Annotated in this window: 52 protein-coding genes and 3 pseudogenes (1 of these 55 running past the window's edge); 24 read left to right on the forward strand and 31 right to left on the reverse strand. The window is 40.0% G+C overall.

What is annotated here, in order from left to right:
• The first annotated feature begins 503 nt into the window (after positions 1-503).
• The 7 genes from HYG88_RS05905 (at position 504) to HYG88_RS05935 (ending at position 5,562) form a co-directional block, all read left to right on the forward strand.
• Positions 504-1,388 (forward strand): VacJ family lipoprotein, encoded by an 885-nt coding sequence (locus HYG88_RS05905; protein WP_005164451.1) that lies wholly within the window; start codon positions 504-506, stop codon positions 1,386-1,388.
• A 131-nt stretch (positions 1,389-1,519) separates the two neighbouring features.
• Positions 1,520-2,488, forward strand: a complete 969-nt coding sequence (gene gigA / locus HYG88_RS05910; RefSeq protein ID WP_034602948.1) for an RsbU family protein phosphatase GigA — start codon at positions 1,520-1,522, stop codon at positions 2,486-2,488.
• A 102-nt stretch (positions 2,489-2,590) separates the two neighbouring features.
• The gene (gene gigB / locus HYG88_RS05915; RefSeq protein ID WP_004664261.1) at positions 2,591-3,112 is read left to right on the forward strand and encodes an anti-anti-sigma factor GigB; all 522 of its coding nucleotides are present in this window, start codon (positions 2,591-2,593) and stop codon (positions 3,110-3,112) included.
• 28 nt (positions 3,113-3,140) lie between these two features.
• On the forward strand, positions 3,141-3,965 hold the full coding sequence (locus HYG88_RS05920; RefSeq protein WP_005164445.1) for a carbon-nitrogen hydrolase family protein: 825 nt from the start codon (positions 3,141-3,143) through the stop codon (positions 3,963-3,965).
• A gap of 202 nt (positions 3,966-4,167) precedes the next feature.
• Entirely contained in the window at positions 4,168-4,521 is a 354-nt protein-coding gene (locus HYG88_RS05925) for a DUF4951 domain-containing protein (protein ID WP_005164441.1), read from the forward strand.
• Positions 4,522-4,601: 80 nt separating this feature from the next.
• A complete protein-coding gene (locus HYG88_RS05930) occupies positions 4,602-5,039 on the forward strand; it encodes a MarR family winged helix-turn-helix transcriptional regulator (protein WP_005164440.1) in 438 nt (145 codons plus the stop codon).
• Positions 5,040-5,127: 88 nt separating this feature from the next.
• The gene (locus HYG88_RS05935; RefSeq protein ID WP_005164437.1) at positions 5,128-5,562 is read left to right on the forward strand and encodes an organic hydroperoxide resistance protein; all 435 of its coding nucleotides are present in this window, start codon (positions 5,128-5,130) and stop codon (positions 5,560-5,562) included.
• Positions 5,563-5,627: 65 nt separating this feature from the next.
• On the opposite strand, the gene gspE is transcribed toward HYG88_RS05935, so the two are convergent.
• Positions 5,628-7,118, reverse strand: coding sequence for a type II secretion system ATPase GspE (gene gspE, locus HYG88_RS05940; RefSeq protein WP_005164434.1), 1,491 nt, complete (start codon positions 7,116-7,118; stop codon positions 5,628-5,630).
• Positions 7,119-7,211: 93 nt separating this feature from the next.
• Between gspE and HYG88_RS05945 the strand changes: the two genes are divergently transcribed.
• Positions 7,212-8,033: a hypothetical protein gene (locus HYG88_RS05945; protein ID WP_005164430.1), complete on the forward strand. Its 822-nt coding sequence runs from the start codon at positions 7,212-7,214 to the stop codon at positions 8,031-8,033.
• 9 nt (positions 8,034-8,042) lie between these two features.
• Positions 8,043-8,960 carry a mechanosensitive ion channel family protein gene (locus HYG88_RS05950; protein WP_005164426.1) on the forward strand — a complete coding sequence of 306 codons (918 nt, stop codon included), beginning with the start codon at positions 8,043-8,045 and terminating at the stop codon, positions 8,958-8,960.
• Here HYG88_RS05950 and HYG88_RS05955 read toward each other — a convergent pair.
• Both HYG88_RS05955 and HYG88_RS15420 read right to left on the reverse strand, forming a co-directional pair.
• Positions 8,961-11,249: pseudogene (locus HYG88_RS05955) on the reverse strand (DUF2339 domain-containing protein); the annotation flags it as partial. It abuts the gene before it with no gap.
• Between the two features lie 209 nt (positions 11,250-11,458).
• Positions 11,459-11,837: pseudogene (locus HYG88_RS15420) on the reverse strand (DUF2339 domain-containing protein); the annotation flags it as partial.
• 189 nt (positions 11,838-12,026) lie between these two features.
• On the opposite strand from HYG88_RS15420, the gene polA reads away from it, so the two are divergent.
• Positions 12,027-14,792 carry a DNA polymerase I gene (polA, locus tag HYG88_RS05960; RefSeq protein WP_178882767.1) on the forward strand — a complete coding sequence of 922 codons (2,766 nt, stop codon included), beginning with the start codon at positions 12,027-12,029 and terminating at the stop codon, positions 14,790-14,792.
• Positions 14,793-14,853: 61 nt separating this feature from the next.
• On the opposite strand, the gene HYG88_RS05965 is transcribed toward polA, so the two are convergent.
• The 5 genes from HYG88_RS05965 to ppx are packed head-to-tail and all read right to left on the reverse strand — an operon-like array spanning position 14,854 to position 19,989.
• Positions 14,854-15,423: a YggT family protein gene (locus HYG88_RS05965; protein WP_004664238.1), complete on the reverse strand. Its 570-nt coding sequence runs from the start codon at positions 15,421-15,423 to the stop codon at positions 14,854-14,856.
• Positions 15,424-15,439: 16 nt separating this feature from the next.
• Positions 15,440-16,279, reverse strand: a complete 840-nt coding sequence (gene proC, locus HYG88_RS05970; protein ID WP_178882768.1) for a pyrroline-5-carboxylate reductase — start codon at positions 16,277-16,279, stop codon at positions 15,440-15,442.
• 3 nt (positions 16,280-16,282) lie between these two features.
• Entirely contained in the window at positions 16,283-17,674 is a 1,392-nt protein-coding gene (gene tilS / locus HYG88_RS05975) for a tRNA lysidine(34) synthetase TilS (protein ID WP_178882769.1), read from the reverse strand.
• Complete coding sequence (locus HYG88_RS05980; RefSeq protein ID WP_005164406.1) at positions 17,611-18,435, reverse strand: acetyl-CoA carboxylase carboxyltransferase subunit alpha; 825 nt, start codon at positions 18,433-18,435, stop codon at positions 17,611-17,613. Before HYG88_RS05980 ends, tilS begins: the two co-directional genes overlap by 64 nt.
• Before the next feature lie 33 nt (positions 18,436-18,468).
• Positions 18,469-19,989 carry an exopolyphosphatase gene (gene ppx / locus HYG88_RS05985; RefSeq protein WP_178882770.1) on the reverse strand — a complete coding sequence of 507 codons (1,521 nt, stop codon included), beginning with the start codon at positions 19,987-19,989 and terminating at the stop codon, positions 18,469-18,471.
• A gap of 273 nt (positions 19,990-20,262) precedes the next feature.
• On the opposite strand from ppx, the gene trxA reads away from it, so the two are divergent.
• The 3 genes from trxA (at position 20,263) to HYG88_RS06000 (ending at position 22,830) form a co-directional block, all read left to right on the forward strand.
• On the forward strand, positions 20,263-20,589 hold the full coding sequence (gene trxA / locus HYG88_RS05990; protein WP_004675702.1) for a thioredoxin: 327 nt from the start codon (positions 20,263-20,265) through the stop codon (positions 20,587-20,589).
• A gap of 327 nt (positions 20,590-20,916) precedes the next feature.
• Positions 20,917-22,185, forward strand: coding sequence for a transcription termination factor Rho (rho, locus tag HYG88_RS05995; protein ID WP_004906752.1), 1,269 nt, complete (start codon positions 20,917-20,919; stop codon positions 22,183-22,185).
• A 393-nt stretch (positions 22,186-22,578) separates the two neighbouring features.
• Entirely contained in the window at positions 22,579-22,830 is a 252-nt protein-coding gene (locus tag HYG88_RS06000) for a hypothetical protein (RefSeq protein WP_004664225.1), read from the forward strand.
• A gap of 100 nt (positions 22,831-22,930) precedes the next feature.
• On the opposite strand, the gene HYG88_RS06005 is transcribed toward HYG88_RS06000, so the two are convergent.
• From HYG88_RS06005 to pheS, 3 genes are read right to left on the reverse strand one after another with little or no spacing between them, the layout of a single operon-like run.
• Positions 22,931-23,227, reverse strand: a complete 297-nt coding sequence (locus HYG88_RS06005) for an integration host factor subunit alpha (RefSeq protein WP_004664224.1) — start codon at positions 23,225-23,227, stop codon at positions 22,931-22,933.
• Positions 23,224-25,605, reverse strand: coding sequence for a phenylalanine--tRNA ligase subunit beta (pheT, locus tag HYG88_RS06010; protein ID WP_005164394.1), 2,382 nt, complete (start codon positions 25,603-25,605; stop codon positions 23,224-23,226). Before pheT ends, HYG88_RS06005 begins: the two co-directional genes overlap by 4 nt.
• A 33-nt stretch (positions 25,606-25,638) precedes the next feature.
• The gene (pheS, locus tag HYG88_RS06015) at positions 25,639-26,619 is read right to left on the reverse strand and encodes a phenylalanine--tRNA ligase subunit alpha (RefSeq protein ID WP_005164386.1); all 981 of its coding nucleotides are present in this window, start codon (positions 26,617-26,619) and stop codon (positions 25,639-25,641) included.
• Positions 26,620-26,850: 231 nt separating this feature from the next.
• On the opposite strand from pheS, the gene HYG88_RS06020 reads away from it, so the two are divergent.
• Positions 26,851-27,852: a hypothetical protein gene (locus HYG88_RS06020; protein WP_005164383.1), complete on the forward strand. Its 1,002-nt coding sequence runs from the start codon at positions 26,851-26,853 to the stop codon at positions 27,850-27,852.
• A 153-nt stretch (positions 27,853-28,005) separates the two neighbouring features.
• On the opposite strand, the pseudogene HYG88_RS06025 reads toward HYG88_RS06020, so the two are convergent.
• From HYG88_RS06025 to rpmI, 3 genes and pseudogenes are all read right to left on the reverse strand, one after another.
• Positions 28,006-28,565 (reverse strand): annotated as a pseudogene (locus HYG88_RS06025) (NADAR family protein).
• 89 nt (positions 28,566-28,654) lie between these two features.
• Positions 28,655-29,014 carry a 50S ribosomal protein L20 gene (gene rplT / locus HYG88_RS06030; protein ID WP_004675688.1) on the reverse strand — a complete coding sequence of 120 codons (360 nt, stop codon included), beginning with the start codon at positions 29,012-29,014 and terminating at the stop codon, positions 28,655-28,657.
• Between the two features lie 11 nt (positions 29,015-29,025).
• Positions 29,026-29,220 (reverse strand): 50S ribosomal protein L35, encoded by a 195-nt coding sequence (gene rpmI / locus HYG88_RS06035; protein WP_004637967.1) that lies wholly within the window; start codon positions 29,218-29,220, stop codon positions 29,026-29,028.
• Between the two features lie 236 nt (positions 29,221-29,456).
• Between rpmI and HYG88_RS06040 the strand changes: the two genes are divergently transcribed.
• Positions 29,457-30,710 (forward strand): MFS transporter, encoded by a 1,254-nt coding sequence (locus HYG88_RS06040; RefSeq protein ID WP_178882771.1) that lies wholly within the window; start codon positions 29,457-29,459, stop codon positions 30,708-30,710.
• Between the two features lie 32 nt (positions 30,711-30,742).
• Here HYG88_RS06040 and HYG88_RS06045 read toward each other — a convergent pair whose 3' ends face one another.
• The gene (locus HYG88_RS06045) at positions 30,743-31,168 is read right to left on the reverse strand and encodes a YqaA family protein (protein WP_178882772.1); all 426 of its coding nucleotides are present in this window, start codon (positions 31,166-31,168) and stop codon (positions 30,743-30,745) included.
• Positions 31,169-31,194: 26 nt separating this feature from the next.
• Positions 31,195-31,812, reverse strand: coding sequence for a glutathione S-transferase N-terminal domain-containing protein (locus HYG88_RS06050; RefSeq protein ID WP_087545619.1), 618 nt, complete (start codon positions 31,810-31,812; stop codon positions 31,195-31,197).
• Positions 31,813-32,101: 289 nt separating this feature from the next.
• On the opposite strand from HYG88_RS06050, the gene HYG88_RS06055 reads away from it, so the two are divergent.
• On the forward strand, positions 32,102-32,575 hold the full coding sequence (locus HYG88_RS06055) for an Hsp20 family protein (protein ID WP_087545618.1): 474 nt from the start codon (positions 32,102-32,104) through the stop codon (positions 32,573-32,575).
• Between the two features lie 60 nt (positions 32,576-32,635).
• Here HYG88_RS06055 and infC read toward each other — a convergent pair whose 3' ends face one another.
• Both infC and thrS read right to left on the reverse strand, forming a co-directional pair.
• Complete coding sequence (infC, locus tag HYG88_RS06060; protein ID WP_081399795.1) at positions 32,636-33,187, reverse strand: translation initiation factor IF-3; 552 nt, start codon at positions 33,185-33,187, stop codon at positions 32,636-32,638.
• Positions 33,188-33,192: 5 nt separating this feature from the next.
• Complete coding sequence (gene thrS / locus HYG88_RS06065) at positions 33,193-35,115, reverse strand: threonine--tRNA ligase (protein WP_087547686.1); 1,923 nt, start codon at positions 35,113-35,115, stop codon at positions 33,193-33,195.
• Between the two features lie 264 nt (positions 35,116-35,379).
• On the opposite strand from thrS, the gene HYG88_RS06070 reads away from it, so the two are divergent.
• A complete protein-coding gene (locus tag HYG88_RS06070; protein WP_005164370.1) occupies positions 35,380-37,023 on the forward strand; it encodes an acyl-CoA synthetase in 1,644 nt (547 codons plus the stop codon).
• A 45-nt stretch (positions 37,024-37,068) separates the two neighbouring features.
• Here the strand turns inward: HYG88_RS06070 and yjgA are convergent, their stop codons facing one another.
• The 9 genes from yjgA to mazG form a co-directional block, all read right to left on the reverse strand.
• Positions 37,069-37,608: a ribosome biogenesis factor YjgA gene (yjgA, locus tag HYG88_RS06075; RefSeq protein ID WP_005164369.1), complete on the reverse strand. Its 540-nt coding sequence runs from the start codon at positions 37,606-37,608 to the stop codon at positions 37,069-37,071.
• Between the two features lie 2 nt (positions 37,609-37,610).
• Complete coding sequence (locus tag HYG88_RS06080; protein WP_005164368.1) at positions 37,611-37,880, reverse strand: HPr family phosphocarrier protein; 270 nt, start codon at positions 37,878-37,880, stop codon at positions 37,611-37,613.
• A complete protein-coding gene (rapZ, locus tag HYG88_RS06085; RefSeq protein WP_005164367.1) occupies positions 37,877-38,728 on the reverse strand; it encodes an RNase adapter RapZ in 852 nt (283 codons plus the stop codon). Before rapZ ends, HYG88_RS06080 begins: the two co-directional genes overlap by 4 nt.
• A gap of 23 nt (positions 38,729-38,751) precedes the next feature.
• Positions 38,752-39,597: a pantoate--beta-alanine ligase gene (gene panC / locus HYG88_RS06090; protein WP_178882773.1), complete on the reverse strand. Its 846-nt coding sequence runs from the start codon at positions 39,595-39,597 to the stop codon at positions 38,752-38,754.
• A 3-nt stretch (positions 39,598-39,600) separates the two neighbouring features.
• Positions 39,601-40,410: a 3-methyl-2-oxobutanoate hydroxymethyltransferase gene (gene panB / locus HYG88_RS06095; protein ID WP_005164364.1), complete on the reverse strand. Its 810-nt coding sequence runs from the start codon at positions 40,408-40,410 to the stop codon at positions 39,601-39,603.
• Between the two features lie 39 nt (positions 40,411-40,449).
• Entirely contained in the window at positions 40,450-40,938 is a 489-nt protein-coding gene (gene folK, locus HYG88_RS06100) for a 2-amino-4-hydroxy-6-hydroxymethyldihydropteridine diphosphokinase (protein ID WP_005164362.1), read from the reverse strand.
• Positions 40,935-42,389: a polynucleotide adenylyltransferase PcnB gene (gene pcnB / locus HYG88_RS06105; protein ID WP_005164360.1), complete on the reverse strand. Its 1,455-nt coding sequence runs from the start codon at positions 42,387-42,389 to the stop codon at positions 40,935-40,937. Before pcnB ends, folK begins: the two co-directional genes overlap by 4 nt.
• A 139-nt stretch (positions 42,390-42,528) precedes the next feature.
• Positions 42,529-42,957, reverse strand: a complete 429-nt coding sequence (locus tag HYG88_RS06110; protein ID WP_005164358.1) for a ComEA family DNA-binding protein — start codon at positions 42,955-42,957, stop codon at positions 42,529-42,531.
• Positions 42,926-43,732 carry a nucleoside triphosphate pyrophosphohydrolase gene (gene mazG / locus HYG88_RS06115; protein WP_005164356.1) on the reverse strand — a complete coding sequence of 269 codons (807 nt, stop codon included), beginning with the start codon at positions 43,730-43,732 and terminating at the stop codon, positions 42,926-42,928. The genes HYG88_RS06110 and mazG overlap by 32 nt, the downstream gene beginning before the upstream one ends.
• Before the next feature lie 93 nt (positions 43,733-43,825).
• On the opposite strand from mazG, the gene HYG88_RS06120 reads away from it, so the two are divergent.
• From HYG88_RS06120 to HYG88_RS06140, 5 genes are all read left to right on the forward strand, one after another.
• The gene (locus HYG88_RS06120; protein WP_005164341.1) at positions 43,826-44,599 is read left to right on the forward strand and encodes an SDR family oxidoreductase; all 774 of its coding nucleotides are present in this window, start codon (positions 43,826-43,828) and stop codon (positions 44,597-44,599) included.
• Between the two features lie 201 nt (positions 44,600-44,800).
• Positions 44,801-46,171 carry a COG3014 family protein gene (locus HYG88_RS06125; RefSeq protein ID WP_005164338.1) on the forward strand — a complete coding sequence of 457 codons (1,371 nt, stop codon included), beginning with the start codon at positions 44,801-44,803 and terminating at the stop codon, positions 46,169-46,171.
• A gap of 18 nt (positions 46,172-46,189) precedes the next feature.
• Positions 46,190-46,597 (forward strand): DUF1425 domain-containing protein, encoded by a 408-nt coding sequence (locus HYG88_RS06130; protein WP_005164336.1) that lies wholly within the window; start codon positions 46,190-46,192, stop codon positions 46,595-46,597.
• A gap of 28 nt (positions 46,598-46,625) precedes the next feature.
• Positions 46,626-47,228, forward strand: coding sequence for a penicillin-binding protein activator LpoB (gene lpoB, locus HYG88_RS06135; RefSeq protein WP_005164332.1), 603 nt, complete (start codon positions 46,626-46,628; stop codon positions 47,226-47,228).
• Between the two features lie 73 nt (positions 47,229-47,301).
• Positions 47,302-48,303: a CsgG/HfaB family protein gene (locus tag HYG88_RS06140; protein WP_034602944.1), complete on the forward strand. Its 1,002-nt coding sequence runs from the start codon at positions 47,302-47,304 to the stop codon at positions 48,301-48,303.
• A gap of 100 nt (positions 48,304-48,403) precedes the next feature.
• Here the strand turns inward: HYG88_RS06140 and HYG88_RS06145 are convergent, their stop codons facing one another.
• Genes HYG88_RS06145 through cysM form a run of 4 tightly spaced genes read right to left on the reverse strand, consistent with a single transcriptional unit; the run spans position 48,404 to position 53,934 of the window.
• Complete coding sequence (locus tag HYG88_RS06145; protein ID WP_005164327.1) at positions 48,404-50,710, reverse strand: bifunctional (p)ppGpp synthetase/guanosine-3',5'-bis(diphosphate) 3'-pyrophosphohydrolase; 2,307 nt, start codon at positions 50,708-50,710, stop codon at positions 48,404-48,406.
• 31 nt (positions 50,711-50,741) lie between these two features.
• Complete coding sequence (gene rlmD / locus HYG88_RS06150) at positions 50,742-52,151, reverse strand: 23S rRNA (uracil(1939)-C(5))-methyltransferase RlmD (protein ID WP_005164325.1); 1,410 nt, start codon at positions 52,149-52,151, stop codon at positions 50,742-50,744.
• A 9-nt stretch (positions 52,152-52,160) separates the two neighbouring features.
• Positions 52,161-52,976, reverse strand: a complete 816-nt coding sequence (locus HYG88_RS06155) for a 3'-5' exonuclease (protein ID WP_171063604.1) — start codon at positions 52,974-52,976, stop codon at positions 52,161-52,163.
• Positions 52,977-52,998: 22 nt separating this feature from the next.
• On the reverse strand, positions 52,999-53,934 hold the full coding sequence (cysM, locus tag HYG88_RS06160; RefSeq protein ID WP_005164319.1) for a cysteine synthase CysM: 936 nt from the start codon (positions 53,932-53,934) through the stop codon (positions 52,999-53,001).
• 149 nt (positions 53,935-54,083) lie between these two features.
• Here cysM and HYG88_RS06165 point away from each other — a divergent pair, with 149 nt between their 5' ends.
• Positions 54,084-56,894 (forward strand): ATP-binding protein, encoded by a 2,811-nt coding sequence (locus tag HYG88_RS06165; protein ID WP_178882774.1) that lies wholly within the window; start codon positions 54,084-54,086, stop codon positions 56,892-56,894.
• Positions 56,895-56,970: 76 nt separating this feature from the next.
• Positions 56,971-57,671, forward strand: partial view of a crotonase/enoyl-CoA hydratase family protein gene (locus tag HYG88_RS06170; RefSeq protein ID WP_005164310.1) — the 5' portion only. The gene runs 88 nt beyond the window's last position; the window shows 701 of its 789 coding nt (coding positions 1-701); the start codon lies at positions 56,971-56,973; its stop codon lies off the right edge, out of view.

The raw sequence follows: 57,671 nt of genomic DNA on the forward strand, positions 1-57,671 counted from the left end.
CGCTCAAATAAACTTCGAGAAATTTCTACCATTCAATCAATGAAATATTTTCGATCGATCAATCAGTAAAAATCCACACAAGTTGTTCTTCTATTCTCTTAATGATCTTCTCGATGATTCGTCATCACCAAGCTAGGTCGGCTATGTTACTCTAATCTAAATTAAAGTCAACAGGTAATTTCGATATTTTTAAAACTCACTAATCAACCCAAGAACCTAACCTATCTAGCCAAATCCTTGTTTATCAACAAGTTTTTATCTGCATCGCCGCCGATGGATGTGCATTCTACATCATTCCTTACCCAATACAACCCCCTTTCCTAATCTTTTTATTTAAGTGGACGTTTTTAAACCAAAATCACAATTTTTCTTATATTTTTCGACCGAATTTGTTTTAATAAGAAGAGAACAACTAAACTGTATACCTTATATCTATGTTTTGCGTCATGCAGCGCAATCATTCTAATGACTGTATTTCGCTCTAATGGCGACGAAGGACTTATATGCATTACTCAAATTACATCTTGCTTGGGCTGTTAACTGCTGGAGCATACTCACCTGTATTAGCACAAGAAGTTCAAAACGAGCCATCTATTCAAACAAGCTCTGTGGCAAATACCAACAATCAACAATCAACATCGACGATTCAAGCCATAAAAGATTTAAAACATATCACTAGAAATGATTTAAAGGTCAATGCAAACGCTGCCCAACCTGATGCTGTAAAAGATCCTTTACAACCATTGAATAGACAGATCTTTGCTTTAAATGATGCTTTGGATCGTAATTTATTAAAACCTGTTGCAATACAGTATGTAGCAAAAGTTCCAGAAGAAGTCCGTACTCCTTATCGCCAATTTAGGAAAAATCTAGGTGAACCTTGGAATGCAGTCAACCAATTAATCCAAGGACGACCAACTCGCGCTGCCAAGACATTAGGTCGTTTCACGATTAATACGCTTACAACACTAGGTTTTGCTGATCCTGCCCGTCGTTTAGGCCTAACCACTGAAGAGGAAAGTTTTGGCGTCACTTTAGGTTACTACGGTGTACCATCAGGTCCTTACGTGATGCTGCCATTTTTTGGTCCAAGCACATTCCGTGACGGTTTTGGTTTAGCAACAGATAGTTTTGGTCGCCCACAAAAATATTTATTAGATGATCAAGAAGGTATTTATTGGTCTACTAATTTATTACAAGCAATTGATGCTCGCTCACAAATTTTGGATATTGAAGAAAGCTTAAAAGGCGATAAATATTCAATGATCCGTGATTTTTACTTACAACGTAAAGCCTTCCAAATCGCTGAAAAGCATGGAGATTCGGCAGATGTTTCATTTGTAAGTGACGAAGATGATAATAACGATCAATCAGGTGATGACAAATAATCTCTGAGGAATTTTAAATGATAGACTTATGTATTAATTTAAAGTTTTAGCAATACTATGTTTTTCATCATATTTCATCTATGATGAATTAAAAAATGATCATACAAATACAAAAGGTCGGCTGTTTATCTATGTATTTTATTCAACCCACACGCTCAATATCTTATTTAGAACAAGCACTAAATGAGTTACCGAGTTTACAAATCATTCATATCGATGATTTAGATTTGTATGATCAAACAATCATTGCTATTGCCGATGTACAAGATTTTTTAAAATACCAATGGAAATTACCTACAATTGTTCTTGCTTTTGAACATGAAGGAACTGCATTAGCTCAAGCATGGGAAATGGGTGCGTTGGCAGGATGGATTTGGAGTGAATTACCCAAAAATCCTGTTCACTCATTGTTTAAAATCGATGCTCAATATAAACGTAATCAAGATAGTAGAGATTTACCTTCCGCCGCAGAACTACAAAAAAGATTATTACCAAACCCGATCGAATTACCAAACTATCAATTTGAATCATTTTTTCAGCCTTCAGCTTACCTGTCAGGAGATTGGTATGATTACTGGAGATTAAATGATGATGAAGTCTTGTTTTATTTAGCAGATGTTTCAGGCCATGGGGTAACAAGTAGTTTACTCACATCTTGGATGGCGGCATTTCATGGCCGATCAAAAACACCTAGTCAATTGATTCAAAAACTAAATGCAATGTTAGTACAAGAAAATATTGAAAAGCATATTACTATGGTGGCGGGAATATTAAACTTAGCAACTCATGAAGTATGTTGGTCTAGCGCTGGTCACTACCCTCCTCCAATTATCTTTGAACCCAACCAACCACCACAAATCCTTACAACAAGTAGCTTTCCATTAGGTCTTACTGAAGAACTAGAAGTTGAAGAACATTGTTGTACGCTGAGCCGTAATGCTCGTTTTATATTATGTTCTGATGGCGCACTTGAACCATTTGATGGCGGTTTGAATGATCAATTTAATCAATTGGTCGAACATCTTCAGCATGACGCTTTCAAAGCACCAGATCATGTTGCTGACGATATTGCAATATTAAGCATATGTCGAATGAATTAAGTCTAAAATCAATATTTTAATTAGATCACAGCATCCAACCACTTGTGTCTAGAATATCACTATGGGATAATTTTATATCCTTTCTCTGAAAATGGCATTTATATGTCAACAGGTCATGTTGAATATGCAAGTTTGAACGGAACGCATATTTTCAAGCTTATTGGCGAAGTGCGCGCTCACTCTTGTATAAGTTTAGACAAGTTACTCAACAAAATTGAACAGCAACAGAATGTTGTCGGTGCAATTGTTGATTTAACTGAAACTACATTTATTGACAGCACAGTCTTGGGTGTACTTGCAAAACTAGGTCTTAAGCTTAAACAAGTTCATCATATTCAAGCTGTTATGCTCTCGACAAATCCAGATATTACAACTTTAGCCAACAGTATGGGGCTAGGTCAGGTATTTGTGATTTTAAATTATTGCGGCGATCCAAACGTATGCACTTTAGAATTAACTGAAGAGCACGTTACACATAGTGCAATGCTCAACACTGTGTTAGATGCGCATAAAACACTAATGCGTTTAAATGAAAACAACCAAAATATGTTTGAGCCACTTGTAAAGCAATTGCAAAAAGAACAAGAGTGTTTATCTCTTGATTCACAAAAACAAAATGCATAATTGCTGAAAACTAAATTGTGATGCTTGTATGACCTTACTTTCTGTTGCACAAATGAACTCTCAAAATGACATTGAAGCAAATTTCATCGTCATTGAGTCATTGATCCAACAAAGTAAGGCTCAGGCTGCTGAGCTTATTGTTTTCCCAGAAAATTTTGTTTGTTTTGCCGCAGGTAAGCAACGTGAGACCGCAGCACAGTTTGAGGCGATTCAGCAACGACTGGAACAGCTTGCCCACCGATACCAGATATGGATTGTTGCGGGTACACTTCCCTGCCCATTTCGTCCTGATGGTTCAATCATTCAGGATGGTCGAGTTAGAACCGTCAGTTTATGCATTAGCCCTGAAAGAACTGAAGCGCGTTATGACAAAATCCATTTATTTGACGTTCAGGTCAGTGATGCTGTCGGTGGTTATCAGGAATCAAGATTCTTTGAACCTGGTGATGAAGTTGTAGTTGCCAAAACACCTTTTGGCAATATCGGACTGATGGTATGTTACGACTTACGCTTTCCAGAACTTGCTTTGATTCTACGCCAACAAGGTGCAAACATTCTAACCGCGCCTGCTGCATTTACTTACACTACAGGGCAACTTCATTGGCAATTACTATTACAAGCACGTGCAATGGATAGCCAATGTTATGTGCTTGGTGCAGCTCAGCAAGGCTGGCATGGTGAACAGCGTCAAACTTGGGGTCATGCAGGGATTACAAATAGCCGAGGGCAACTATTAGAAATGATTACAGTTGAAGGACATGGTTTAATTACATCTTCATTTGACCTAGCTGAACAAAATGATATTCGACTAGCAATGCCATTAATGCAGCATCGCAAACTTATCAATTATTAAAAACAATCGTTTTATCTAAGCATACTTTTGTTCAATTTATCCTCATATGGCATCACTTTGACTGTTATAGTCAATTTTCATAAATGTATGTTTTGTAGGATCATGATTTAATAGGCTTTATTTATCATGGTAGAACAAGATCAAATGGTCGTATTCTATACGTGATGTAATACCCTCAATTCATTCGTATTAAGTTTGATTTATGTTTAAAGTAATTTTCATTTTTTTATTTTTTATAGGGGCAATTGCACAACTTCATGCAGCAATCGTTGAAACCAATGCCAGTCCACAAAGTGTCTTATCTACACCGCAAAATTTATCATTAAATTCTTTTGGGCAATGGGTGATTGGTTGGGGAACGGGTTCTGAAGGTGCGAGACAAAGATTAGATAATATCCAGCGAGAAGACGTGCTTATTATCAAACAAAAAGGTGCAACTTTAGACATGATTGTTGCTTGGCAACAATATTATGAACAAGAAGCACTTAATAACCCTAATAATCCAACAGCACGTTATAGGGCGCGTTTGATGAAAAAAATCACTGAGCTTTGGTAATGATTGATATGAAATCTGCGTAACTAATCATAAGCAGATCACGATATAATCATCACATGAATATACTGTTTGAGAAGCGCATGGGTGATGAACATAAGCAATTACTATTAGATAATCAGCTTTGTTTTCTGATTTACTCAACCAACCTTGCCTTAAATCAAGTCTACCGTCAATTGCTCTCTCCTCTCGGATTAACTTACCCTCAATATCTGGTAATGTTAGTGCTTTGGGAAAGGGATCAACTCAGTGTGTCTGAGATCGGAGAAAGATTATTCTTAGAATCTTCCACACTCACTCCATTATTAAAAAAGCTTGAAGCCTCACAACTAATTTCACGCAAACGCTCAGTCGAAGATGAAAGACAGGTTATTATTTCCCTTACGCCACAAGGTCATACTTTAAAATTACAAGCAGTCGATATTCCATCCAAAATTTCAGAAGCAGCGACCTGTTCAACCACATCACTTACAGAGCTTAAAGATCAGCTTGCGACATTACGTCACCATCTCACGCAATAGAACCTAAGTTTACAAATCGATAACTTGCATTCCTAGATATATCGTGTACGATTTAATTGTACACAATATTTATTCAGGAATAAAAATCATGTCTTTAGAACAAGTCGTTTATCGTGCAAAAGCAAAAGCTACAGGTGGTCGTGATGGTCGCGCAACTTCATCAGACGGTGTCTTAGATGTTCAGTTAGGTGTGCCAAAAGAAATGGGCGGTGCTGGTGGTGAGGTGACCAACCCTGAACAGCTTTTTGCGGCTGGTTATTCAGCATGTTTCTTAGGTGCAATGAAATTTGTTGCAAATCGAGATAAATTCAAAATTACGAAAGATGCTTATGTTGAAGGTGAAGTGGGAATTGGTCCAATTCCAAATGGCTTTGGTATCGAAGTCACTTTAAATGTCTATCTGATTGGTATGGAACAAGCTGAAGCTGAACAATTGGTTGCCGCTGCACACATTGTTTGTCCATATTCAAATGCAACTCGTGGCAATATTGATGTGAATTTTAATATCGTAACCACTGAATAATGATTTCAGATTTTACAAAGAAAAACAGCATGGTGATCCATGCTGTTTTTTTACTTATATCATCTTTACACTTCCGCAGCTTCATTCGTCACACGCAATACTTCTTCTAATGTGGTTTTTCCAGCTAACACTTTCAATAAACCATCATCACGAATCGAAGCAGCATGGCGACGCGCATGATTTTCTAATTCAAACTCAGCTGCATTACCATGAATCAAACGGCGCATCGAATCATCTACTGGCACAATTTCATAAATTGCAGTTCGTCCGCTAAAGCCAACATGTGAACATTTTTCACAACCATGCGGTTCAGGTAACTGCATATATTCATCAACTTTGAGATGTTGGAACACTTGTCGCTCAAAATCATCTGCTTTTCGCCAAGTCACACAATGTGGACACAAGGTTCGAACAAGACGTTGTGCAATGACACCTATCAAAGAACTTGCCAACAAGAATGGTTCAATGCCCATATCTTTTAAACGTGTTACCGCACCAATTGCTGTATTGGTATGCAGCGTAGATAACACCAAGTGCCCTGTTAAAGATGCTTGTACCGCAATTTCAGCAGTTTCAAGATCACGAATCTCACCAACCATTACCACATCTGGATCTTGGCGTAGCATCGCTTTTAATGCACGTGCAAAGGTCATATCAACTTTAGTATTGACCTGCGTTTGACCGATCCCTTCCAATTGATATTCAATCGGATCTTCGGCAGTCAAAATATTACGTGTATTATCATTAAGATCAGACAATGCAGCATATAAGGTTGTCGTTTTACCCGAACCTGTTGGGCCTGTCACCAAGATAATGCCATGCGGACGATGTACCAATTGCGTTAAACGTTCATAGTCATTTTTCATTAAACCAAGATGAGTCATATTTAAACGCCCAGCTTGCTTGTCTAGTAAACGCATGACCACTCGTTCACCATGCGAAGAAGGTAAAGTCGATACACGCACATCCACTTCACGACCTGCCAAGCGCAGTGAAATACGACCATCCTGAGGAATACGCTTTTCTGCAATATCCAGTTTCGCCATGACTTTAATACGTGACACCAACAACGGCGCAAGTTCACGGCGCGGCTGTACAATTTCACGCAGTTGACCATCGACACGTAAACGTACCGAAAGTTTTTTCTCAAAGGCTTCAATATGAATATCAGATGCGCTGACACGAATCGCTTCAGACAATAAGGCATTAATTAAGCGAACAATTGGTGCATCATCCTCTTGATCCATCAAGTCTTCAGCTTCAGGCACTTGGTCTGCCAAACTTAATAAATCTGGATGATCTTCTAGACCCGCAGCCACTTGTTGTGACTCACCTGTATCCCCTGCATAGCTAGAACTGAGTAAGGCATGGAACTCTTGATCAGTACACAATTGATCGTGAGCCGATTTCCCCAAAATTCGACGTGCTTCCTGCAAAGCAATACGCGCGGTGTCCTTCCGTCGCACAATAAAAATTTGATCACCTTCATAACGTAATAAAACGCCATGTCTTTTGGCAAAACTATAAGGAATTTGTATTTGTTTAAGTATTTGCATTATACAAATAATGATAAAAAAGATGCTTGAGTGTACTCTAAGCAGGTTACAGCGTGAAGTCTGTTTAGCATACTCACACAGGAATTTTGCATCTTGTCTCAAAATAATCAATATCAAGCTCCACATGCCAACGAATTGAAATGGTGGGGCGAACAACAATTTGAAATTCAACAAGCCAAAGCTTGGCAATTTGGTTCATTATTATTTCGTCTAACACGTGGCATTAAAGAATGGCGATTGGAATATCATCGTCCTCAATCTCAACATGATTACGAACAGCAATGGCAAGCTCTAAATGACACGATTTTTGCAATGCCACAACCTGCAAAAATCGAACGCTACATGTTTCATAACACACAGAGTACATTCCATTTAATGCCGCGTTTAGCAGATCGCTCTGTAGTGATTAAACCCGTTGATCCGATTTATATTCCTGCGGGACAACGTGGAACTTTATATATTAGTACCCCACTATGGATTGCAGGTTTAGTGGATGGACTCACTGAAGCTCTATTTGATATTCCTGTGATCCAACCGAAAGACACATGGTTCGGTAAAGATCCTCAAAATGGTGAAATTTGCTATGCCACTTCTGTAGACGGTCGTACTGATTTAAATCTGTTAAAACCGCGCGCTTTTCGCGCAGTCACTCCTATTGAATTTCACAATACTAGCCAACATCAATTACGTTTTGATCGTATGAATGTTCCTGTTCCTGCTCTTCCCCTTTTCTATAGTGAAAGTACAGGTCGTTTATGGACTTCACAAATCAAAGTCTATTATGAAGGTATGGATCATCCAGCACGTATTCGGATTGAGAATAGAACCCCAACTCAAGCGGGTGAAGTGATTTATGTACATCCTCCTCGTGCGCCTGGAAGTACATTATTCAATATGTTTGATTCATTCTTTTAAGAGGTTGCTATGCCTGATTCGAATATTCCAAAGGATGTTGCTAGCAGTCTCGCCAGTATTTTCACCAATATTAACTTCGAACGTTTAAGCGAAATCGTTGTTGCGATTATTTTAGCGTTTATTGGTTTTGTAATCGCAAGACTGGTATCGAATGCCTTCATTCGTACAATTGGAAATCGTTTTAATGCCCATCAACGCTTGCTATGGCGTAGAGGGATTTTTTATTTTATTTTCCTGTTATTTATTATGACCAGCTTAAGAGAGGCTGGATTTAAACTCAGCGTGTTCTTGGGTGCAGCAGGAATTCTGACCGTTGCTTTGGGTTTTGCATCACAGACATCGGCAACCAACTTGATCAGTGGTTTATTTTTGATCGGCGAAGGTTCATTTGAAGTTGGTGATACGATTCAGATTACCTTAATTCGCGGACAAACGATTGAAGGACAAGTCATTTCAATTGACCTCCTCTCAGTTAAATTGCTGACACTAGATAATGTGTATATTCGCCTACCAAACGAACAATTGATTCGAACACCCGTCATGAATTTGTCAAAATACCCAATACGGCGTATTCCAATTACATTGGCGATCAATTTCCATGAAGACATTATCAAAGTACGACAAGTACTTTTAGATGTTGCTGCTAAATATCCTTTGGTCATGGATGATCCGAAAGCAACCGTTACTGTAACAGCATTTAGGGAGTCATCGATTGAACTTCTCTTTGCGGTATGGTGTAGACAGGAAAATGCATTGAAAGTTCGCGATGAAATGCAAGAACGTGTACGCAATGGTTTCTTAGAAAATCAAATTGAGATTCCTGTACCTAAAATGGGCTTGATTGACCGACCTATCCCACTTGATGATGATGAGCTTGATCAATATGCCCATCAGAAAGAACTTAAAAAAGGGCAGAAAGAGAGTTGATTAACCCTCTTTCTGATTTTCCTCAAGCGCAGGTGGTAGCGGTGCAAGATATGCAATCACCAGCATGACCGCACCCGAACCAATAAATGAGATCACGCGTGTCAATGTACCGCTTTGCGATAAGTCCAGCAGTAATAATTTAGCCACCACAATACCCAACAACGCAGCACCCACAAACCAGATTTGGCGAATATGACAGCGACTGGAAAAAGTCATCAGGATAAATGCCAGAATCACCCATAATAAAGTCAGACTGAGTTGCACATCACCATGTGACCAAATGTCCAACCCCCACAATGGTGTACCCAGATAATGATGCATCGCACGTACCACCACACTACTCAACACCAATAAACCAATTAAAATGGCGGTAACTTTAAAGCCCCCTTCTACGGATTGCTCAACGCTAAAATCGTGATGATAAATAATCCAGATCATCCCCATAAACATCAGCAAGGATAGAATATCCGTGAAGTTCAGCAACGGTAAAAAATAATATTGCTCAGCAGAATAGGCATCCAGACTGACCAGCACTAGCCACAACAGGGTCAGGCACCAGACGGGAAGCTGATGCAGTAACTGTGTCCTATTCGTTTGAAATAACCAAATACCGTAGATGATAGGAGCGATGGCAAGTGCAAGGATTGGCATCATTGGGAAAATCGACAAACCAATGCTTGCCAAACTTAACCACAATAAGCTTGACCCTATAATAAGACTTTCCTTTGAAGTATTACTCTTCAAAGTGATTAACATTAGAGCCAATACAACCGAAGCAACCGCAAAGCTGACTTGATTTAACTTACTCGACCAATGCAACAGAACATAAACATTCTTTGCAAAACTTTCACCATAAAGCAGAAATAATAAACTCCCCAATAAGATCAGCTGTACATTGCCCCACTGTAATCTTGATGTAAAGCGAACGACTAGATTGAACGAAGCCAATAATAAAACTGCTATTGCTAAATATGGGCTCAGTCCATGTTGTTGCCACTGCATCAATTCAACGCCTGCAATCGCTCCTGCATACATTCCCAATACTAAAAAAATTCCACTGAGCATTCGAGCACTAAAGTATTTTTCAACTTGTTGATAATTTAATAAATAATAAGCTGAAATAAACTGAGCGATTGCATAAATGACTGTACTGAGTATCGGAAAGTGGTCATTTGACCAAACTTGGAAAATGAGTGCTACTGAACTTAACAGCACCAATACAACACCCACATAACGACTTAAACGATAACGTTCAGTTACTCCCCAGACAATTAATGCTGTACCTTGAATCACCCAACCCGTTGAAGTCCAGTGCGCTCCTTTTGCCAATGGAAAAATCAGGGCAACAAAAACCACTGCAAGAATAAAGAAACTTTTTGCCAAGATAGATAATTGTGGATGCCGACGTTTAATCCATAGATTTAATGCGATATACACAATAGCTAATGCAACAGCTCCCCAAGTTAATGCTTGAGTCGAGTTATGCATTAAATATGCATGCAGGGAAAAACCAAGTACAGGAACACTAAAAATAAGCCCAACATCTAAGATAGGCTGTAAACGTTGACGACTTTGAGGAACTGTCTGATCGATGCTTATATCTTGAGTTTGTGTCCGTAACATGAGTTGGCTATAGCGAATGCTTAACCAAATAAATAAAGCAATATGCAGCCATAAAATTATATCCAAGGTGTCAAACTGATATGTTTTTGCATAGATTCCAATCGTTGTGCCACCAATAAACATGGTGGCAAAAAATGCGATTTGATGCAAAATTTTCCACGGCTGAATAAAATTAACCGCAGCAACAGCTAAATTAATTAAAAAGTAATAGCCAAATAAGAAAATCACATCAGGATGATTTTGTGGAATTACCAAAGGCGCAAGATAGGCCATACTCAAAGCCAGCATTGCCAAGTACAGGGCTTGTTGTTTTAAACTGAGATAAACCGTCACCAACAGTAAAATGACAAACAGGATACTGGCTGTGGTCAGGCTGGCAATCACAGCGAAATGATGCGAGAAGATCAGGGTTAAAAACACAATGGCTAAACCCACACCCTGCAAGGCCACAGCAAATAACTGGTTTTTCTTTTGTAGTAAATAACCTGCAATAGTCGTGATAACACCAGCAATAGCAATAAAACTCAGTTTTACCCCCAAGCTTAATTGCCAATGCTCGCTAGCAAAGCGTAACAGTAACACCACGCCAACCATTAATATTGCAACTGCAACGCGTAAAATGGGATTGCCATGCATCATCCAATCAAGTGCAGGTTGCCACCATGATACTGTTTGAGTTGTTGCTTGATGCTCAAAATCAACAGGTGACTGACTATTTTGATTTGGTATCGTCTGATCATCAGCTTTCATCCACGCAGGATGTTGTTCAAAAACTGGTGTTTGAGTTTCTGTCTTCTTGGCTTCATCAAGATACTGTTCAATATTTTGGGCGTTGATCTTTTGCTGAGCTAAAGCCTCTATGTCAGGCTCTACATTTGCATATTGTTCTAAATGAGTCAGTCGAGTTTGAAATGCACTGATCGTTTGGATTAAACATAGCATGAATACCAATAATGCACCGCCAGCTAACCACATCCACGTATTGGCGTAAGCAAAAAGTGCCACGAGTGCAGCAGCATAAATAATAATTTTTTGCCCATTTATATTCGCTGATTGTGCAAAAAAACTTGGCGCGGCCTGCTCTAGCTGGCGTAAGCGCTGATGAATTTCTGAAATAACGTGCACAATAACAACAGTTAATCCAATTGTTGCAGCAACAATCGCTCCATGCCATTGAAATGCAATTGCGCAAGCAAGCAGCACCGTCAAAGCAACTAAAACGATAATAATTCCCTGTTTATTTTTTTTATACATAGACTTAGATCAATTATGACAGCTTCATTTAAGTTATCTTACTTGATCAGTTGATAAGCAGCCATTTTTACATACAAAATACTGCAATTATTTAATGCGACACAGTTTGCCACTGCTCTACAAGACAACAAGGACAGCCACTACTTTTTCACGTAAAATGGCATTTAGTTCATAATAAGGATTTGCATAATGCCACCTTTTGTCTTGGTTGACGGGTCTTATTTTTTATTTCGTGCTTTTCACGCTTTACCGCCATTAACAACCTCTACAGGTTTACACACCAACGCAATCCGTGGCGCAATTTCAGCAATTCAAAAGTTAATGCGTCGTACTCAGCCTACTCATATGGCTGTGATTTTTGATACACCAGAACCAACTTTTCGCCATAAATTATCACCTATTTATAAAGGTGATCGCCCAAGCATGCCTGAGGAATTATCTCAACAAATTCCCTATCTACATGCATTAATCAAAGCTCAAGGAATTCCTCTGTATAGTCTTCCGGGTGCGGAAGCCGATGATATCATTGGCACACTCACTAAACGTGCATTGGCTGAAGGTCACCATGTCTTGATCTCAACAGGTGACAAAGACATGGCACAATTGGTCAACGAACATGTCAAACTCGAAGATAGTTTTAAAGAACGTGTGTTAGATGAAGCTGGGGTACTAGAAAAATTTGGGGTACATCCACATCAAATTATTGATTATCTCACCCTGATGGGAGATGCTTCTGACGGTATTATGGGAGTGCCAGGTGTCGGCGCAAAAACTGCCGCAAAACTACTGACTGAATATGGTTCATTAAATAATATTATTGCCAATGTTGATCAACTGAAAGGCAAAATCAGCCAAAATATTAAAGACAATTTAGAGAATATTAAGATTGACCATCAACTGGCCAGTATTGTCTGTGATCTAGATTTAGCTTTAGATTGGCATGATTTAAAACTAAGCAATCCAAATGTAGATCAATTACGTGACCTCTATATAGAACTAGAATTCCGTAACCAATTACAATCTTTAGACCATCCCAACAATCCAAATAATTCGGCTTACCAACAAACATCTCAAAGTATTGTCAAAGCCGAACAGAAAGTTGAGCAAGTGATCACTGAGGATCATGCCAACCTTTCTAGTCAAGATGATCAACTCGGAACTGCAACCTATCACACTGTATTAACCCAAGATGCTTGGGATGCTTTATTTCAACGTATACAGCATGCTGATCATTTTGCCATTGATACTGAAACTACAAATCTAGATTATCGTGTTGCTGAGTTAGTCGGCTTCTCGATCGCATTCGATGCTCATGATGCTTACTATGTACCTGTTGCACATGACTATGAAGGTGCACCTGTTCAACTCAACCGTGAAACATTATTAGCTCAGATCAAACCAATTTTAGAAAATGAGCAAATCAAAAAAATTGGTCATCACTTAAAATATGATGCGCATATTTTTGCTAATCACGGTATCACAATTCAAGGCTGGTATTTCGATACCATGCTTGCCTCGTATGTACTCAATGCGGCGGCAACCCGTCATGGGATGGATGATGTAGCTCGTGTTTATCTCAGCCATTTGACCACCACTTTTGAACAAATCGCAGGTAAAGGCGTAAAGCAAAAAACCTTTAATCAGATTGAATTAGAAATAGCGGCACATTATGCTGCTGAAGATGCACATGTCACTTATCGTCTTTATGAAGTATTAAAAGCGAAACTTCAAAGCCATCCTGAACTTGTTCATATTCTACATAATATTGAAATGCCTGTAGCACGCGTGCTTACAGGTATGGAAGAAGATGGAATTAAACTGGATCATCAATTTTTGGATCAACTCAGTGTTGAGTTCTCTGAAACGATTCAAACTTTAGAAAACCAAGCAACTGAATTAGCAGGTGAAGCCTTTAATATCGCATCACCTAAACAAGTGGGTGAAGTCCTATTTGATAAGCTTGGACTTAAAGGTGGTAAGAAAACTGCCACGGGTCAATACAGTACCAGTGAAAGTATTTTAGAGAAAATCGAACATCCTTTAGCTGAAGTTATTTTAGAACATCGTGGATTAGCAAAACTCAAAAATACCTATACTGATCGCTTGATCGAGCAATCACATGACGCAACGCATCGTGTACATACCAGTTATCACCAAGCACTCACGGCGACTGGGCGTTTATCTTCCACTGATCCAAATTTGCAAAATATTCCAATTCGTACACCAATTGGTCGTCAGATTCGTAAAGCCTTTATTGCACCTGAAGGTCGTGTGTTACTCGCAGCCGATTATTCACAAATTGAACTGCGTTTGATGGCACATTTTTCGCAAGATGATGCGTTAGTGCATGCTTTCCAACAAGGCCAAGATGTACACCGTCGTACTGCATCAGAAGTCTTGGGAATTGCGATTGAAGATGTCACTCATGATCAACGTCGACAAGCCAAAGCCGTTAACTTTGGTTTACTCTATGGCATGTCTGAGTTTGGGCTTACTCGTCAACTGGGCTTTACACGCGAAGAATCTCGTAGCTATATTGCACGCTATTTCCAACGCTATCCGGGCGTACTCGACTATATGGAACGTACCCGTCAGATTGCACGTGAACAAGGCTTTGTTGAAACCATTTTAGGTCGTCGTCTGTATACACCAGACATTATGGCAACAAATAAAATGATCAAACAGGCAGCCGAACGTGCGGCAATCAATGCACCATTGCAAGGAAGTGCTGCTGATATCATTAAACTTGCCATGATTGCAGTTGATAAAGTCCTACCAAAAGATCAGGCTAAGCTGTTATTACAAGTTCACGATGAATTGGTATTTGAAGCAGATGTCGCTATTGCAGATGGACTTTCAAAACAGATTGCTGAGGTGATGCAGTCTGTATTAGAAATCTCAGTACCATTTGTGGTTGAAGTTGGGCAAGGTCTTGACTGGGATGCTGCTCACTAATACGTGAGCAATAAAAAAAGGATTGTGTTTTACACAATCCTTTTTTTATTTTTGAAGCAGATTAAAGACCTGTTAAAAGAACTTTAGCTGCTTCATTCATTAATATCTCAGCAATATATAAAGCTAAGAAAGCCAAAATTGGAGATAAATCAATCATCCCCATATTCGGTAACAGACGACGAAATGGGGCAAGTAAAGGTTCTGCAAGCTCCTGAATCACTTCAATATAAGGTGACCGTGACTGGGTAAACATCACCACCCAACTCAAAATGATTGTTGCAAAAATCAAATAACGACAGAAACGAATTAAATCCTGGATCATCGTCACAAATGTCGTGATCACAAGATACACCGCACTATGTGGCATTTGTCCTGACAAATACATCAACCCAAAAATTTTCAGTAAGTACAATACCACCAACAAAGCAACTGCGGCTAAATTGACACGCCCCTTGCCTAGAGTGGGAAAAATACGGCTAAAAACATCCACAATCTTGGTCGCTTTCACGGTTGAAAGGACCACTGGATTGTATGGACTGACTGCCGCTAATTGCATTAAAAAACGGAAAAAGACCAATAAAATTGCAACATTGATCAAAACACCAAAAATTAGCGCAGAACTTGCACCCATAATTGTCTTATCCTACTTAAACCGATTTAGTCTTGTCACTCAACTCTTGTGCAAGCTCTTGGCTACGCTTCTGAGCTGCTGCAAGCGCTGCTTGAATATTTTGTGAAATCTGCGCACGATCAAACACTTCTAAAGCTGCTTGCGTTGTACCATTTGGAGAAGTCACATTTTTACGTAATTCTGTTGGAGAATTTGAGCTAGTAATCGCCATTTGTGCCGCACCCAACGCTGTTTGCAGGGTCAATGCCGTCGCGACTTTCTCTTCTAAGCCCAAGTTTTTACCTGCACGAATCATACTTTCCATCAAGTAAAAGAAATAGGCTGGACCAGAACCAGAAACTGCTGTTACTGCATCAATTTGCGCTTCATTGTCTACCCAAATGGTTAAACCTGTCGCAGCCAAAATTTGACTGGTTAATTCACGATCCTGAGCATTTACTGCTTCAGATGCATAAATACCATGTGCACCCGTTTGTACCAATGCTGGCGTGTTCGGCATGACACGAACAATACGCTGACTACCGCCAATTAAATCTGAAATCGTTTGAATTTCAGCACCTGCAATAATTGAGATCACGAGTTTATCTGACAATAAACCTTTTAATGGTTGTAATACCGTTGCCAAAACTTGTGGTTTGACAGCCAATACCACAACGTCCGCATTTTTAATTGCGTCCACATTATCTGTTGTGGTTTGAATATTTTTTTCTTCTAAGATGTGACGAATTTGTTCAACTGGATCAGAAACGGTAATGCGAGTCGTCGGTAAACCACGCGAAAGTAGCCCACCAATCAAGGCTTGCGCCATGTTACCACCACCAATAAAACAAATATTTTGATTCAATGTTGTCGCCATGTCCTACTCATCATATGAAAAAGACTGCTGAAAAAAGTCATTACAGTCAGAAATTAAACTTGGTTGCCAACCACCCTGCTCTAAATAATCAGATTGCGCCAACCAAAAACCCTTTGGGCTAAAAACCCCAAGCATAACATTATCTACGACCAATATTTGAATTGTATGACGTAACCAAGGCAAAATCTGTGCATCTTGAATGGCTTTTTTCAGTGGCCAATGTCCAACTCGACCATAGAGATGAATTTTTTCCCCTCCTAGGCGTTTCAGCAGCTTTAACTCTCGCCCTAAAAGCTGGGATGAAAATCCAATCGCTTGAGATTCGATCTTAAACGTTCCAGCCGCAACTTTGATCGTTTCACCCATCTCATATCGCTCTAATAATGCAGGCAGAATGGTAGATTGTTTTTCTGCATATAATTGGTTGTGAGTTAAACGATATAATTTTTTCTGATAGCGAACAAAATAGTGTTGATTGATATGTAAAATTGCCTGAGCATCTGGTTTTGCCAGAATAACCTCTTGTTGTAAGCGTTGTACCATATCGTAGCTTGGGCGATATTGATCCTTACCTTTTATCCAAGCAGACAGCAATTGACGTTTTCGTGCATCAGATAGCTCCAACAGACAAGTTAAATCCAGCTCATTCTCAGTTGCACATAATTTCCAATCACTTTGCAGCACATCATCTAAAATTTCTGCCGCATCTTGCATCAGATAACTCGTTCTTGACACAGCTGACTGCATTTTAGGGAAGCGATTTTCTAATACAGGCCATAACTCTTCTCGACACCATGCCCGATCATAGTGCGTATCGTGATTGGTGAGATCAGTCACATAATCAAAACCCAGTTGCTGTGACCATTGCTCAATTTGCTCACGACTCAGATCTAAAAATGGTCGCCAAATGGTCATATCTTGCCGAACATCAATTTGCTGCATCGCGGCCAAACCATTGACACCTGCACCAGAAAATAATCGTAATAACAGCGTTTCCGCTTGATCTTGCTGATGATGCCCAAGTACTAAAATGTCATTCTCAGTTAAATGTCTATGATAAGCTTGATAGCGCGCATCTCGTGCTTGTTGCTCTAGATTACCTGACCCGACTGAGACTTTTTGCAAAGCACAAGGAATCTTTAGCGCATCAGCGTGTTTTTGTACTAAATTGCCCCATTCTTCACTCATCGATTGAAGTTGATGATCAATATATATCGCGCGGGTTCGGGTGGGGAAAAGTTCAGACATCAGATACAGCAACAGCATGGAATCCATGCCGCCGCTGCACCCAATTAAGAATTGAGTTTGTTCAGAAAAATGCTGAGTTTGTGCTAAGACGCGATGCCTAAATTGCTGCTGCCAAACTTCATTAAACGTTGATAACGTGCATCGCATCGTTCTTGTGCATCCATCGGTTGCAATTCATTTAAGGCTTGTTTTAACACATCTTTCAAATCATGCATGACTTTTTCAGGTTGTAAGTGAGCCCCCTCACCCTCATCCACCACATACTCAACAATACCTAAAGCTTTCAGCTTGTCGGCAGTTAATGCGAGCGCTTCACTGGCTTGTGCAGCTTTGTCCGCAGTTTTCCATAAAATCGAAGCACAGCCTTCAGGTGAAATGACTGAGTAAATACTATGCGATAGCATAATCACGCGGTCAGCGACACCAATACCAAGTGCCCCGCCAGAACCGCCTTCACCGAGTACAGTCGCAATCACAGGTACTTTTAAACTAGAAAGCTGCGCTAAACTTGTTGCAATTGCTTCTGCTTGACCACGCTCTTCGGCACCAACACCAGGATAAGCTCCCATGGTATCGACAAAAGTAAATACTGGAAGATTAAAACGTTCAGCCATATCAAGTAAACGCTGTGATTTACGATAACCTTCTGGATTACACATACCGAAGTTATGTTGTAATTTTTCACGCGTACTGCGACCACGATGTTGACCAACCACCATCACTGGCTGCCCATCGAAACGAGCTAAACCGCCAATCATAGCACCATCGTCACCATATAAACGGTCACCATGAAGAGCATCAAATTCAGTAAAGATTTCACTGACATAATCTAGAAATTGCGGACGTTCAGGATGTCGTGCAATTTGAACCGTAGCCCAAGACTTGGACTGAGTCGCTTTATTTTTCATAAGTCGTAGATAATCCCTAACAAGGATATATTGTTAATCAACAAAATTGTCTGACTGAATATTTAACTCAATGTCCCAATGTTTAAATTGCACTTGCTCATCATGCAAATCAGCAACCAATAAAGGCCATTGTTTAGCATCGCCAGAAACGCTGAGTTGCCATTGTTGACCATTTACAACACTCAGTTCAATGGCAGGAAGCATCTGATCACTACGACTATGGTTCAGCAAAACAGCGAGACGAAGCAGTAAGCAGAGATACAATAAATGACTACCACCAACTTTTAGAACATCATTTTTTGCATCAGCCCGTAACTTACGACGATGATGTGAAACCAGATGTGAAAGATGGTTTTGATCAATCTGTGAGAAGCCTGGGATATCTGAATGCTGTAACAAATAGGCCCCATGACGATGATAGCCACCATGGCTAATTGCTAATCCAATTTCATGCAAATAGGCAGCACGACGCAGTAAGTCACTGTCTTCAGTCGTTAAATTTAAAGCATTCGCGACGCCATCAAATAACTGTTGTGCTGTATTTACGACACGTTCCGCTTGCTTTGGGTCAGCATTATAACGTCCCATTAAGGCTTGCACACTTCGGTCACGAATATCTTCATGTTTGAAGCGGCCAAGTAAGTCATACATCACGCCTTCACGCAAAGCACCATCAGAATATGCCAATTTATCAAGCTCTAACACTTCAAAAATGGCATATAAAATCGCAAGACCTGCTGGCAAAACTGCTCGTCGATCTTCACGTAGACCTTCAAAATCAATTTCAGAAATATGTTTAAATTTGAGCAAACGATCTTTTAATTTATATAAGCCTTCACGAGTTAAATTTTCTTGTTCATCGCTCAAACCAAGATTTACCGTAATTTGACGACAAGCTTTGATTGTTCCACTTGAGCCAACAACAGTATCCCAACCTTCTGCTTTATAGGTATTTGCAATCGCAGAGAGTTCTTTACGCGCTGCGACAACAGCTTTATCAAAAGCCTTGCTTGAAATCTCACCATCAGCAAAATAAGCTTTACTGTAAGCGACACAACCCATTTGCAACGATTCAGTGTGTAGCGGTTCAAACTCTTCGCCAATGATGAACTCTGTTGAACCACCACCAATATCAATCACTAAACGTCGACCACCATTGGCCATCGTGTGTGAAACGCCTAAATAAATCAGACGTGCTTCTTCACGTCCAGCAATAATTTCAATGGGTTTTGGTAAAATTTCAGCTGCTTTTTGAATAAATTCATGACCATTTTTTGCTTGTCTTAAAGCATTTGTCGCCACAATTCTTAGACGATTTGCTTGAACAGAGCTTAAACGCCCTACAAAACGAGCCAAACACGCAAGTCCACGCTGTTGCGCAGCTTCAGTTAAATTTTTATTTTCATCCAGCCCAGCTGCTAATTGTACTTTTTCTGACATTGAAGCAACTTTTTTCACTTCACCGTGATCAACACGAGCAATCGCCAAGTGGAAACTATTCGACCCCATATCAATTGCAGCAAGTAATTCTTCATCAATCAGAAAATCAGACATTATTCATATAAACCTATGCTCAATTCACGCATTAGAGTAATTCACACGCCAATAATTTTAAAGTCATTTTAAGCAATAATAGGTGCGTATTTTCTCTTTTAAGCTATAAATGATTGTAGAAGCCGATAATCAACATCGTGAGCATCCATTAGACTTTTCATTTTGAAACTTGAATAATCAGAACAAACCCTTACATTGAGTAAAGTAGCAATGTAAGATTCATGCTGATGATGAACGAATTTGCACTTTATTTATTAAATTTGGAGTAACCTTATGTCTGCGACTATTGTTAATACAACTGATGAAAACTTCCAAGCAGATGTTTTAGATGCTGAAACTCCTGTACTTGTTGACTTCTGGGCTGGCTGGTGTGCACCATGTAAAGCCATTGCACCAGTGCTAGAAGACCTTTCAAATGAATATGCAGGGAAAGTCAAAATCGTTAAAGTTGACGTGACTGCATGTGAAGACACTGCTGTGAAGTACAACATTCGTAATATTCCAGCATTATTAATGTTTAAAAATGGCGAAGTTGTTGCTCAACAAGTCGGTGCAGCACCTCGTTCTAAACTTGCAGCATTTATTGATCAAAACATCTAATCAGATTTTGACCGTATAAGTAAGAGAAATACGTCTAAATTAAGCGACGTATTTCTCAGTAAAAATTGACAAATTTCTTAGTTTCGCTTATATTCTTGGATGAAGAAGCTTTGAATGGAATCTACTTCATTGCGTTTCTTACAAGACACAAACATAAGATCGCCGCTCGGCAATAATAATTGTTTTCACATTTCTCTCTGAAACAATGAACCAGACTACTGAATTGTGGTTGTGTAACTATACAATTACATCAGCATGTATGTATGCGGTCGATTTTTTTATTCTTTCCAAACACTCCTCCACTTATTCCATTCTGTCTGACCACTTATGAACTTAACTGAACTCAAGAAAAAACCCATTGGCGAACTCATTAAAATTGCGGAGTTTATGGGCCTTGAAGGCATGGCACGTAACCGTAAACAAGATATTATTTTTGCCATTTTAAAGCGCCATGCCATGAATGGCGAAGAAATCTTTGGTGATGGTGTTCTCGAAATTCTCTCTGATGGTTTTGGTTTCCTACGATCGGCTGCTGGTTCATATTTGGCAGGACCAGATGACATTTATGTCAGCCCATCCCAGATTCGCCGTTTCAACCTGCGTACAGGTGACACCATTACAGGTACAATTCGTCCACCAAAAGAAGGTGAACGTTATTTTGCCTTGTTAAAAGTTAATCAAATCAACTATGACACCCCAGAAAACTCGCGTAATAAAATTTTATTTGAAAACCTGACACCATTGTTCCCAACTGAACAGTTAGTCATGGAACTGGGCAATGGAACCACTGAAGACCTCACTGCCCGTGTAGTTGATCTGGTGGCACCGATTGGTAAAGGTCAACGTTCTATTATTGTTGCACCGCCTAAAGCGGGTAAAACAATGCTATTACAAAACATTGCTCAATCCATTGTGCGTAATAATCCTGAAGTGTTCTTAATCGTACTTCTCATTGACGAACGCCCTGAAGAAGTGACCGAGATGGAACGTACCGTTCGCGGTGAAGTAGTAGCATCAACCTTTGATGAAGCACCTGCTCGCCATGTTCAGGTTGCAGAAATGGTGATTGAGAAAGCAAAACGTTTAGTTGAGCATAAAAAAGACGTTGTGATTTTACTTGACTCAATTACTCGTCTTGCGCGTGCTTACAACACGGTAATTCCATCATCAGGCAAGGTACTTACAGGTGGTGTGGATGCTCATGCATTAGAACGCCCTAAACGTTTCTTCGGTGCTGCGCGTAATATCGAAGAAGGTGGTTCTCTAACCATCATTTCAACTGCTTTGATCGAAACAGGCAGTAAAATGGATGATGTAATTTACGAAGAATTTAAAGGTACAGGTAACCAAGAAATTACGCTTGATCGCCGTATCGCAGAGAAACGAGTATTCCCTGCAATGAATATCAAAAAATCTGGAACTCGTCGTGAAGAGCGCCTAATGAGCGAAGAAAATCTACGTAAAGTTTGGATTTTACGCAAATTGCTTCACCCTATGGATGAACTTGCGGCAATGGAATTCTTATTAGATCGTATGAAGGAAACCAAAACTAATGATGACTTCTTTGATCAAATGAAACGTAAAGCATCGACATAAGATAAGTGCATTAAAAAAGGCTACCTTTATGGTAGCCTTTTTTATTTGGTTGACAAACTTACATAATATTTACAGATTATTTTAAAATTCCAATAAAACAATAAACCTTTGTTTTTAATAAATTTAAAATTAATTTCAATAAAAAAAACAATGAAATACCGATTTTAATTTTAATTTCCATAGTTTTTTTCTATCAAAAAATAGCCAAATTCTGCCCATTTTTGTCGTTTTGTTGGACAGAACAGTAGTAATTCATGATCTGCTTTGATAGGATAGCAGCAGACCAGTTAGGCTGCTCCCTGCGTTGTTACCTAAAGCGTTTAGGAATAATAAAAGCACAAACAGACTAACTCTAGGTTTTTTTTAATCTCACAATTTTATGAGAGTGATGCCATGTTATTCAAAAAATTCGCTGTTGCTGCTGCTATTGCTACTACTTTAGCTTTCGTTGGTTGCTCTAAGAAAGAAGAAGCTCCTGCTGCTGATGCTAACGCTGCTGCGTCTGAAGCTGTAGCTGCTGCTTCTGAAGCTACTACTGCTGTTGAAGCTGCTGCTTCTGACGTTGCTGCTGCTGCTTCTGACGTTGCTGCTGCTGCTTCTGACGTTGCTGCTTCTGAAGCTGCTCCAGCTTCTGCTGCTCAATAATCTAATATTTTTAGATTATCAAAAAGAGAACCATTATAGGTTCTCTTTTTTTACGCCTAGATTTTTAATCAAATAAAAATATCACTATAAAAAAAGCAGATCAATCGATCTGCTCATTTCCAACGCGCTGTCTAAATTTTTGACCCGCTCTAAACGTAACCACTCGGCGGGCAGAAATCGGGATTTCTTCACCCGTTTTTGGATTGCGTCCTGGACGCTCACGTTTATCACGTAATTCAAAATTACCGAAACCAGAAAGTTTGACTTGTTCACCCGCAATTAATGCTTGGCTGATCTCATCAAAAAACAACTCAACCATCTGTTTTGCTTCACGGCGATTTAAGCTAGTAAGCTCACTTAAATGGTCCGCCATCTCTGCTTTTGTTAATGCTGTCATGAGGCCCTCAATGTCGCTTGGTAAGTGTCTTCCAACACTTGAATAATGTTATCCATACCAGATTTAATTTCAGCATCTTCAAGCGTACGTGCTGGATGTTGCCACAACACTGCAAAAGCTAAAGAGCGCTTGCCTTGTTCAACCCCTTGACCCGTATACACATCGAACAACCATGTTGAGTCGAGTAACTCACCACCAGTCTGCTCAATTAAGCGCTGAATATCTCTAACCTCAATATTATCAGAGATTAAAAGCGCAATATCACGTCTAACCGATGGAAAACGTGATAATTCTGTAAAATTAGATACATAAGATTGCAAAACAGCCTGCTGATCCAGTTCTGCCACCCATGTTGTGCCCAAATCGAGTTCATTTTCCAGTGACGGGTGTAAACGCCCCAAGTAACCAATCGACTGTCCATCAACCACAATTTCCGCAGATTGACCTGGATGCAGCCATGCACGCTCAGTACGGACAAATTCAGCCTTTACACGCCCCGCAGCCAGAATTTCTTCCACCTCACCCTTGAAATCAAAGAAATCCATTACCTGTGGTTTTGCATGCCAAGATTCTGGTACACGTGAACCAACCGCAATCAAGGCCAGAGTCGGAATCTGTTTCAGGTCATGAATACTTTGTGCATTTTGATAATCAAAACGTAAGCCCAGTTCAAAGAAACGGATACGCTGCTGCTGACGGTTTAAATTGTACTGGACACAAGGAATCAGGCTGGATAACAAAGTACTACGCATTGCAGCCAAGTCACTTGAAATTGGGTTGGCAAGCATTAATGGCTGTACGTTTGGATTCAATTGCTTCTCAAGTTTTGCATCGGCAAAGCTAAAACTAATCGCTTCTTGGTAACCCAAGGTTGCTATCGTTTGACGTAATTGAGCGATTTCAAAACGATCTTGATATTTCTCCAATGTCACATCAATTTTTGGCAAACTGATTTGAATATTGTCATAGCCGTGAATACGTGCAACTTCTTCAATCAAGTCTTGATAAATTGCCATATCATAGCGATGTGATGGTGGAACTACGCTCCACTCACCTTCAGCTTTGCTTTCAACCACACAGCCCAACCGTGTTAACGCATCCGCAATAAAATCACCAGCAACTTGATAGCCTAACAACTGATCAACCTGTGCTTGTAGCAATACAATCGCTTCACGTTTCGGCAATAAAGCCTCTTGCTCGGCAACGGTAATTGGACCAAATTCACCACCAGCAAAGGCTTGAATCAGCTCAGAAGCACGGTGCATAGCAATCATCGGCAATTCAAAGTCAACGCCACGTTCGTAGCGCTGTGATGAGTCAGTATGCAAACCGAAACGACGAGCACGCCCTGCAATAGCTAAAGGCGCAAAGAACGCACTTTCGAGGAAGATATCTTGAGTCTCATCAGTTACCGATGAATCCAGCCCGCCCATAATGCCTGCCATTGCCAATACTTTCTGATCATCTGCAATAACCATCATGTCATCTTGCAGTTCAACTTCTTGATCATTGAGCAAAGTCAGTTTTTCTTGTGGCTGCGCTTGGCGCACTTGAATCGAACCTTCGATTTTTGCCAAGTCAAAGGCATGCATCGGTTGACCAAGCTCGAGTAATACATAGTTAGTAATATCCACCAAAATACTATGCGTACGAATGCCTGAGCGTGCCAATGCCTGTTCCATCCATTCCGGTGTCGGCGCTTTGACATTGACATTTTTGATAATACGACCCAAATAACGTGGTGTACCTTCCGTGCTAATCGTTACTGCTTTCTCATCTGTGATTGTTGCAGGTATAGACTGGATCTCAGGCTCATTCACCTTTAACTGATTGATCACTGCGATTTCACGGGCAATCCCGCGGATACTAAAGCAGTCACCACGGTTTGGTGTGATACTGATATCAATGACATTGTCATCAAGCTTTAAATATTCACGAATATTCATCCCCACTGGTGCATCAGCAGGCAACTCTAACAAACCATCAATTTTGTCTTCTAAATCAATTTCAGAAGCACCACAGAGCATACCTTGTGATTCAACACCACGGAGCTTGCCTTTTTTAATTTTGAAATCACCTGGCAATACTGCACCGATAGTTGCAACAGGAGCTTTCATGCCCACACGAACATTTGGCGCACCACAGACAATCTGTAAGGCTTCACCCGAACCAATATTAATCGTGGTCACACGTAAACGATCCGCATCTGGATGTTGTTCAACCGTAAGGACTTCACCAACAACCACACCAGTAAACGGTTTTGCAACAGGTGCTAACTCATCAACTTCCAAACCCAACATGGTCAATTGATCAGACAATGTATCGCTATCAATCGCTGGATTTACCCAGCTGCGTAACCAATTTTCACTAATTTTCATTTGTATAAACCTTCTTTAATCCTGAAAAACTGTTTAGGCAAATTGGCGTAAGAAACGCACGTCATTTTGGTAGAACATACGCAAATCATTGATGCCATAACGCAACATTGCAAAACGTTCTACCCCTAGACCAAAGGCAAAGCCTTTGTATTTATCAGGATCAATTCCTGCGGCACGCAATACATTTGGATGCACCATGCCACAGCCTAAAACTTCTAACCAACGACCACGTTCATCCATAATATCCACTTCTGCACTTGGCTCTGTAAATGGAAAGTAAGATGGACGGAAACGTACTTTTAAATCTTTTTCAAAGAACTCATTGAGTAGGTTAATCAATAAACCTTTTAACTCAGCAAAGCTGGTATTTTCAGCAACGTACAAACCTTCGATCTGATGGAACATTGGCGAATGGGTTTGATCTGAGTCACAACGATAAACACGGCCAGGACACACGATACGAATTGGCGGCTGACTGGTTTCCATGGTTCGAATTTGCACGCCTGAAGTATGGGTACGAAGCAAATGGGTTGCATCAAAGTAGAAAGTGTCATGCATCGCACGGGCTGGGTGATGTCCCGGAATATTTAAGGCTTCAAAGTTGTGATAATCATCTTCAACTTCTGGACCATGTGCTATTTGGAAACCTGCTTTAGTAAAGAATTGGCAAATACGCTCTTGTACTTGAGTAACAGGATGAATACTTCCCATGCGCTGACCGCGGCCCGGTAAAGTAATATCAATGGTTTCACTTGCTAATTTTTTTGCAAGTTCAGCTTGTTGTAATGTCTGTTGACGCTCAGTCAAAGCCGTATTGATTGCTTCACGCACAGCATGAATCGCAGCACCTTGTACTTTTCGCTCTTCAGGATCCATTTTTCCAAGTGCTTTCGACTGCTCTGCAAGCTGGCTTTTCTTCCCTGTAAATTGCACACGAACTTGATCGAGTGCAGCAAGGTCTTGAGCCGCTGCAATGGCAGCAAGCGCTTCAGTGGTCAGGGCTTCCAGTGACATAGTAACTCTCAAAGCAACAAAATATAGAAATATAATAAAACGCTATAGTTTATCAGCTTTTTACCAGTTTGATGAAAATAAACAGCGGTTTAAATAACGTACTTTTGAAAATAAAGATGCAAAAATAAAACAACAAGATACCTAAGCAGATCAACTAAAATTTCTGAAAAATTACTCAACAATTGAATAAAATGTATAAGATACCGATATCGTCAATGAGAAAGAATAACGATGGCGCTTGATCAAATCTGGAAACAACAGCTTACACTAGTGACTTATGGCAATGAATATTTAGCAGGAAATCTCAATTTTAGCCGTTGGGTTGAACATCCGATTTTCAATCAAAATCGACTGATTTTTAGAGACTTACTCTCTCAACACCTGTTGGCACAACATTTCCAGATTTGGCTTGAAGGCTTAAAAAAACAAGGTATTAAAAAACTCAGCCTACATTTATCTAGCGTACTGAATGATGAGCAAAATCCAAATGCTAACGTAGAGCTGCTTCCCTTTGCGCATTTTATTGTGAGCCATCAAGGCAATAAAAAAACCGCATGGATCTGTGGCCATGAACTGGCTGAATGGGATAACAGTGATCAAGCCTTTGATGCGCCGGCATCTCAACAAACAACACTCCACCAAGAAGTATTTTGGCGTTATGAGTTGAATGATAAATTCGCCAAAAAAATTGATGCTGACTTACAGAAGATAAATTGGAATCAGGCTGCCATTGTCTTGGAGAAAGAACTGTTCGATAGTAAATATGCTGAACATTTTCCAGAGCCAGAACAACAAGATTTGCCTTTTTATGGTTATGAAGCTGATCTTACACATCTTTCTAGCAAACAATTAGCATTGATTCCAACAGATTATCCAGCGGATTGTGCACATCGATTATTACATCGCACACAAGCATTAACTGATTATTTAGAACAACAAAGAAAGCATCCTTATACGACTACAGGTGAGTTAATTAGCCCTGAAGAACAGATTAATCTCCGTAATTTTTCACAAAAAACGGATGACTTATTTGCCAAGCTGATTGTAAAAACCGCAAATCACTACCAAACGGCTCAACTTACGGCAGAAGAACCTGAAATCATTGACCGAACCATGGAAATTCCACATCAGATTAATAAGTCCCACCATCATAAAGTAGGTGCGTCTGGCGTGATTAAATTGATTATATTAACCGTGATTATTTGTTTGGTTGCTTATTATTTTGGACTATAACTTCCATCAAGCGCTCAGTCACATTCATAGATGTTGATAGAACCAGATTTAGATATTGAATCAAATCGTATCGCCATAACATCAGCATGTTTGAGCAGACTATAAGGGCTATACAATAAGTACAGAGTATAGCTTCTTCTCAAAGGCTCAATATTAATGAGCCAGAAATTGAGACCGAACCTGCATCAGAGCAAATCCAAGTAAGTTTAACCCCTGCCATAGGTTCGGGTCTTGAATATGCTCGTGATCTTGTGCCATTCCAATCCCCCAAATCTGATCAACGGGCGATGCTTCAACCAAAATACGATCATGCGTAGTAAGTAGAAAATCTCTTAGCTCAGGATGCTGTGAAAATTTAGCCCAATTTGCCTGTACTACGATCTCAAAACGCTTTTCCTGCCACAACTGCTCGTCATAATGCTGTACTTTCCGACCGAGCTGTTTTGCTTCATTCGGGTGGTGACCTTCAAAATCTGTTGAAATATCTCATCATCGTTAAAGAGTTTTGCTTTTTGCGCCATCATATAATGTTCTGCTGTGAGATATTCAACACCCTCCTGTTTAAATGGTAATGAAAACCACTGGCTAAAACAACTTTTATCCACATGATTGTTTTGCTTTGGAGTATGTCTCCAGAAATATAAATATTTAAATGGGCGACCTTGCTGGACTTGTTGAATTAAATCATTTAAAAAATTTTCGTCTTGCATCATATATCTCTGATTATTATCTATTATTGAAAATCCAATTCACTAAAAATAAAAAAGACCGCTAAAAAGCGGCCTTCTTTGAATCTCTAAGCTTATGCAGCTAATGCGCCTTTAGCTTTTTCAGCTAAAGCAGCAAATGCAACTGCATCATGCATAGCGATGTCAGCTAATACGCGACGGTCGATGATCACTTGAGCTTTTTTCAAGCCATCGATCATACGGCTGTAAGACAAACCGTTAAGACGAGCACCAGCATTGATACGCGCAATCCATAAAGCACGGAATTGACGTTTCTTTTGACGGCGGTCACGGTAAGCATATTGGCCAGCTTTGATTACTGCTTGGAACGCTACGCGGTAAACGCGTGAACGAGCACCATAGTAACCTTTAGCGCGAGCAAGAATTTTTTTGTGACGGCGATGAGCCTGTACACCACGTTTTACACGAGCCATTTATAATCTCCTTAGATGTATGGGCACATAGCACGAACTGATGCAACGTCACTTACGTGAACCATTACACAACCGCGCAATTGACGGATACGCTTAGCAGATTTTTTGGTCAAAATGTGGCGCTTGAATGCTTGTTTGCGCTTGAAACCGTTTGCAGTCGCTTTAAAGCGTTTAGCTGCACCACGGCGAGTTTTTAACTTAGCCATAGTAACCTCTTTTGGGCACCTGTTCGGCTCGTTTGCACTATTGCAAATCGACCTGCAGGTAAGGAAGGCAGTATCATATAGCATCTGCCTTTAAAACAAAAGTAAAATGCTCATTTTTTAACATCAACTACTTTATTTTTCTCAAACGTTATTTTCCATAATTAATTCTCAAATTATGAGAAAAATCCACAAAATTAGCGCCTATAATAGAATCAAATTATTAAATCTTTATTCTTATGAATATTCAGAATGATGCATTCGCCGCGTTACGGTATCGAGATTTCTCTATTGTGACCTTGAATCAATTTTGCTTAACACTGGCAATTTTAATTCAGGAAATTATTGTTGCTTATTCACTCTATCAAATCACTCGTGATCCCCTAACCTTGGGTTTTATTGGTTTGGCTGAAGCAATCCCATTTATCACGCTTTCTTTATGGGGTGGTTATTTTGCAGATAAACTGAATAAACAAAGCATTATGAAGGTCTGTTTATTCTTTTCCATTCCTTTACCTTTGGTTCTTTGGGGCTTATTCCATTTCCATGGCTTAGAAAAAATTGGTATTAGCACACTTTCTTGGGGCATTTATGCTGTCATATTTGCCTTGGGTACTATTCGAGGTTTTTACAATCCATCAGCAACCTCACTCAAACCCTTTTTAATTCCACGCGAACTGTATGCAAATGGTGCCACTTGGACCACGATCGGCTGGCAAAGTGGTGTCATTATTGGGCCAATGTTGGGTGGTTTTATGTTGGCATTTCTGGGACGCGAAACGAGCCTTTTTGCAGTATCAACATTATTGGCAATCTGCTTTATTTTGATTAATTGCTTACAAAAACGAACATTCCCCAAAATGGAAACTGAGAATGTCTTACAAAGCCTGACCGATGGTTTCCGCTTTATTTGGAAAACCAAAATTGTTTTATGGGCAATCTCACTAGACTTGGTATCGGTACTCTTTGGCGGTGTGATTGCATTATTGCCCATTTTTGCAGAAGAAATCTTAAAGGTCGGCCCTGAAGGTTTAGGTTATCTACGCGCCGCCCCTTCGATCGGCGCACTGATTACTATGATTGTCCTGACCAAATTCCCACCAATGCACCACGCTTGGCGGAATATGTTATTGGCTGTCGCTGGCTTTGGTATTTTTACCATTCTGTTCGCCTTTTCAAACAATATATGGCTATCACTATTTGCCTTAGCCATGACTGGTGCTTGTGACAGTGTTTCTGTCGTAGTTCGTCAAACTGTGCTACAAATTTTCCCACCTGAAAATATGCGAGGTCGAGTGGCTGCGGTAAATGGAATGTTCGTTTCATCGAGTAATGAACTCGGGGCTTTTGAATCAGGTCTGGCAGCCAAGTATCTCGGAACAATCACCGCGACCATATTTGGTGGTTGTATGACGCTTGCAGTTGTAACTTACTGTTGGTTGAAAACCAGCGATTTATTTAAAGTCGATATGACTAAAGTTACTGATCATTAAAGGTTTTAGGGAAAGTCAAACTTTCCCTTTTTTCAAAAAACTCCAAGATATAACACATACAATGTTAAATAACGCCCACCTTTGGCGATGGTGACAATCAATAAAAATCGCCAAAAATTTTCTTTCATCAATCCCGCAATCAAAGTAATCGGATCACCAATCACAGGTGTCCAACTCAGTAGCAGCGAATAAAAACCATATTTATGATAGATCTGTTGTGCTTGTGCTAAGCGCTGTTCTGAAATAGGAAACCATTTTTTATCCTTAAAATCTTCAATTTTCAGTCCTAACCACCAGTTCACACATGAACCCAAGACATTTCCAATGGTTGCAACCAAGATCAGATAAAGTGGATTAGAAAGCCCTTGTATCAATAAGGTTATTAATACTGCTTCCGACTGTAAGGGTAATAATGTCGCAGCCCCAAAAGCAGATATAAACAACAACCAATAACTCATGAGGCAAACTTAAACACGGTAAAATATTAGACTTGGATCGATAAAGCTTTTTGTATCGCAGAACGCGCCGTTAAGCGTTCAATATAGTCTTGCACATATGGATAATCTTCAAGCTGAATGCCTTGCCATTCATAACGCAATGCCCAAGGCAAGATTGCCATATCGGCAATTGAATACTCACCCGCCACGAACTTCTGACCAATCAATTGCTTATTTAAAACAGTGTAAAGGCGCTTAGTCTCATTGATATAACGATCAATTGCATAAGGAATACGTTCAGGTGCAAATTTATTAAAATGATGATTTTGCCCTAGCATTGGACCAAACCCACCCATTTGCCACATTAACCATTGCTCTACTTCAACTCGCTCTTGTTCATCCGTAGGATAGAATAATCCAGTCTTCCGACCTAAATATTGTAGGATCGCACCTGATTCAAATACAGAAATCGGTTCACCTCGCGGTCCATTTTGATCAACAATCGCTGGAATTTTATTATTTGGCGAAATACGTAAAAAATCAGGTTGGAACTGATCATTTTCCAAAATATTAATTGGAAAAATTTGATAATCCAAGCCCATTTCCTCAAGTGCAATGGTTATTTTATGTCCATTGGGTGTTCCCCAATAATAAAGATCAATCATTTTAAAATTATTCTCCATACACCGTAGATGGTGGCTCTTTACACACCTTAATAGATTTAAAAAAAAACAACAAGTTCTGCACATTAAAAATAATTTTTTATAATTATCAATTATATATAAAGTTTATTTAAAAAAATAGATCTTTAACTTGAATTTTTTAAACCCAAACATATATTAATTATTGTGTTAGAAATGACGATTTTTAACATTCTGTCGATGTTTATACATGGCAGGTTTAAGTTTTATCTTCTTATTTTTAAAACTTTGCTGACCTCAGGAGGTTCTAATCATGAGTAATCTAAATCTTCATCCTTTATTTCGTCGTAGCATTGGATTTGACCGTTTAAATGATTTTATTGACTACGCCATGCAAAGTGATACACCCAATTACCCTCCATATAACATAGAGAAATCTGGTGAAAACCGTTATCGCATTGTGGTGGCTACCGCAGGTTTTAGCCTAGAGGAATTAGGACTGAGTCTAGAAAATCAGCTTCTTACCATTTCAGGTAAACCTGAGGTTGTTCAGAAAGAAACAACTGAATATCTGCATAAAGGAATCGCGCGTCGTGCCTTTAAATTGTCTTTACGCTTAGATGAACATATTGAAGTTCAACAAGCTGATTATGAGAATGGTTTATTGGTTATTGAGTTGGAACGAATCATACCAGAAGAGAAACTTCCACGCGAAATCCCAATTGGTAAGAAAAAACTTTTACTTGATCAGCCTGATTCTACAGAAAAAACTGTAAGTACTCAGTAATTATGCTTTAAATCAAAAAAGCCCTGCTATTCGAGCAGGGCTTTTTTGATGATTGGATGATTACTTTTTCTTTTTAGGACCAAGTAACATGCCCATCTGACGACCTTCCATCTTCGGCGCTTGTTCAACTACGCCAAATTCAGCAACGTCAGCTTCAATTTTTTGCAATTGAGCCAAACCAAGCTGTTGATGTGCCATCTCACGACCACGGAAACGCAAGGTAATTTTCACCTTATTTCCTTCTTCAAGGAAACGTAAAATTGCACGCAATTTTACTTGGTAATCACCTACGTCCGTTGCAGGACGTAACTTGATTTCTTTCACTTGCACTTGATGCTGTTTTTTCTTCGCATCTTTTTGCTTTTGCTTTAAGTCAAATAAGTGCTTGTTGTAGTCCATGATTTTACAAACAGGCGGTTCTGCATTAGCAACAATCTCAACAAGGTCAAGATTAGCTTCTTCAGCAGCACGTAATGCCTCAGTTAATGAAACAACACCTTTTTGTTCTCCATCTGCAGCGACGAGGCGTACTTCTTTCGCACGGATCTCTTCGTTAATTGCAGGACGGTTACTTTTAGCACCTTGTTGCTGGTTACGGTCAGGCTGTTTAATCTTTATTACTCCACAATGTACCGGCCGCGTTCGGCAACGGCAGATTTCACTAGGTCAATAAATGCATCTACTGACATAGTACCTAAATTTTTTCCTGAGCGAGTACGCACATTAACAGTACCTTCTTCAACTTCTCGATCACCAAGAACTAGAAGGTAAGGAATACGCTCTAGGGTACGCTCACGAATCTTAAATCCGATCTTTTCATTTCTCAAGTCAGAAATAGCACGAAGACCATTTTCTTTGAGTTTTGCAACCACTTGTTCACATGCTTCTGCTTGTGAATCAGTAATATTCATAACACACGCTTGAATTGGTGTTAACCACGGCGGCATAAAGCCCGCATAGTGTTCAATTAGTATACCAATAAAACGCTCAAAACTACCAAGAATTGCACGATGAAGCATGACTGGTTGATCACGATCGTTGTCTTCAGTGACATAAGACGCATCTAAGCGAATTGGTAAGTTGAAGTCACATTGAATCGTACCGCACTGCCATACACGGCCTAAGCAATCTTTCAATGAAAATTCAATTTTCGGACCATAAAATGCACCTTCACCAGGTTGCAAATCCCAAGCTAAGCCTGCGTTATCTAAAGCATCCGCCAAAGATTTTTCAGCTAAATCCCAAAGTGCATCATCACCGACACGTTTTTCAGGACGTGTAGAAAGTTTCATTTGCACTTCTTCAAAGCCGAAGTCTTTATAAACATCTAAAGTCAGCTTAATAAAGTCAGCAACTTCTTGACCAATTTGTTCTTTGGTACAGAAAATATGTGCATCATCTTGGGTAAAGCCACGAACACGCATAATCCCGTGTAAAGAACCTGATGGCTCATTACGATGACAAGAACCAAACTCAGCCAAACGAATTGGTAAATCGCGGTAAGATTTCAAGCCTTGGTTAAACACTTGTACGTGACAAGGACAGTTCATTGGCTTAACAGCATAGTTACGACTCTCTGAATGAGTTGTAAACATGTTGTCTGCGTAGTTGGCTGCATGACCAGATTTTTCCCAAAGCGTAAAATCGACGATTTGCGGCGTTTTAATCTCTAGGTAGCCATTGTCTTGCTGAACTTTACGCATGTATTGCTCAAGCACTTGATAGATTGTCCAACCATTTGGATGCCAGAACACCATTCCTGGTGCTTCTTCTTGCATATGGAATAAATCTAAAGCTTTACCAATTTTACGATGGTCACGCTTTTCTGCTTCTTCAATACGTTTGATATATGCAGCTAACTGTTTTTTATCAGCCCAAGCCGTACCATAAATACGTTGAAGCTGTTCATTCTTCGCATCACCACGCCAGTAAGCACCAGAGATTTTTGTGAGCTTGAATGATTTTAAGAATTTGGTATTTGGTACGTGCGGACCACGGCACATATCCAAATAATCTTGATGGTAGTACAAGCCCATTTGTGTTTCATTCGGCATGTCTGCGATCAAGCGCAATTTGTATTCTTCGCCACGTGCTGTGAATTCTGCAATCACCTCATCACGTGGTGTCATTTTTTTAATGACATCATAATCTTGATCGATGAGCTTTTTCATACGCTCTTCAATCGCTGCCATATCATCTAAAGTAAAAGGACGTGGCATCCAGATGTCATAGTAGAAACCTTCTTCAATGACTGGACCAATTACCATTTTTGCTTCTGGAAACAGCTGCTTAACAGCGTGACCAACGAGATGTGCGCAAGAGTGACGAATAATCTCTACGCCTTCTTCATCTTTAGGCGTGATAATTTGCACAGTTGCATCTTCGGTAATCAAGTCTGAAGCATCGACTAGACGATCATTAACACGACCTGCTACGGTATTTTTCGCAAGACCCGGACCAATGCTTAATGCAACGTCCATCACAGATACGGCTTGATCAAACTGTTTTTGATCGCCATTTGGCAAAGTAATAATTGGCATAATAAAATCCTTAAGGAGTGATGCCCTATACGAAGGAGCATATCACCGCGAGATTATGTATTGAGGCGAACCTCAAAAGATAAAAAACGGCGGATAAAAAAGTATTCAAGATTTTACACAGGTTTAGTTGAGGATGAAACCTTTGAATCATAAAAACCTAGATTGATTAAGCTTCATCTCCGACTAAAGCCTAAATGATTTAGACTGAATGACACACTATGTTGATATAGATATAAATGAAAAAAACACAAATGGAGCAAACACATGGTTAGTGCATATGATGAATTACCGAGAACCCCTGCAAATTTCGTTGCTTTATCACCTTTACGTTATTTAGAACGTGCTGCTTATATTTATCCATACCAAGCCGCCATTATTCATGGGGAACGTCAAATCACATGGCAACAAAGCTATCAACGTTGTCGCCAGTTTGCACATCAGCTCACTCAGTTAGGAATTCAAAAGAATGATACCGTTTCGGTACTCTTGCCGAATGTACCTGCAATGATTGAAGCACATTTCGCTGTACCAATGGCAGGTGCAGTACTCAATACGCTGAATACTCGTCTCGATGCCAAAACCATTGCTTTTATGCTGGCTCATGCAGAATCAAAAGTTCTTTTGGTCGATCCAGAATTCAGATCACTTGCTGAAGAAGCGTTAAAGCTGATCACTCAAGATATTATTGTGATTGATGTATTTGATCAGGAATACGAAGGTGAGCAAATTGCACTTGGGCAATATGAATATGAATCGTGGTTAGCTGAAGGCAACCCTGAATTTGAATGGCTACTTCCACAAGATGAATGGGATGCGATTAGTCTGAATTATACTTCAGGCACCACAGGCAATCCAAAAGGTGTGGTTTATCACCATCGTGGTGCTTATCTCAATGCGGCCAGTAATATTTTGGCATGTGGTATGAAACCTCGTGCGGTTTATCTATGGACACTACCACTATTTCACTGTAATGGTTGGTGTTTTGCATGGTCAATTGCTGCCAGTGGCGGCACCAATATTTGCTTACGTCGAGTTGATCCAGTTTTAATTTTTAAATATATCGCTGAACACAAAGTCGATTATTTCTGCGGTGCGCCAATTGTCTTATCCATGCTCATCAATACTCCAGCAGAACAAAAAACAGCTTTCAACCACCATGTTGAAGTCATGGTTGCTGGAGCTGCCCCGCCCGTTGCGATTATTGAAGGTATGCGCCATATTGGAATTAATGTTAATCATGTATATGGTTTGACAGAAACCTATGGTCCATCGGCATTATGTGCTTCGCAAGCAGGATGGAGTGACTTATCTATTCAAGAACAGGCTCAACTTCATTCTCGTCAAGGTGTTCCTTATCCACTCCAAGACAGTATGCGAGTACTTGATCCTGAAACGATGCAACCCGTACCGAATGATGGACAAACCATGGGCGAAATTATGTTCCGTGGTAATATCGTGATGAAAGGTTATCTCAAAAATCCACAAGCGACTGAAGAAGCTTTTAAAGGTGGTTGGTTTCATACAGGAGATCTAGCCGTTTGCCATCCTGATGGTTATGCCAAAATTACTGATCGCTCTAAAGATATTATCATTTCAGGTGGCGAAAATATTTCATCGCTCGAAGTCGAAGATGTACTTTACCGCCACCCTGCTGTACTCACCGCCGCAGTGGTCGCAAAACCTGATGAACGTTGGCAAGAAGTGCCTTGTGCATTTATTGAGTTGAAGCAAGGTGCATCTGCTTCCGCAGAAGAAATTATTGCACATTGCCAAAAAGAACTGGCTCGCTTTAAAGTTCCCAAAGATGTCGTGATTACTGAGATTCCAAAAACATCAACAGGCAAATTACAAAAATTTATTTTAAGAGAGTGGGCAAAAGAACGAGCTAGCATTTCGTTTGAGAATTAATGCCTAAAAATAAAAAGAAGTTTCAACTGAAACTTCTTTTTGGCTTTAACCTTGATCAGATAACAAGGCGACTTGCTGTACATAGTTCACAAATTTGAGCTTGGATGCGGCAAGTTCTTCTTCACTCACCTGCTGTTTGATATCTCGATGAATGCGTAAAACATGCTGACGCAAAGTATGGCGTTCAGAAGCATTAAACACTTTACTAAACTCATTAATGATTGGATCACCTTGATCAATCATTCGATCGACCCAACGCATCAATTGCATTTGTTTTTTAGCACCTTGTTGCGGTGTCAAATAAGATAAAATCGTGGTTTCATTTTCATTACGCAATAACTTACCAACACGTTGAAACTGACGACGGCGTGCTTCAAATGAACTGATCTTCTGCACTTCAAGTAATGCATCAATCAAACGCTCATCGACAGGAAGCTTTTGAATTTGTTTTGGATTGAGTTGAGCCAATTGCTCACCTAAAGCAGCCATACGTTGCACAGCTTTTTTTTGCTCGGTTCTACTCGCACGTCCTTCTAATGACTCAAAATCTTCATCTGTATAACGTTGTTGGGTACCACGTGCCACGATTACTCTGCCTCATAAAATTTTGCTGCGAACAGCGTTTGAATTTCTTCCCGTGCTTTTTCTTCATCAGCACCATCAATCACCAATCTTAATGTTGTGCCTTTACCAGCACCCAACATCAACAATGACATAATATTTTTTGCATCAACCAATTTATCACCCTTGCCGATTTGTATCGAAGAGCTAAATTTAGTTGTGACTTCAATCAGTTTACCAGATGCACGCGCATGTAAGCCGAGTTTATTAATTACATCAATTGTTGTGTCTATCATGACCAGTGCTTCATTTCTCTATGTAAGATTTGGACAGTCCATTTTGCCTTAAGAGCCTGTTTGAGTCTATCCACGATATAAACTGAACGATGTTGCCCACCTGTACATCCCACTGAAATGGTCATGTAATGTCGATGCCCTTCCGCAAAAGCTGGCAACCATTTTTCCAAGAAGTTATAAATATCGGTAAACATTTCATTGGTTTGCTGATTGCTTTCTAAAAAACGGCAGACGGGATCATCCAACCCAGAAAGACGACGCAACTCTAAATCCCAATGCGGATTAGGTAAATGACGCACATCAAATACATAATCGGCATCAAGCGGAATGCCATGTTTATAGCCAAAGGATTGTAGAATCACAATCAACTTGTCTGACTGCCCCAGTTTGGTCAGCAAAATATGCTTTAAATCATGGACACTTTTATCTGTGGTATCAATATGCACGGTGGAACGAAACTGGATCGGTATCAGCAACTGTTTTTCCTCCTGTATACATTGCAACAGGCTATTAAAACGATTTGCTAAGGGATGCGGTCTACGCGAAGAGCTAAACCGTGCAACTAAATCCTGATCTTGCGTGGTTAAATAAATGATATCCACGGTACCATGTTTTTGCAATTGTTCAAAAACATGGTCAAACTCCTGCATATCGGCACGGGTACTACGGATATCAACGCCCAGCGCCAACTGCTCAAGATTATTCTCATGATCCAGTTTTGACACAATTTCAGGCAATAATGCCAAAGGTAAATTATCTATACAATAATAGCCCAAATCTTCAAGCACCTGTAATGCAGATGATTTTCCTGAACCTGACTGTCCTGTCACGATAAGAATACGCTTCATCGCATATCGCCCTTTAATTTATTTTATGTTTTGAAATTAATGTGTAAATTATCAATCAAACGTGTTGAACCCAATTTAGCCGCAATAAATAAAACTAAATCACGATCAAACTCTTCAATTGGTTGCAAATTAGGTTGACGAGCCTCTACATAATCCACAACAAATCCAGCTTGTGTCAATTCCGTTGAGATATTTGCTAACACTTGCGAAAGTGATTGCCCCTCTCCCAATCCAACCTCAGCTTGTTTTAACAACTGATAAATTTTTGGCGCAATACTTCGTTGCTCTTCAGACAAATAACCATTGCGTGAACTTAAAGCCAAACCATCTGCTGCTCGTACAATTGGTACACCGATGACTTCTAATGGAATATTTAAATCCTGCACCAACTGACGAATTACAGCCAATTGTTGGTAATCTTTTTCTCCAAAAAAAGCATAATCAGGTTGTACAATATTGAATAGTTTAGTGACAACAACCGCCACGCCATCAAAATGACCTGGACGCGATTGACCACATAAATCATTGGTAATTTGACTAACACTAATATTGGTTAAACGAGGCTGCTTGCTATACATTTGATCGACAGAAGGGGCAAAAATAATGTCACACCCTACATCTGCCAACAAACGACTATCTTGTTCTAAGGTACGTGGATAGCTATCAAAATCTTCACCCGCACCAAACTGGATTGGGTTAACAAAAATACTCACCACCACGACATCACAGATTTTTTTTGCAGCGCGCACCAAAGTCAAATGACCTTCATGCAAATTCCCCATAGTTGGCACAAAACCAATTAATTTTTTTGTTGTTCTTGCCGGTGCTAATGATGCGGTTAGGCCTTGTATTGTTGTTTCTGTTTTCATGAGTTAGAGCTCAACTTGAAAAGTATGTTCTTTCGCTGGAAATGATTGATTTTGAACAGCAGCATGATAGGCCTTAAAGGCGTCCAGAATTGCGGTTTCGCCCGCTTGTTCTTTCATAAAATTACGCACAAAACGCGCAACGCGACCAAAAGTTAAACCAAGCATGTCTTGTACCACCAAGACTTGTCCGTCGGTTTCATTGCCTGCACCAATACCAATCACTGGCGTATTAGGAAATAGTTCAGCAATTTCCTTGCCTAACTGAGCTGGAACACACTCTAATAATAATACCGCAGCACCTGCATCAACCACAGCTTGGCAATCCGCAATTAATTGATCTGCTGCTTCACGCGTTCGTGCTTGAAGTTTATAGCCGCCGAATACGTGTACTGATTGTGGCGTTAAACCCAAATGCACGCAGACAGGAATACCATTACGTGTCAAAACTTGGACTAATTCACTTAGCCAAGCACCGCCTTCAATCTTGACCATTTGTGCGCCTACTTGCATCACGGCTTTGGCATTTTTTAGACCATCTTCAAGCGTTGCATAACTCATAAATGGTAGATCAGTCATAATTAAAGCGTGCGAATTACCACGACGTACAGCTGCTGTATGATAAACCATATCTTCAACTGTCACAGGAAGTGTAGAATCTCTTCCTTGAATCGCCATTCCTAGAGAATCACCAATTAAAATTGTATCAATTTCAGCCAATTCCATCGCTTTAGCCATACTTGCATCGTAACAAGTAAGACATGAGAACTTACGTCCATCAGCTTTAAATTTTCTTAAGTCACTTAGACTAATCATGATGATATCCTCTGCAGGCATTTCCAGAACGAAACAATCTTAAGCAGTTGCCCAAGATTGATCTGCGATTACAGTTAAGTTTGCTTGCTGCACTAGTTCTAAATCTTTTAATGAGTGCCCATTTAACTGTAAATGAGCATCTAAATCTAATAAGGGAAGGATCACAAAATCACGCTCTAAAATACCAATATGTGGTACGGTCAAACGTTCATTTTGAATCTGCTCTTGACCATAAATCAATAGATCCAAATCAAGCGTGCGCTCTCCCCATCGCCTTAAACGAATACGACCTGCTTCTTGCTCAAATTGTTGTAATTGGTCTAATAAGGCAAGTGCTTCAAGTGTCGTGTCCAATTGAACAACGGCATTTAGATAATTTGGCTGGTCCTGAGGACCCATCGGCGGACTTTGATAAAGCCTTGAAACTTTTACCGAACCTAAACTAGCCAACTTCACAACAGCTTCGCTAAGAATCTGTTGTGAATCGCCTAAGTTACTGCCTAAACCGATATAGGTACGAATAGTCATTGCGTCGGTCCAAAAACCACTTGGCTGAGATCACGTTGTACACGCTTACGCTTAAGGATCGGATGATCTGCATTGATTTGTCCTGAAACGGCAGTCGCTTTTTCAATAAAACGGCTAGTTGATTCATCTGCTCTAACACGTTCTTTCTTGGCACGGCGGCTTCTAGGCTCAGGGACATTGACCAAAGGCTCAATCTCAGTGGTCTTTGGCTCATCAACTTCAACTGTCTTACGGCGTGTTTTACTACGTTGACGGTTGTATTGACGAATTGCGACTTCTTTTTGATCGATTGACATTTCTTGGTAAGCTTCCCACCAAATACCCATGCCTTCGGTACTGCTATCACCTGATTTCTCACGTAACAACAAGAAGTCAAAGCCTGCACGAAAACGTGCATGTCCAGCTAAAGCTTCAATTTGCTGTGGTTTTGGATTGAGCAAACGGGTTTGCATTTCCCATACTTCACGAATAAAAGTTTCAGCAAAACGAGGAATAATGGTACGTGTGGCTTGACGTTTCAATACATCTAAACCAGCTTGGGCACGTGCTTCAGCAGGAACAACCCCTTTATTTAAATAAAAATCACAACGCTCTAAGAAAGGCTTCCATAACAATACTGCATAAAAAAATGCGGGATTAATGGTCTTACCAATTTGAATTCGTTGATCAGTATTTTTAGCTGCACGTTCGATGAAAGCTGTTAGATTTGGAGGAATTTCAGCAAATAATTGCTTCCAAACACCAAACTCTATCAGCATTGGCAAGACCTGCGTCAGGTGCCCCATGGTAAATAGTTTTTGTGACTCGTCATATAGGCGGTGCGGTGAGACATCCCGCAACAACTGCGTCATCTCAACACTGAAAACATCAAGAATGGATTGGTCAATCTGGAAATTCAGTTTTGCGGCGAAACGCAATGCTCGCAGCATGCGTACAGGGTCTTCCTCAAAACGCTGGGCAGGCTCTCCCAAAAAACGCAGGGTACGGGTTTTAATATCATCAACCGCATGACAAAAATCAAGTACGATGCCTTTACGTGGCTGGTAATACAGGGTATTGATGGAAAAATCACGGCGCGCGAAATCCTGCTCAATGGTTCCCCAATTATTATCTCGCAGGATCATACCAGAAGCACTGGTGACTGCTTTTTTGGGAGGAGCACGGAAAGTTGCGACTTCAATCAGTTCGCGACCAGAATAAACATGTGCTAATTCGAAACGTCGACCAATAATTCGGCAACGTCGACCAAAAACTTCTTTCACTTGTGCTGGTGTTGCATTGGTGACAGCATCAAAATCCTTAGGATTAAGACCTAACATCATATCGCGAACACCGCCGCCCACAATATATGCCTCATAGCCTGCTTTCGTTAGGCTATCGATTACATCTAATATTGAAGAAGGGAGTTGGGCTGTGGACAAACCACATTTTGACGCACGCAAAGTTTGCAAAAGACACTGTCTCCTACGTCAGGACGTAAATAACAATTTGTCGCTAATCATAGCTCTAACACACTCAAAGGGCAATTTATTCTGTTGAAGTTTCAACAGATCAGTATGTTTTAATTGCAATATCATCTTTATTTTTATCCTATAATGCTAAGCGTGCTTTATTTTTTTCAAGTAATTTTGGACCAATTCCTTTGACATTGACCAACTCATCTACCGTTTTAAAACCACCATTCTTTTGGCGATATTCAACAATTGCCTGAGCCTTTTTTTCACCAACGCCATTTAAAGTCTGTAACTGCTGTAAATTTGCTTGGTTCAAACTAATCTTATCGCCCTGAATATTGGTAGAGGATGAAACTTGCTGGGAGCTTTTCTGTGGCGTAGGTCTTGATAAATAATAATTATTGTTAGGCTGCTTCGCTAATTGCTGATCACGTGCTTGTTGTTGAGCTTTCCATTTTTCATAGGATTGATCAAATGGCTGTGCACTCGCACAAACAAAGCAGCTTAAAAATATAAAAATAAACAGAATAAAGTTATGTTTGCTGCGTGGTTGCGGCAAATTCATTGGATTTCCCCTGAAGTTTTAAGTGTCGTTTTGCTTGCTCCCAGAGTTCATCCATTTCTGCCAAACTCATTTCTTGCAAGTCTTTATTTTGTCTTTGTGCTTGTTGTTCAATATATGCAAATCGGCTTCTAAATTTATGAATCGTTGCCAATAATGCAGTCTCACTCGACACGCCAATTTTACGTCCTATGTTAATTAAAGAAAATAGACAATCTCCAAATTCTTCTTGTATTTCATCAGTTTTTTTAGTTTTTATTGCCTGTTGTAATTCCTCTAATTCCTCATTTAACTTCCCATAAGCATCTTCAACTGTTTCAAAATCAAAACCCAACTGCGCTGCTTTTTTTTGAATCTCATGTGCCTGTACCAATGCTGGCGCATGTTTCACGTCATCTAGTCGAGATTGAGCCTTACCTTGTTTTTCTTGTTGCTTAATTTGTTTCCATAGTTCACTGACTTGTTTTGGATCTAAATTTTGATATTTTTCAGCTTGAAATACATGTGGATGACGACGAATTAATTTTTCACTAATTGCATCTACCACATCATGGAAGTTAAATGCGCCTTGTTCACTATACATCTGAGATTGGAACACGACCTGCAATAACAAATCGCCTAACTCATTACGAATTTCATTTAGATCGCCCTCTCGAATCGCAGCTTCCACCTCATAAGCTTCTTCGATCGCATAACGCGTCAAACTATTTGGTGTTTGTTGTTGATCCCATGGACACTTTTGTCTTAATTCGTGCATGATTTCTAATAACTTTTCCATGAATTCCTCCAAATACACCAAAATGTTGCAGCTTGAACCTGCTTATGCGTAATATACGCCGATTAAAGAAATATGATAAAGCAAGGGAAAGCAATGCAACATAGCGTATTTATTAGCGGGGCAGCACAAGGAATTGGTGCTGAGATTGCACGTATCTTTCATCGTCATGGTTACAAAGTCGGTATTTATGATATTAATGATGAGCAAGCGCTTCGTTTAGCCAACGAACTTGGTGAAAATGCTAAAGCGGGTTATTTAGATGTCAGTAACTTTCGTCAGTGGAAAATAGCACTACAAGATTTTAAAAATTGGGCAGGCGAACTGAATATTTTAATTAACAACGCTGGAATCTTATACTCTGGCGCATTTGAAGAGACGTCAATTCAATCCCATCATCGCACTGTGGATATCAATATCAAAGGCGTTCTGAATGGTTGCCATGCTGGGTTACCCCATCTAGAAAAAGCGAGTTTTGCTCGTGTAATTAATCTTTCTTCAGCTTCAGCAATTTATGGACAAGCAGATTTAGCCTCATATTCAGCAAGTAAGTTTGCTGTTCGTGGTTTAACAGAAGCCTTAGATGTAGAGTGGCAAAAATATAATATTCGTGTACTCGATGTAATGCCTTTATTTGTACAAACCAATATGGTGAAGAATATGGATGCGGGCAGTATTCAAAATATTGGCGTAGATTTAACCCCCGCTGATGTAGCAAAACAAGTATTACATCTAGCACAACAAAAAGATCATGCCCTGATTCCAACGCATACCCCTGTAGGTATCAAAACTAAGCTGATGTATCAACTCTCAAGCATTAGTCCACAGTTTTTAAATCGATTGACCAATATTTTTTTATCAAAAAGATAAATTAAAAGATTCATTCAAATAATATTTGAATGAATCAAAATAAATATTATGTTTCAAAAACTTATACTAATAAAAAAAATCTTTTACTTTATAAAATAAAAATATTTATTAAATATCTCCTTAAATCCCTGTTAATTATTTATAACTTTTTGTATATTTATATAATTTTTTAATACATTTTGTATTTTTACAGGGGTTTATATGTCATCTTTATTATTAAAACCAAAGCTTTCACTCTTATTCATCAGTTGCATAAGTTTATCGATTTCTGGTTTAACAACTCAAGCACATGCTGGTTTATTTGATAACTATACGGATACGGCTCAAAATTTTCGTTCATCTTTGACTCAACCGATATCGGCACCAACGCAAGAATTATTTGAAAAAAAAGCTAAAAGTAATGATGCAGCGTTGTATCTATTAGAAAAGGCGCGTTTAGAACAAGCAAACAAACAATATGAAGCCAGTAAGCAAACTTTTGAAAAAGCATTTGAACTATTAGATGCTGAAAATAATAAAGCAACAATTAGCGCCTCTAAATTAGGTTTTAAGGCACTTTCCCTCGTGAGTAATGATAGTGTAGCACCTTATAAGATTCCTGAATATGAACAGGTATTAGCACATGTTTACCAATCAATAAACTATCTAGCTTTAAATAATACTGAGGGCGCGGCTGTTGAAATGCGTGTAGCGCAACGTATTCAACGCGAAATTGAATTAGCTCATAGCAAAGAAGCAGAAAAAGCAGCAGCTAAAGGTCAAAATGTTAATTCTGCTCCAGCTGAATACGATGAAGCTTTAGCTGGACTAAATACAATTGCGGGTAAAGTAAAAAATACCTATCAAAATGCGTATGCATTTTATATGGCGGCAACATTATGGGAAGCCTTGGGTGAAAAAAATGATGCTTTAGTTGATTATAAAAAAGCATATGAACTACAGCCAAATGATTTTATTAAAAATGATGTAAAACGACTCGATAACGGCGCAAAGAAAGCAAATGGTCAATATCCAGTTGTTATTTTTCTGGAGCAAGGATTAGTTCCTCAAAAAATTTCTTCGACCTTAGCAATTCCAACACCAAATGGATTAGTGAATATCTCATTTGCAAGCTATGATCCTTCAACCTATGTTGCACCAAGTCAGGTTGATGTGGCTGTAAATGGGAAAACCGTTGCAAATACAGCATTACTTACTGATATTGGTGCGTTGGCTGTCAAAACACTAAAAGAAAAGATTGCAGCTAATCTCACAACTCAAATTGCACGTTCTACAGCGAAATACGCTGTACAAAAAGAACTGGGCAATCGTTTAGGCGTATTTGGACAACTTGCAGGCAATATCTATAACACTGCCACAGAAAAAGCAGATGTTCGTGCATGGAATACCCTCCCAAGCAATGCACAAGTCACTCGCCTTTTACTCCCTGTTGGTAGTCATACCATCCAACTTAAAAACAACTATGCAAATCAATCGATCAATATTGAAGTGAAAGCTAATCAGACGACCTTCATTCATGGTATCGAAACCAACCAACAAATTGTCGCTGATAGCTTCAGTATCGCTAAATAACAACTTGAGTAAAACATAATGAAACAACGCCTTTTACCCATAATTCTGTGTAGCTTTAGCCTTGGCTTAACTGCATGTACAGCACCAAATGCGATGCGTACACAAACAGACCCAAATACTGGTGCAAGCAATGTCAGAACCATGACAGGTAATCCTATTCTCGCAACCCGTATTGGTGTCAATCGAATCAATATGGTCAGTCTTGGAGATATTAAAAAAGCATCACTCGCCTTAAAAAATGGTTGGTTCTACGAACAATCTTTTGAATACAAAGTTGTTTGGTTTGATGCCAATGGAACAGAAATCAATCCAGAAGGTGCAACTTGGAAACCAATCACATTACAAGGGCGTGAAGTAAAAACCGTTCAGTCTGTCGCACCCAATCCAAGTGGTGTTGATGTACTTATTTACATGAAGAAAGACTAATCAACAGCTTATTTATAAGGGGTAAAACATGAAATTCCGTACGTTGGCTTTAGCAACCACAATTGGCAGCATGGCATTGTTCAGTGGCTGTGCCTCCCAGGCTGTATCTTATGGCGATGCACAGGCAACTGAAACCTTAACCAAAGATTTTGGTTCAACCGACCTTCAACAAATCGCAGCCAAGATGGTTGATGACATGCTGGCGTTTCCACCAGTGATTGAAATGACTCAGGCTCGCCGTCCAGTACTGTTTGTTGACCGTATCAAAAACAAGACCCAAGAGCATATTGATACTGAATCCATCACTGACACCATCCAGAATAAACTAATTAATTCTGGAAAATTCCGTTTCGTTGACATGACTTCTGTCGGTGCAATGGCAGACCAGTTGGCTTATCAACAGCAAAGTGGCATGGTAGACAAACGTACAGCAGTGAAAACAGGATCTCAAATTGCCGCTGAATACATGCTGAATGGTAACTTATCCAGCATCGTCAAAAATTCAGGCGGTAAGAGTGATGTGTACTACAAGTTCACTTTCAAATTACAAAACCTGAAAACAGGTATTGTTGAATGGACAGGCGAAAAAGAAATTCGTAAATCGGCTAAACGTGCTACTTTTGGTCTATAAACCATTCACAACAACAATAAACCCGATGCTCAGCACCTGCTGAACATCGGGTCATATAGAATGATAGAAAATGATGAAATCCTTACTTTGTGCAGCCCTGTTCTGCTTAACAACAATTCACTCAGCCAACGCCGCCCTACAAGAAGTCATGAAAGAAGCCACAGGTAGCGGCCCAACCCAACAACAGGCTATTGCAGAAGCCTTGCTGATTGCAGCCCAGTCTGTAAATGGCACCAGTGTTAGTTCACGCACTGACTTAGCGGAAGAAGTGAGCATGGTGGTCAGCAACAACCATTGGAGCTACCAAGGAAAAACCTCACCTGTGTTCAGTGTTGAAACGCAGGGCACTAATGCGATTAATCGTTTTCAGGTGTTAAGTATTTCGGGTTCGGGCAAGAACTACCGCGCCAAAGTGCGTGCTTATGTCAGCAAGTTTCAATCAAGTGTAGCGGATCAACACTTACGCCGTATTGCGGTTATGCCATTTCAATATAACCATTCAAAAACTCAACTCACAGATGGCAGTGATGCTGATGACTTTGTGACAGAAGTTGCTGATTTGGTCGGCACTCAACTGGCAAACTCACGTCAGTTAAGTTTGGTGAGTCGTGACTATATTGAGGAAATGGCAAGTGAAAATGCCTTTCTTCGTTGGGATGGTGCACCAGCAGAAATGGCAAGACTTGGGCAAAAGGTGGGTGCTGACTATATTTTAGTTGGACGTATCAATGAAGCAAAAACGACTCAAGGACGTTCATTTTATGGCGCTGTTCCAGCTGGGCAACAAGCAATCCGTCTAAATTGGCGAGTGATTGAGGTAAATACAGGAAAAGTTGCTGCTGCAGGAACTGTAAATCAACAGCAACGCCAATCTCTAGGAGAGCTTATTCATAATTCACAATCTACAACCTCATCAGACTTACTCGCACAACAAATAAGTAATGATGTCTTAAATGGCTTGTCTTTAATGCCGATCAGTTACTCTCGACAAAACTCGACACAAGTAGAGAGTTCAGAACCACTCTCGGATGCTGAACTCACACCAGGTTCGAGTGAAAAACCGATTCGTTGGTGATCGAATAATCTGTGTATATTCAATTTATGATTTTTTGTTGATGCAAAAAAGAACACCTTAAATTCATTTAAAGTGTTCTTTTTTATAAATATAATGTCAATCAACTACCCTGAACCAAACGTCTTGCACTAATAATGCCTGGTTGCTGCTCTAAACGAGCCAATAAACGAGACAGTTGTGCCAAACCTTTCACTTCAATCAACAACTTCATATTGGCAATCCCATCTGCCTCAGAAATCGTATTGACCTGACGAATATTGATTTGATCTGAGAAAATCACTTGCGTGAGGTCTTTAAGCAGACCACGGCGATCATAAGCCTCAACCACGATTTGCACACTCTGACCACGGGTCGGTTGCATTTCCCAATCCGCTTCAACAGCACGTTCAGGCTCTTGAGTCGTCATACGCAAATAATCTGGACAAGCAACCTTATGGATACTGACACCACGATTTAAAGTGATATACCCCCCAATCGACTCACCATGTACAGGTTGACAACACTGTGCAATATGCAATTCCACATTATCCAAACCATCGATCAAAATCCCGTGTGCTGAGAGCGTATGGCTGGCACGTGGATTTAAGGCAGGCTTTAAGACCAGTTCAGGCTCATCTTGATCCAAGTGCATCTGACGATTCACTTGATTCATCAAAGCATGCAAACTGATATCACCACTGACTAAAGCAACTAAAATGTCATCGCCTGATTTCAGATTAAAGTGAGATGAATAGTCTTTAAGATCGATACTTTTCGGGTGAATTGCTAAGCGTGCTAACTCTTTATTAAGTAACTCACGCCCCACCTCAACATTCTTACTCCGATCTTGCTGTCTAAACCAATGGCGCAACTTGTCACGCGCACGAGCAGTTTTGATATAACCTAAAGAGTTCACCAACCAATCACGGTTCGGTTCACGATCTTTTTTGGTTAAAATCTCAACCTGTTCACCCGTTTTCAGCGTATAAGTTAATGGCACATAACGTTGATTGACACGTGCTGCATAACACTTATTACCTACCTCAGTATGTACATGGTAAGCAAAATCTAAAACCGTCGAACCTCGTGGCAATTCTTTAATATCACCATCACGACTAAACACATAGATTTTTTCAAAATTTTCAAAATCTTGAATTTGATCTATACCATTTGACTCTTCATCCTCGCCATGGGGTGTAGTTTCGGTACGCTCTTGATAATGTTCCAATACCGCACGTAAAGAATGTAGACGATGATTAAATGAATGATCGGTATTTTTTGCACCTTCTTTATAATTAAAATGCGAACAAACGCCCAGTTCGGCTTCGTTGTGCATTTCAAAAGTACGAATTTGTACTTCTAAAGATTTATTTTCAGCAATCACTGCCGTGTGTAATGAGCGATAACCATTGGCTTTTGGATTGGTGACATAGTCATCAAATTGGTTCGGGATATGACGCCACAGCTGATGCACAATACCTAAAGCGTGATAACAGTCTGGTACACTTTTGACCAATACACGCACTGCACGAATATCATAAAGCTGATCAAAACTCAGATTTTTACTTTTCATTTTTCGATAAATCGAATAAATGTGTTTCACTCGTCCAGTGATTTCCGCCTGAATATGATGCATACCCAGTTCAGTCTTTAGCTTATCAATCACAAACTGAATATATTGCTCTCGCTCTAAACGTTTTTCATTCAGCAACGATGCAATTTCTTTATAACGCTCAGGCGCCAAATAACGGAAAGCGAGATCTTCTAATTCCCATTTTAGTTGTGCAATACCTAAGCGATGTGCAAGTGGTGAATAGATCGTTAAAATCTCACGTGCAACGCGTTCTTGGCGTTCTTTACTTGCAGTGGCTAATTCACGTAAAGCATAAGTACGTTCAGCCAATTTGATCAAAACAACGCGTACATCTTCTGTCACTGAAATCAGCATTTTATAAATGCCGTTTAAATGCTCACGCTGATTGTTATTAAAATGATCTTCTAAACGTTTATTTTTTTCAATCAATTCAGAGAGCTTACCCATCGCAAGCGTGCCTTGTACAAGACCAAGCACCTGTTCGCCGAATTGTTGTTGAATATCCTCTAAAGTAATTAACCCTTCGCGCACACTTCGATACAACACTGCCGCTGACAATGTGTCTTCATCAACATGTAAATGCGCCAAAATATCAGCCATGCCAATACCTGTACTAAAGGTATTGCTACGATGATGAACCGTGGTTTCTAATTCTTTTGCCAAGGTCAGCTCTGCAACTTTTTGAAGTTGCTTTAGCTCCGCCCCATCCAAAATATCACGCACTCGAGCTAGCCAAGAGACCAGACCACTTTGCGCTTCAGCGGCATGTTCTACAGTCGTTTCCTCTGACAACTCATGGAGTCGCCCAGGTAACTGCTCACGTACTGTGACCATACCATTCTCCTCTGGATATGTAACTCATTCTCTAATCGTTTATCTCTTGGGTCTTTTCAAATTGCTCATTTTTTTCAAATAAGGCAATTGATTCAACATGCTCAGTATGGGTAAACATGTCCATGACTGCTGCTTTTTTAAGTTGATAACCATATTGTGCCAGTACACCCGCATCCCTTGCCAGTGTTGATGGATTACATGAAACATAAACGATTCTTTTTGCTCCAAAATTAGGTACATATTGCATAACCTCAAACGCACCTGATCGAGGAGGATCAATTAATAATGCATCAAATCCCTGTTTTGCCCAAGAATGATGCGAAAAGTCTTTTGTTAAATCTTGTGAAAAGAACAATGCCTGAGACAATTGATTTGCTTTCGCATTTTCAGTTGCCCGTTGTACCATCTCATCACTTGCTTCAACACCAATGACCTGACCTGTCTCACCAACACAACGTGCTAAAGGTAAGGAAAAATTACCCAGTCCACAAAACAGGTCGAGCACTCTCTCCCCTTTCTGTAAATCTAGCAATTCACATGCCAAGTGAATCATCTTTGCATTTACACCGCTATTCACCTGAGTAAAGTCTAAAGGTGAAAATGCAAATTTAACCGCAAACTCATCCAGACTATAGTGCAAACGCATCGGTGCTTGAGCATCATCAACACGATGTAAACTATCTGCGCCTTTAGGTTGCAAATACAACTGCCAATCCTTTAGTAACGCAAATTGACGTAATTGGTTGACATCCGACACATTTAATTCATCCAAGTGGCGAATCAATAATGCTGTCTCGGTATCACCCATTGCTAATTCTATATGACCAATGTGGGCTTTGCCTGTTAGACTTTCGAGTAGTTTTCTCAACTCTACTAAACTTTCGGACAAACGCTGATCAAGAACGTGACACTGCTGAATCGGTGTTAAATGATTACTGTGATGCTCACGAAAGCCCATCACCAAACGATTTTGTTTCGCAATATAGCGAACGCCCACTCGAGCACGACGACGATAATCTATTTTTTCAGAGCGGATTGGATCTAACCATTGCTCTGGTTGTAAACCAGCAAAATGTTGTAAATGTGACTTTAATACATTCTGTTTTAATAAAATCTGTTCATCTGGATGAATATGTTGCAAGCTACAGCCACCACACACCCCAAAATGCGGACAAATTGGATCGACTCGTCCCACAGCCGCATCACTTTCTAGCTTAACCATATCCGCTTCTTCTAAACGAGAAGTTTGATTGCTAATCTTGGCTTGTACTGTTTCACCCACGAGCGCATAACGAATGAAAACCTTCTTGCCATGCTTTTCTTTTGGATGATCAGGATGCGTTCCATAATGCGCAATCCCTCGCCCCTCATGAGAAAAAGCTTCGATTTGGAAGGTATATGTCGGATATTGAGCTGGGCGCTGTTTCGCTTTATGTTTCAAAAGATCAACCTAATTTTTTGGCGCAAACGTATTTGCGGTAAATACAGTATATTGCGATGTTTGTTGCCATACCTGTAAGAATTCTGTTTGTTGCGTTTGAGTTTGTAAATAATCGATCGTGGTTTGAAGCCAATGCTGATGATCATGTTGATTAAGCTGCCCTTTGAGCAACAACCAACGTAAATAGATCAACCATGTATTTAAAACATCACCTTCACAATAACTGGTCAGTTTTAACCATTGTTCAGTACTCACATACTCTGGCACATGATAACCAGTCTCACCACGTTTTCCAGGGAATCCTAAAAGACAAGCAACATCATCAAGTTTCTGGAAATTGCGTCCATTAAACATCGCCATTACATCCATCAGGTCAACATGACGGTGGTGGTAACGGTTCTGGTAGTTGTTAAAGCGCTTTTGGTTATCAATTTCACCCTGATCAAACAGGCTGGGCGCAGAAAGCCCATGATACATGGCTCGGAACAGAATCACAGGCAAGTCAAACTGCGAGCCATTCCAGCTCACCAGTGTCGGCTGCTTCTTGTCAAAAATGGACAGGAATTTTGTCAGCATTTCAGCTTCTGTACTTTGCTCCTGACTAAATGAAAACAGGCGGAAGCCCTTTTCATCAATCCATAAACCTGAAATACAGACAATTTCATGCAGGGGCAAACGCTGAAACTCGCTACCTGATTCCTGACGGCGGATTTTGATTAATGCCTGTTCTACATCGGATTGAGGCAAGTCAAGTTGATAAAGATGAGCACCAGCCTTTAAGTCAGTCAGTGTTTCAATATCAAAAACTAAAATTGGAAAACGCAAGCTCATCATTCAGTATAATCAGTTAGGCCTGATCTTCATCTTGAACTGAAAACAGTCCTGTTGACAAGTAGCGATCACCACGGTCACAGATAATGCACACAATCACGGCTTCAGGTGTTTCTTCAGCAATTTTCAGTGATGCCCATACGGCCCCACCAGAGGAGGTTCCTGCACTGATGCCTTCCATGCGTGCCAGTTTACGCATGGTCTGTTCCGCCGCAAGCTGTGGAATGTCAATGATACGGTCAACACGGCTACGGTCAAAAATGGTTGGCAGATATTCTTCAGGCCAACGACGAATCCCTGCAATGCTCGAACCATCAGAGGGTTGTAAGCCCACAATTTGAATATCAGGGTTCTGTTCTTTTAAATACTTAGAGACCCCCATAATGGTTCCTGTCGTCCCCATCGAGCTGACAAAGTGGGTAATTTTTCCGCCCGTTTGCTTCCAGATCTCAGGTCCAGTTGTGAGGTAATGCGCCTCTACATTGTCTGGATTACCAAACTGGTTCAGCACAAACCCCTTGCCATCAGCCTGCATTTGTAAAGCTAAATCGCGTGCACCTTCCATACCTTGCTGTTTAGTCACTTCGATTAACTCAGCACCATAAGCCAACATTGCATCTTTACGTTCTTGGCTCATGTTGTTTGGCATGATCAGCTTCATTTTATAGCCACGCATCGCGGCAACCATGGCTAAAGCAATGCCAGTGTTACCGCTAGTGGCTTCAATTAAAGTATCACCAGGTTGAATTTGTCCACGTTTCTCTGCTTGAACAATCATGTTATAAGCAGGGCGATCTTTGACTGAGCCAGCAGGATTATTACCTTCTAATTTCGCTAATATGGTAGCTTGAGTATGACTTGCTAAACGTTGCAAACGCACTAAAGGGCTTTTACCGACATAATAATCTAGTAAAAATTCATCTGCTAAAAAATCAGTTTGCGTATTCGTCATGATCGACACCGATATTAAGGTGGCGACTATTGTATGAAAAAATAAGAAATACTGCACCTTTTCACTATGCTTTTTATTGGCTAGCCCGTACCTCTGTTTGCCACAAAGCATGCTAAGATGTTGCACAGAATGATAAATCTGACCGCACTATGTCAAATTTCAATAAAATCCTGTCAAAACGCTTACGGCTCAATCATGCTTATGGACAATTGATTGCACTTATTTTAGTACCGATCGCCGTACTGACAGGTGTTGGAATTTTATGGGTTTTATCTGAAACCACCAGTGCAGCCAAACAACAACAGCATTCCGATGCTTCAGCGATCTTAGCTCGTTATCATCAAACCGCAGAAAAATTACTGCAACTGGTACAACAACACCCCGATCAATATGATCGCGCTCAAAACATTATGCAAAAAATGTTTGATGAGAAAAACTTACAACGCGCTGTCATTATTGATAATCAAGGGCAAACCTATCTCAGTATTGGTTATCAAAATAATCGTTTTTGGCCAACTTTTCCAAATAACAGTAATTTTTTTGGTCCAATCGCACATAAACACAACAGCATCTATGGTGCAAAATTGGCTGGTGGTCATAACGAATCAATTTGGCTCATGATTGAATTAGACAATCAGCCACTTGAGTTAGCTCGTTATAAAATTCTATTAGCCTTGGTAGCGACAGGGCTGATTACCCTGATGATTTTACTATTTTGCCTGAATGTTTTTTCACGGCGCTGGCTGGCGCCACTCTATGAAATTCGTATGCAGATGCAGCGCCTGAATGCCGATACGCTGGATCAGCATATTGTGGTGAACAGTACAGGCGAGTTACGCCTGCTCCAGCGTGATATTGCCAATGCAGTCAAACGTTTACATTTTAGTTTCTTGGAGTTGAAAGAGCATACTGAACAAACCGAAGAGGATTTACGTCGTACCTTAGACACACTCGAAGTTCAGAACATTACCTATCGTCAAGCACGTGACCAAGCGATTTCATCAAATCAATCTAAATCAGTCTTTTTAGCCAATATCAGCCATGAGCTAAGAACACCTCTCAACAGTATTGATGGCTTTATTCATTTATTGCTTCGTCAGCAGAACCTTAGCAATGAACAAAACCTATACCTACAGACTATTCGTAAATCATCTGCTCACCTATTGGCACTGATTAATGATGTACTTGATTTCTCTAAAATTGACGCAGGTAAATTAGAGCTCGAAACTGCACCATTTGATTTGGAAGAAGCTATTTTTGATGTGATGGATATGCTTTCTCCGCTTGCAGCGCAAAAACATATCAACATGGCATTTTACTACGCTGAGAATATTCCACAGCATGTGGTTGGCGATGCCTTACGTTTTAAACAAATTCTGACCAACCTCATTTCCAATGCCATTAAGTTCACTCCAGATGGTGAAATCATTGTTCGTGTACGTATGGAAGATGATGATATTGGACAATGCCTATTACATTTCAGCGTTCAAGATAGTGGTATTGGTCTCAGTGGTACCGACCGTAAAAAACTATTTGAATCATTTTCTCAAGGTGATGCTTCCGTTACTCGTCAATTTGGAGGTACAGGATTAGGCTTAGCGATTTCCAAACAACTTGTTCATTTGATGCATGGTCAAATTGGCTTTGAAGACAACCAAGAACGTGCACCGACAGAAAAAGGTTCAACTTTTTGGTTTACGGCTTCATTTAAAGTAGATGAACAAGATGAATTTGTTGAGCATCCACATTTCGATCATTTAAAAGTAGTCTCTTACCTTGCCCATTCTGCCACAGCGAGTGTGCTTCGTTCATATTTAGAAAACTACCGTGTCTCACATATCGAAACACAATCAATTTTGGATTTATTTAGTCGTCTGAATCATTTAAATCAGCAAGAAAATACATGGCTCATCGTTGACCATAGTGGTGATACAGAAGCACTACTCAAAGAAATTCGTCAGCGTTACCAAGGAAATTTAGCCGTTTACGGTTACCAAATGAGCCTTGAGCCAAACATGCTCAATGAATATCGTGCGCGGCCGCTCTACCAACCGTTGAGTCGTCGTGAACTAGTTCAGTTATTGGCAAATCAACCTATCTTTGAGCCAGAACCAGAAAACTTTAATGGTCAAGGATTACATATACTTGCTGTAGACGATCATTTACCTAACTTGATTGTACTGGAAGCATTACTTGGTGAATTGAACGTCACAACCACGAAAGCGCTCAGTGGGCAGAAAGCGATTGATATCATTCAAGCACGTATACAACAAAAATTACCGCCATTTGACTTAGTCTTTATGGACATCCAAATGCCAGTGATGTCTGGAATTGATACAACAAGAGCAATTCGCTCCTTAGAGTCAACTTTAGATACAGGCATGCAACTTCCGATTATTGCACTCACGGCACATGCTCTAGCAGACGAAAAGCAAAAATTACTCAAAGTTGGTATGAATGATTACGTAACCAAACCGATTCAAATGGAACAAATCATTCAAATCTTAACGCACTGGACGAAAAACAATTTCTCTTCCCAACCAGCAAATACGGAACAAAAACGTTCGATTGAAACGATTGATCCTCAAATTTTGAATTGGCAACAAAGTGTTCAATTAGCAGCGAACAAAGAAGATCTAGCACAAGATCTATTGAATATGTTGGTAGACAGTTTCGATACTGAACTTGCTGAAATGCAACAATTGATTGAAATGGAAGACTTCCCTCAACTGGAACATGTCTTACACCGTCTATATGGTGCTACTCGATACGTAGGAACACCGAATTTACAACAGGTTTCGGGCGAGTTTGAACAATTCGTTTCAACCCTACGTAAAGAACGACGTAAAGCAGATGACGGCTTTATTCGGGAAACAAATTATCGCTTTAATGAATTAAACACAGCCATTGAACAGGTGCGACAAGCCGCAAATCTCATCTTACACGCCCATGACATTTAATGTGACTGCGGTGTCATGTTTCAGGTTAAAGACTCATGCTATGCTGCCCCAATCAAACACAATAAGAGTATGGTAAATGGCACTTTTACGCGTTGAAAAGAACAATGGGATTGCAACTGTTTCCTTAAATCGACCAGATAAACGCAATGCAATGAGTTTTGCATTATTAAAAGAATTGGTTGCAACAGCTAAAAAAATTGAGAAAGATCGTTCAATTCGTTGTGTCATCCTCACGGGTGAAGCACAGGTATTTAGTGCTGGTATCGACTTATCAGATCTAAATAATCCAAAAAATACAGCATTTGCAGCATGGGAACTGATCAAACCAGGACAAAGCTTATTTCAAAAAGCTTTTTTAATTTGGCAAAATTTGCCTATTCCTGTTATTGCAGCGATCGAAGGTTTTTGCTTTGGTGCAGGAATGCAGCTTGCACTCGCAGCGGATATTCGTATTGCGACTCCCACTACTAAAATGTCGATTATGGAAAGCCGTTGGGGCCTAGTACCTGACATGGGTTTAACCCGCTCATTAAAAGGGCTGATCGGCGTTGATCTAGCCAAAGAACTAACGCTGACTGCGCGTATCTTTGACGCAGAATACGCTAAAGAAATTGGTCTAGTGACACATTTAGATCAAGATCCATTAGCCAAAGCAAACGTGATCGCCCAAGAAATCTTACAGCGCTCGCCAGATGCAATTATGGCAGCGAAACGAGTATTGGATGCAATGGAACATCAACCTGAAAAGGCTTTACGTTTAGAAAAACTGTGGCAGCT

The sequence above is a fragment of the Acinetobacter sp. SwsAc4 genome (genome assembly GCF_013391535.1).
Taxonomy (GTDB): Bacteria; Pseudomonadota; Gammaproteobacteria; order Pseudomonadales; family Moraxellaceae; genus Acinetobacter.

Bases quoted from the DNA above. Each gene is read 5' to 3' on its own strand.
- HYG88_RS06055 (WP_087545618.1), top strand. From the start codon at position 32,102: ATGAGTAATCTAAATCTTCATCCTTTATTTCGTCGTAGCATTGGATTT.
- pheS (WP_005164386.1), bottom strand. From the start codon at position 26,619: ATGTCACTGGAAGCCCTGACCACTGAAGCGCTTGCTGCCATTGCAGCG.
- HYG88_RS06145 (WP_005164327.1), bottom strand. From the start codon at position 50,710: ATGGTCACAGTACGTGAGCAGTTACCTGGGCGACTCCATGAGTTGTCA.
- HYG88_RS06000 (WP_004664225.1), top strand. From the start codon at position 22,579: ATGTTATTCAAAAAATTCGCTGTTGCTGCTGCTATTGCTACTACTTTA.
- HYG88_RS06120 (WP_005164341.1), top strand. From the start codon at position 43,826: ATGCAACATAGCGTATTTATTAGCGGGGCAGCACAAGGAATTGGTGCT.
- HYG88_RS05965 (WP_004664238.1), bottom strand. From the start codon at position 15,423: ATGGGTGCAAGTTCTGCGCTAATTTTTGGTGTTTTGATCAATGTTGCA.
- panC (WP_178882773.1), bottom strand. From the start codon at position 39,597: ATGAAAACAGAAACAACAATACAAGGCCTAACCGCATCATTAGCACCG.
- gigA (WP_034602948.1), top strand. From the start codon at position 1,520: ATGTATTTTATTCAACCCACACGCTCAATATCTTATTTAGAACAAGCA.
- HYG88_RS05935 (WP_005164437.1), top strand. From the start codon at position 5,128: ATGTCTTTAGAACAAGTCGTTTATCGTGCAAAAGCAAAAGCTACAGGT.
- HYG88_RS06080 (WP_005164368.1), bottom strand. From the start codon at position 37,880: ATGATAGACACAACAATTGATGTAATTAATAAACTCGGCTTACATGCG.
- HYG88_RS06020 (WP_005164383.1), top strand. From the start codon at position 26,851: ATGGCGCTTGATCAAATCTGGAAACAACAGCTTACACTAGTGACTTAT.
- HYG88_RS06130 (WP_005164336.1), top strand. From the start codon at position 46,190: ATGAAACAACGCCTTTTACCCATAATTCTGTGTAGCTTTAGCCTTGGC.
- trxA (WP_004675702.1), top strand. From the start codon at position 20,263: ATGTCTGCGACTATTGTTAATACAACTGATGAAAACTTCCAAGCAGAT.
- rho (WP_004906752.1), top strand. From the start codon at position 20,917: ATGAACTTAACTGAACTCAAGAAAAAACCCATTGGCGAACTCATTAAA.
- gigB (WP_004664261.1), top strand. From the start codon at position 2,591: ATGTCAACAGGTCATGTTGAATATGCAAGTTTGAACGGAACGCATATT.
- HYG88_RS05950 (WP_005164426.1), top strand. From the start codon at position 8,043: ATGCCTGATTCGAATATTCCAAAGGATGTTGCTAGCAGTCTCGCCAGT.
- HYG88_RS05925 (WP_005164441.1), top strand. From the start codon at position 4,168: ATGTTTAAAGTAATTTTCATTTTTTTATTTTTTATAGGGGCAATTGCA.
- folK (WP_005164362.1), bottom strand. From the start codon at position 40,938: ATGACTATTCGTACCTATATCGGTTTAGGCAGTAACTTAGGCGATTCA.
- lpoB (WP_005164332.1), top strand. From the start codon at position 46,626: ATGAAATTCCGTACGTTGGCTTTAGCAACCACAATTGGCAGCATGGCA.
- HYG88_RS05980 (WP_005164406.1), bottom strand. From the start codon at position 18,435: ATGAAAAATAAAGCGACTCAGTCCAAGTCTTGGGCTACGGTTCAAATT.
- rapZ (WP_005164367.1), bottom strand. From the start codon at position 38,728: ATGAAGCGTATTCTTATCGTGACAGGACAGTCAGGTTCAGGAAAATCA.
- HYG88_RS06110 (WP_005164358.1), bottom strand. From the start codon at position 42,957: ATGAATTTGCCGCAACCACGCAGCAAACATAACTTTATTCTGTTTATT.
- HYG88_RS06040 (WP_178882771.1), top strand. From the start codon at position 29,457: ATGAATATTCAGAATGATGCATTCGCCGCGTTACGGTATCGAGATTTC.
- HYG88_RS06050 (WP_087545619.1), bottom strand. From the start codon at position 31,812: ATGATTGATCTTTATTATTGGGGAACACCCAATGGACATAAAATAACC.
- proC (WP_178882768.1), bottom strand. From the start codon at position 16,279: ATGGCGACAACATTGAATCAAAATATTTGTTTTATTGGTGGTGGTAAC.
- HYG88_RS05905 (WP_005164451.1), top strand. From the start codon at position 504: ATGCATTACTCAAATTACATCTTGCTTGGGCTGTTAACTGCTGGAGCA.
- HYG88_RS06005 (WP_004664224.1), bottom strand. From the start codon at position 23,227: ATGACAGCATTAACAAAAGCAGAGATGGCGGACCATTTAAGTGAGCTT.
- rplT (WP_004675688.1), bottom strand. From the start codon at position 29,014: ATGGCTCGTGTAAAACGTGGTGTACAGGCTCATCGCCGTCACAAAAAA.
- cysM (WP_005164319.1), bottom strand. From the start codon at position 53,934: ATGACGAATACGCAAACTGATTTTTTAGCAGATGAATTTTTACTAGAT.
- mazG (WP_005164356.1), bottom strand. From the start codon at position 43,732: ATGGAAAAGTTATTAGAAATCATGCACGAATTAAGACAAAAGTGTCCA.
- HYG88_RS06070 (WP_005164370.1), top strand. From the start codon at position 35,380: ATGGTTAGTGCATATGATGAATTACCGAGAACCCCTGCAAATTTCGTT.
- gspE (WP_005164434.1), bottom strand. From the start codon at position 7,118: ATGCAAATACTTAAACAAATACAAATTCCTTATAGTTTTGCCAAAAGA.
- thrS (WP_087547686.1), bottom strand. From the start codon at position 35,115: ATGCCAATTATTACTTTGCCAAATGGCGATCAAAAACAGTTTGATCAA.
- rpmI (WP_004637967.1), bottom strand. From the start codon at position 29,220: ATGGCTAAGTTAAAAACTCGCCGTGGTGCAGCTAAACGCTTTAAAGCG.
- ppx (WP_178882770.1), bottom strand. From the start codon at position 19,989: ATGTCTGATTTTCTGATTGATGAAGAATTACTTGCTGCAATTGATATG.
- tilS (WP_178882769.1), bottom strand. From the start codon at position 17,674: ATGCGATGCACGTTATCAACGTTTAATGAAGTTTGGCAGCAGCAATTT.
- HYG88_RS06125 (WP_005164338.1), top strand. From the start codon at position 44,801: ATGTCATCTTTATTATTAAAACCAAAGCTTTCACTCTTATTCATCAGT.
- HYG88_RS06140 (WP_034602944.1), top strand. From the start codon at position 47,302: ATGAAATCCTTACTTTGTGCAGCCCTGTTCTGCTTAACAACAATTCAC.
- pheT (WP_005164394.1), bottom strand. From the start codon at position 25,605: ATGAAAATTAGTGAAAATTGGTTACGCAGCTGGGTAAATCCAGCGATT.
- HYG88_RS05920 (WP_005164445.1), top strand. From the start codon at position 3,141: ATGACCTTACTTTCTGTTGCACAAATGAACTCTCAAAATGACATTGAA.
- polA (WP_178882767.1), top strand. From the start codon at position 12,027: ATGCCACCTTTTGTCTTGGTTGACGGGTCTTATTTTTTATTTCGTGCT.
- HYG88_RS05930 (WP_005164440.1), top strand. From the start codon at position 4,602: ATGGGTGATGAACATAAGCAATTACTATTAGATAATCAGCTTTGTTTT.
- HYG88_RS06045 (WP_178882772.1), bottom strand. From the start codon at position 31,168: ATGAGTTATTGGTTGTTGTTTATATCTGCTTTTGGGGCTGCGACATTA.
- HYG88_RS06165 (WP_178882774.1), top strand. From the start codon at position 54,084: ATGTCAAATTTCAATAAAATCCTGTCAAAACGCTTACGGCTCAATCAT.
- panB (WP_005164364.1), bottom strand. From the start codon at position 40,410: ATGATTAGTCTAAGTGACTTAAGAAAATTTAAAGCTGATGGACGTAAG.